Source organism: Streptomyces sp. NPDC037301, assembly GCF_055602785.1.
In genome coordinates, this window is record NZ_JBVJWD010000011.1 from 1 (window position 1) to 42219 (window position 42219).

A 42219-nucleotide genomic window follows, 5' to 3' on the forward strand; every position below is an offset into this window, starting at 1 on the left:
TATCCGGTATTAGACCCCGTTTCCAGGGCTTGTCCCAGAGTGAAGGGCAGATTGCCCACGTGTTACTCACCCGTTCGCCACTAATCCACCCCGAAAGGCTTCATCGTTCGACTTGCATGTGTTAAGCACGCCGCCAGCGTTCGTCCTGAGCCAGGATCAAACTCTCCGTGAATGTTTTCCCGTAATCGGGACACACATCACGAGAGCGGAACGATCAGCCGGAATAAGACCGATCGTTCACAACGTCCTCGCTGTGTAAATTGCCCACCGGAACCGTGAGGCCCGGCAGGACTTTCAAAGGAACCACCAACCTGCCGAAGCAGGCCGGGGTATCAACATATCTGGCGTTGACTTTTGGCACGCTGTTGAGTTCTCAAGGAACGGACGCTTCCTTCGTACTCACCCTCTCGGGCTTTCCTCCGGGCTTTTCCCTTCGGTCTTGCGTTTCCGACTCTATCAGACTCTTTCGTGTCCGATTCCCGGTCGAAGCGGGGCCGCTTTCCAGTTCTTCGCTTTCGCGTTTCCCTTTCCGGCGAGTCCGACCCTATCAGGCCTTTTCATTTCCCTTGACCAACCTCCTGCAGGCATGCAGGTGCCGATCCGGGTTAGAGTCAGGACTTAAAAGTCGCCGCCGACCCCCGACTTAAAGTCGTGCTGGGGCCAGGCAGGAGCACGACAGTACAGGGCGCCGGGAGTTGAGGCAAATCGTTTCCGGTGCCCCTCTAGGGCCGCGAACCATCAGGACTCAGGCGGAACCGGAACTTCCTATGACTTACCCTGCTGAACAGTACGCCGTCGCCCACAAGCTGTGACGGCGCCATTCAAGCTCCACCCCTGGGAGGTTCCCCATGACCACTGTGACGTCCCCTCTTGCCGGACATGCCATCGGGCTCGCTGCGGTACCGGACCCGGTCTTCTCCGGCGCGATGGTGGGTCCTGGAACCGCCGTTGATCCCGTACGCGAGCCGTCCGAGGCCGTTTCGCCGGTCGACGGCATCGTTGTCTCCCTTCACCCGCACGCGTTCGTCATCGTGGACGAGCACGGGCGCGGCGTTCTCGTACACCTCGGCATCGACACCGTTCAGCTCAATGGTGAAGGCTTCGAGCTGCTCGTGAACAAGGGGGACACGGTCACGCGCGGTCAGGGCATCGTGCGTTGGGATCCTGCGGGCGTCGAGGCGGCCGGCAAGTCCCCTGTGTGCCCGATCGTCGCTCTGGAGGCCACCGCTGATTCCCTCTCCGACGTCCGCGAGGACGGGGAAGTGAAGATCGGCGACACGTTGTTCGGTTGGCAGTGACGGACTCGGCGCAGTGAAAGCCGACTGGATATCCACCGCGGAGGCACGGGCCGCCGCACAACCGGGGACGGGTGAAATGGAGACAACGCTGCGAGGCGTCGGTGTGAGCCACGGAGTGGCGATCGGCGAGGTGCGTCATATGGGCACGGCGGTGCTCGAACCGCCGGCCAAGCAGATTCCGGCCGAGGAGGCGGAGCGCGAACAGGGGCGCGCTCGCCAGGCTGTGGAGGCTGTGGCGGCCGATCTGATTGCGCGCGGCAATCTGGCCGGTGGCGAGGCCCAGCATGTGCTCGAGGCCCAGGCCATGATGGCTCAGGACCCCGAACTGATGGCTGATGCGGATCGGCGCATTGCCGTCGGCAGCACCGCCGAGCGCGCCGTCTACGACGCGTTCGCCGCCTACCGGGCTCTGCTCGCCAACGCCGGAGAGTACCTTGCGGGTCGCGTTGCCGACCTCGACGATGTACGCAACCGCATCGTGGCTCGCCTGCTCGGTGTGCCAATGCCAGGTGTGCCGGACAGCGACGAGCCCTACGTGCTGATCGCACGGGATCTCGCGCCCGCCGACACGGCGCTGCTCGACCCGGCTCTGGTGCTCGGCTTTGTGACCGAGGAGGGAGGGCCGACCAGTCACAGCGCGATTCTGGCGCGGGCGCTCGGTGTGCCTGCCGTGGTGGCGCTCCCCGGTGCCGGTGAGCTGGCAGAGGGCACAGTCGTCGCGGTGGACGGCAGCACCGGTGAGATCTTCGTCCAGCCCAGCACCGAGAAGCGTGCGGAGATGGAGAGCGCCGCTGCGGCGCGCAAGGCCGCACTGTCCGCTTCGACCGGTCCTGGCGCTACCTCCGACGGCCACAAGGTCCCGCTGCTCGCCAATGTCGGTGGGCCGGGCGATGTGCCGGCGGCGGTCGAGGCCGGTGCCGAAGGCGTGGGTCTGTTCCGTACCGAGTTCCTGTTCCTGGACGACAGCAAGCAGGCACCGTCCGAGGAGAAGCAGATTGCGGCGTACCGGGCAGTGCTTGAGGCGTTCCCCGAGGGGCGTGTCGTGGTGCGGGTGCTGGATGCCGGCGCCGACAAGCCGCTGGACTTCCTGACGCCGGCGGACGAGCCGAACCCGGCGCTGGGTGTACGCGGGCTGCGGAGTCTGCTGGACCACCCCGAGGTACTGCGGACCCAGCTGACCGCGCTGGCGAAGGCGGCCGAGGGTCTGCCTGTCCACCTTGAGGTCATGGCTCCGATGGTGGCGGACCGTAAGGATGCGAAGGCCTTTGCCGATGCCTGCCGTGAGGCTGGGCTGCGGGCGAAGTTCGGCGCGATGGTGGAGATTCCGTCCGCGGCACTGCGGGCACGCTCGATCCTGCAGGAGGTGGAGTTCCTCTCGCTGGGCACGAATGACCTCGCGCAGTACACCTTTGCCGCCGACCGTCAGGTGGGTGCGGTGTCCCGGCTGCAGGATCCGTGGCAACCTGCGCTGCTCGACCTCGTGGCGCTGTCGGCGGAGGCGGCCAGGGCCGAGGGCAAGAGCTGTGGTGTCTGTGGTGAAGCCGCCTCCGATCCGCTGCTCGCCTGTGTCCTGACGGGGCTGGGTGTGACGTCGTTGTCGATGGGGGCCGCTTCCATTCCTTATGTCCGCGCCACGCTGGCGAAGTACACGCTTGCGCAGTGCGAGCGTGCCGCTTCCGCCGCGCGTGCGGCGGACTCCGCCGAAGAGGCACGGGTGGCGGCTCAGGCGGTGCTGTCGGGCGAGTAGCCCTGCGGCGTCTGTGGTGAAGGGGCTCCCTGCCGATGGTGGCGGGGAGCCCCTTCGGCTTGTCAGTGGTGTGATTCCGGTTCGTCCGCGCCCAGGTCGAAGCCCGCGCAGTACTCCACATGTGACTCCGGGGCGACCGGTTCGCCGGTGTCGGCGTCGGTGCAGTAGGCGCTGAAGACCTCAGCGGCGGTGAGCGGGACCAGGCTGCCGCGGGCCAGCCGCCAGCCGTGGACCCGGTCCTGGGTGCCGGGGTTGCTCGTACGCAGTACGACTCCCCCGGGCTTTTCGAGGGCGATACCGACGGCGAGCACCGTGACGAACTCGGCTCCTTCCGTTGTTTCGAGGCGGGTGGGTCCCGTGGTGTCGCGCTCGGTGTGCAGGACGGCGAGCAGGTGCTCGTTCTCCGTGGGGCTGCTGCAGACGAGGTGGTGGGTACCCGGGCCTGCCGTCTCCAGCATGCGCAACAGCAGGTGGGAAGCCCGGTCGAAGGCGGCGCGGCCGATGTCCTGGCCGCAGTCCGCGCAGTCTCCGAGGCCGGCCAGGGTCATCGTGGCGTACTCCCAGGTGGCCTGGCGGACGGCTCGGCTGACCAGGAGCGGGATCAGGGTGTCGATGGGCTGCCCGGCGTACGCGACGGTGGCCCCGGCTGAGGCGATCTCGGCGGTAAAGCGGCTGCGGCTGGCGGGAACGTCGGGGGCGATTCCCGACTCGGTGCAGAACTCCGCGTACTCCTCCGGGTCGAAGAGAGCGACCGTGGCGTGCATGCCCTGCGCGGCGAGGGCTTTGAGCAGCCCCTCGACCTGCTGCAGATAGACGGTGTGGTCGTCGAACATGAAGGTGCGGTAGCGCTGCATCGCCGCGAAGTCCTGCTCGTCGGCCAGGAGGCCGATGGTGCTGGGTGCTTCGCGGCGCAGCGTACGTCGCATGGATGTGCCGGAGCGGCTGTACCCGGCGGTCGTGCTGTGCTTGGCGTGCTTGGTGTTCCTGGTGTGCGCCATGACTCCCCCAGTGCGCTGTCGATCATTGCTCACTCAGAGTAATCATGGGTACTGACAATGCGGACGGTCAGGCACGTTTGCGGGCGAGGTCCTCGTAGAAGCGGAGGAGTTCGAGGTTGTCGATCGAGCCGGGATTGACCGCCTTGGCCAGGGCCGTGCCTTGCAGGAGGCGTTTGACCGGAACCTCGATGCGCTTGCCGGTCAGGGTGTGCGGAATGCCTGGGACCTCGATGACCTCGTCCGGGACATGGCGCGGGGACAGGTTCTCGCGGATGGTCTGCTTGATGCTGTTGCGCAGGTCGTCGTCGAGCGCGGCCCCGTCGGCGAGGTGGACGAAGAGCGGCATCCAGTACCCACCGTCGGGCTCCTCGATGCCGATGACGAGGGATTCGCGGATCTGGGGGAGCCGCTCGACGGCTTCGTAGATGTCGGCGGAGCCCATGCGTACGCCCTGGCGGTTGAGGGTGGAGTCGGAGCGGCCGTGGATGACGACCGAGCCGCGTTCGGTGATCGTGATCCAGTCGCCGTGGCGCCACACACCGGGGTACATGTCGAAGTAGCTGTCGTGGTAGCGGCTGCCGTCGGGGTCGTTCCAGAAGTGGATCGGCATGGAGGGCAGGGGTGCGGTGACGACGAGTTCGCCGACTTCGCCGATGTGCGGCTTGCCTGCGGGGTCCCAGGACTGAAGGTCTGTGCCGAGGCACGGGGCCTGGAGTTCGCCGATGTGTACGGGGAGGGTGGGGACCGCGCCGGCGAAGCAGCTGCAGACGTCCGTGCCGCCGCTGACGGAGGCGATCCAGAGATCGTCGGCGACTTCGTCGTGGAGCCAGCGGAAACCGTCGGGCGGGAGCGGGGAGCCGGTGGTGGCGACGCACTGGATGCGGGAGAGGTCGAAGTCGCGGCCCGGGTGGACGCCGGCCTTGCGGCAGGCCATGACATAGGCGGCGGAGGTACCGAAGAGGGTCGCTCCGGTCTGTTCGGCGACGCGCCACTGGGCGCTGACGTCCGGATAGCCCGGGCTTCCGTCGTACAGCACGAGTGTGGTCCCGGTGAGCAGGCCGGAGACGAGGAAGTTCCACATCATCCAGCCGGTGGAGGTGTACCAGAAGAACCGGTCGTCGGGGCCGAGGTCGCAGTGCAGGCCGATCTGCTTGAAGTGTTCCAGCAGGATCCCGCCCTGGGACTGGACGATCGCCTTGGGGAGTCCGGTCGTGCCGGAGGAGTAGAGCACCCACAGCGGATGGTCGAAGGGGACCTGTTCGAAGACGGGCTCGGTGTCCGCGGATGTGAGGGCGGACCATTCGAGAGCACCCTCCGGGGCCTCGGTGCCCAGCAGCGGGATGTGGACGACGGCGCGCAGGGTGGGAAGTTCGCGGCGAAGCTCCGCGACGGTGTCGGCGCGGTCGTGTTCCTTGCCGCCGTAGCGGTAGCCGTCGACGGCGAAGAGGACGACGGGTTCGACCTGCTGGAAGCGGTCGAGGACGCTGCGGGCGCCGAAGTCGGGGGCGCAGGAGGTCCAGACACCACCGACGGCCGCGGTGGCGAGGAAGGCGACGACGGCTTGGGGGACGTTGGGGAGGTAGGCGCTGACACGGTCGCCCGGTTCGACGCCGAGGGCACGGAGCTCGGCGGCGAGCGATCCGACCCGGCGGCGGAGTTCGGACCACGAGATGGGGACCTGGGTGTGGGTCTCGTCGACGTGGAGCAGGGCGGGGGCGTCTGCGCGCAGGGGGTCCTCCGCAGTGCGCAGGGCGTGTTCGGCGTAATTGAGGGTGGCGCCGGGGAACCACTGGGCGCCGGGCATGGTGCGGTCGCCGATGACGGACTCGTACGGGGCGGAGAACCGTACGTCGAACCAGTCGGCGACGGCCTGCCAGAACGTGTCGAGTTCATCGACCGACCAGCGGTGCAGGGCCGGATAGCCGCCGTCGGCCGGTGCTCCGTACCGCTCGGCCGCCCAGTTCTGGAAGCGGGTGACGGCCGCGGCCGCGATGCGGTCGGGGCCGGGCTGCCAGAGGGGGGCTTCGTTGGCTGCTGCGGTCATGGGGCGGCTCCCTGGCTGTACGGGTACGCGGGATGGGCGTGGGTCGCGCGCGCACGTGCTGGGGTGTGCGCGCGAGGCGGCTTTTACGGACGATGCCATGTGATCGTCTTTCGCACCAGGGTTCGCCACCCATGGTCGCGCGTCCGGATATGTGGTCCGGCCACGGGTGAACGGAAGTTGAACGGAGCCCGCTCCCGCCCTGCCGGGTGGCAGGGTGAACTGCATGAACGGTCGTGACCTGGTGCGCTCGGTGAAGATGGTCGGTTCGGTGCAGGGGCTGCGCGCGATGCGCTCCTCCTTGTGGCGTCGGAATGCGGATGCGCGGGCGCTGCCGCGGCGCGGTGCGGAGCGGGCGAGAGTGCCGGGACTTGTGGTGGGGGCGGATCCGGGTCCGGGCGGGGGTGTGGTGCGGTTCGCGCGTTCGGAGTTGCGGGTCCGGGTGGCGGTGGGCGGTGCGGTGTTCTGGGGCTGGGACGGCGCGGAGCCGTTGCCGTCGTACGCACTGGCCGGTGCGGCGCCCGAGGCGGATCCGCGGGCCGAGCTGGAACCGGACAAGGACGGCGGCTGGCAGGTGGTCTCGGAGCGGCTGACCGTTGCGGTGTCGCGGCACGGGGCCGTGGAACTGCGTACTCCTGGCGGGGTGGTGCTCCGGCGCGAGTTGCCGCCGCGCTGGTGGGAGCCGGTGGCGGGTGGTGCCGCTCGGTGGGTGCAGCGTTCCGAGGTGCCGGCGGACGCCCGGTTCTTCGGGCTCGGCGGACGGGCGTCGGGACCGCGGCTGCGGGACGGTGTGTACGAGCTGTGGAACACCGATCCGGGCGGGCACTTCGGGCCGGATGACGATCCGCTGTATCTGACGATGCCGGTGCAGATGGTGGTCTCCGATGCGGGGACGCATCTGGTGTTCCACGACAACACCTGGTCGGGGCGGGTGACGTTGCGCGAGGGCGAGGAAGGTGCGGGATCCGGCCATGACCGTCCGGGGATGTGTGAGGTGCGGATGGACGGGGGGCCGCTGCGCTGCTGGGTGACGGCCGGTACGCCGGCCCGGGTGCTGCAGGGCTGGACGACGCTCACGGGTGCGCCCGCGCTGCCGCCGTCCTGGGCGTTGGGTCCGCAGCACGCCCGTTGGGGGTTCGGGAGCGAGCGGGAGGTGCGGCGGATCGTTGCCGGGTACCGGGAGCGGGGGCTGCCCTTGTCGGCACTGCATCTGGACATCGACCACTACGACGCGCATCGGGTGTTCACCGTCGACCGTGAGCGTTTTCCCGATCTGCCGGGGCTGGCGAAGGAGTTGCGGGAGGCCGGGGTGCGGCTGGTGTCGATCGTCGATCCCGCGGTGAAGGCGGAGCCGGGGGATGCGGTGTTCGACTCGGGTAGAGCGGTCGGGAGCGGCGGGGCGTTCGTCCGGGATGCGCGGGGGCGGACGGTGCGCGGGGAGATGTGGCCGGGTGAGTGCGTGTATCCGGACTTCACCGATCCGCAGGTGCGGGAGTGGTGGGGCGGTCTGTACGAGGAGCGGCTCGCGCAGGGGTTCTCCGGTGTGTGGCACGACATGAACGAGCCGGTGTCGTTCGCGGCGTTCGGGGATCCGACGCTGCCGCGGTCTGCGCGGCACTCTCTGGAGGGCCGCGGGGGTGATCACCGCGAGGCGCACAATGTGTACGGGCTCGCTATGGCGCGTGCCGGGTACGAAGGGCTTCGTCGGCTGCGGCCGGAGGCGCGTCCTTTTCTGTTCTCGCGTTCCGGTTGGGCGGGGATGCAGCGTTACGGGGGCACCTGGTCCGGTGATGTGGAGACCGGCTGGCCGGGACTGCGGGCCTCGCTGGCGCTGGTGCTGGGGCTGGGGCTGTGCGGGGTTCCGTATTCGGGGCCGGATGTGGGCGGGTTCGACGGCTCGCCGTCGCCGGAGTTGTATCTGCGGTGGTTTCAGCTGGGTGCGTACCTGCCGTTGTTCCGTACCCATGCGGCGATCGACGCGGGACGGCGGGAGCCCTGGGAGTTCGGACCGCAGGTGCTCGAGCATGCGCGGGCCGCGCTGGAGGAGCGGGAGCGGCTTCACCCGTACTTCGTGACGCTGGCGCAGCTGGCCCGGCTGACCGGTGCGCCGTATGTGCGACCGGTCTGGTGGGGTGCACCCGGGGATCGGGCATTGCGGGAGTGCGAGGACGCGTTCTTGCTGGGTGACGCCTTGCTGGTGGCTCCGGTGCTGGAGCGTGGCGCGGATCGCCGGGCCGTGCGGTTGCCGCGGGGGCGTTGGTACGACACGGCGACGGGTGAGGTGTACGAGGGGCCGGGGCAGGTATTGCTCGATGCGCCGTTGTCGCGGGTGCCGGTGTTGGCGCGGGCGGGTTCGGTGCTGCCGGTGCGGGGTGCGGACGGGGGTGTGGAACTGGAGGTGTGGGCTCCGGCCGCGGGGCGCAGTGGGGGCGGTCTGGTGGTCCGGGATGCGGGTGACGGCTGGGAGCGGGCGGAGGTGGAGCGGTATACGTCGCGGCTGGTGGACGGGGAGGTTCGGGTGGAGCGGGAGGGTGGGGAGGGGCCGTTGAACCACCCGGTGCGCGTGCGGGGGTTGTAGGCCGGGTCGCGGTGTGCGGAAGGGCCGTCGGGCCGGTCAGTGGTAGCCGCCTTCGAACCACGTGCGGGCGGCCCGGGTGTGCAAGGGGAAGGCGAGCTCGGTGGGTGTGCGGAGCAGCTGGAAGCCGGAGGTCTCGTCGGTCGGCCCGGAGGGTGGGAGGCCGTCCGCGGGGCGTTCCGGAAGCAGGCCGAAGAGGAGCAGGTGGCCGTCCGGGGCGCTGAGGGCATCGGCGAGGCGGACGTCCTGTTCGTCGGCCTCGATGCCGGTCTCCTCGTGGAGTTCACGTACGACTGCGTGTTTCCAGTCCTCGTCGTGGTCGATGAAGCCGCCGGGGAGGGCGAGACCGCCGCGGTGGGGCGGGATGGTGCGGGTGATGACGACGAGTCCGGTGCCGTCTCCGTCGGAGACGGGGAGCAGGGCGACTGCGACCGGCAGCGGGTTGCGGTAGGCGGTATCGCCGCAGACGGTGCAGGTGCGGGGCCAGGCTGTGGGGGACGCCGAGGCGGCGTACGGCGCTCCGCAGGTGGCGCAGTGGGAGTCCTTGACCGGCTTGTCGGGGTTGCTCGTGGGCGCAGACACGCGCGGACTGTATCCGATCGCCTGCCGACCTCCCCCACCCTGTTGAATTATGTGCTCATGACAGGTCTCGCTTCCGCTTTCCGCGTCCTGGCAGCCACTGCCGCCACCCTGCTCGCCGTCACTGCCGCCACCCCCGTGGCACAGGCGAAGCCCGACCCGAAGGCCCCCGAGGAGTTCGTCGCGCTGCGTTCGGTGGATCCGACGATCATCCAGGAGATGCGCTACCCCACCGCACACAACTTCATGGGCGTACCGGTGGACGGTTACCGCCAGCCGCTCTGCATCCTGACCCGGCCGGCGGCCCGTGCGCTGCACCACGCGCAGACCCGGCTGCTGAAGCAAGGCTACTCACTGAAGGTGTACGACTGCTATCGGCCGCAGCGGGCGGTCGACCACTTCGTACGGTGGGCGAAGGATCTCGACGACGAGACCATGAAGGGCGAGTTCTACCCCCGGGTCGACAAGACCCGACTGTTCGCCGACGGTTACATCGCGGAGAAGTCCGGGCACAGCCGCGGCAGCACGGTGGACCTGACGCTGGTGAAACTGCCCGCCGCGCCGACCGGACCGTACCAGCCGGGCCAGAAGCCGGTGCCCTGTTATGCGCCCGAGGCCGACCGCTTCCCCGACAATTCCGTGGACATGGGCACGGGATTCGACTGCTTCGACACGCTCTCGCACACCGATGACCCGCGCGTCCAGGGAACTCAGCGCGCCAATCGGCAGTTCCTGAAGACGACACTCACCGACGCCGGGTTTGTGAATCTGGCCGAGGAATGGTGGCACTACACCTTCAAGCCCGAGCTGTTCCCGAACACCTACTTCGACTTCCCGGTGGCCAGGAGGTCCGTCGCAGGGCACTGACACGCGCGGAGAAGGGGCGGCCGGGACCACCCCCGTGGGTTCCGGCCGCCCGTTCTTCTTCTCGGACGTGGATCGGCCGTTTCCGGTTGCCGCTCAAGCCATTACGGTGCCCGTATGCCACAACAGACGTTCGATACATACGAAGAGTTCTGGCCCTACTACGTCGCGATGCACTCCAGGGCCGCCACCCGCTGGGTCCATCTGACGGGCACCCTCACCGGTCTCGCGGTCACCGCGTACGGCCTGACACGGGGGCGCAAGAGGTACGCGGCCGCACTGCCGCTGATCGGGTACGGGACCGCCTGGCCCGCGCATTTCCTGATCGAGAAGAACAATCCGGCCACCTTCGGGCATCCCGCCTGGTCACTACGTGGCGATGTACAGATGATCCGGATGATGCTGGCGGGCCGCGACCGGGAGCTGGCAGAGACCGCCGCCAAGTGGCTCGCCGACAACCGCTGACCGTGACACACTTCTGACGTTCCGTCAGAACTCGTGTTGGGGAGGGGTTTTGCCACAGACGCGCACACCAGTGGTGGCCGGATGGTTCACCGGGGACAGCACCGACCAGGAATTCCGACTGCTGGGCACCCGCTGTTCTGCCTGCTCGTCGGTCTTCTTCCCGCGTCAGGACGTCTTCTGCCGCAATCCGCAGTGCGCGGGCGGTGAGCTGGCCGAAGTGCCGCTCTCCCGGCGCGGCACGGTCTGGTCGTACACGGACGGCCGCTACCGGCCGCCTGCCCCCTACCTCTCCGACCCCGACGTGCCCTGGGAGCCGTACACGCTGGTGGCCGTCGAGCTGGCGGCCGAGCGCATGGTGATCCTTGGCCAGACCGCGCCGGGGGTGGGCGTCGCGGATCTGGCGGTCGGGATGACCGTCGAGGTGGTGCCGGGCGTGCTGAGCGGGGGTGCCACCGCCGGGACCGATTCGGCCCCGGTGTGGACGACCTGGCACTGGCGGCCGGTGCCGTCCGAGGGCACCGGCGGGGCCCGGGGCGGTGCGGCATGACCGGAGAGGTGGCCATCCTCGGCGCCGGGATGCATCCGTGGGGCAAGTGGGGGCGCAGCTTCGTCGAGTACGGCACGGTGGCGGCCCGGACGGCGCTCGGTGACGCGGGGATCGGCTGGCAGGACGTGCAGTCGGTGGTCGGCGCGGACACCGTGCGAGGCGGCTACCCGGGCTATGTGGCCGGTGCGACATTCGCGCAGGCACTCGGCTGGCAGGGGGCGAGGGTCGCCAGCGTGTACGCGGCGTGTGCGTCGGGTGCCCAGGCGGTCAACATCGCCAGGGCACAGATCCTCGCCGGCCTGGCGGAGGTGGTGCTCGTGGTGGGTGCGGACGCCGCACCCAAGGGGTTCTTCGCCCCGGCGGGCGGCGACCGGCCGGACGACCCCGACTGGCTGCGCTTCCGGGTGCTCGGCGCGACGAACCCCGCGTACTTCGCGCTGTACGCCCGCCGACGCATGGCCGTCCACGGAGACACCCCGGAAGACTTCGCGCTGGTCAAGGTGAAGAACGCGGCGGCCGGTGCGCTGAACCCCAACGCCCGCTACCGCGCGCCCGTGACCGCCGAGCAGGTCGCCGCCTCCGCCGTGGTCGCCGATCCGCTGCGACTGCTGGACATCTGCGCGACGTCCGACGGCGCGGCGGCACTCGTGCTGTCCAGCATGGAGTTCGCCCGGCGTCACGGGGCCGCGGATCCGGTCCGTATCCGCGCCGTCTCCACCGTGACGCCGACCTACCCGAAGGCCGTACTCGACCTTCCGGACATCGCGACCGATTCGGCGGTCGCCGTGGAGCCGGCCGCGGAGAGCTTCCGCGCCTCGATCGCCCGGGCGGCGTACGAGGAGGCGGGTGTCGGGCCCGAGGACCTGTCCCTGGCCGAGGTGTACGACCTGTCGACCGCTCTTGAGCTGGAGTGGTACGAGGACATCGGGCTGTGCGGCGCGGGTGAGGGCGCCAAGCTCGTACGTGAGGGGGCGACGGCGCTCGGTGGCCGCATCCCGGTCAATCCGAGTGGCGGACTCGCCTCCTTCGGGGAGGCCGTGCCCGCGCAGGCCATCGCCCAGGTCTGCGAGCTGACCTGGCAGCTCCGCGGCACTGCGGGCCGACGGCAGGTTCCGGGCGCGCGGGTGGGGATCACGGCCAATCAAGGGCTGTTCGGCCATGGTTCCGCAGTCGTCGCGGTCCGCTGAGCGCTTTCCCAGCCGATTTGCAGTGCGCGACGTCCTGTACCGCACCTGTCGTGAACAGCTCTTGCCGTCAACAGCCTTGACGACCCATCACACAGGGTGAAAAATCCTTGCCCAGTCAGGCAACAACGCGTGGCCCGTACCCCGGTCGGCGGGGGTGCGGGCCGCGTTCCCGGCACTGTGTCGGCCGATGGGCCTACGTCGTCGCGGGCTCGCGGGGACGCTCAGCGCGGGCCACTGCATGCTCGACGACCGCCACCAGTACGTCCCGTGCGGAGGAGCGGTCGCGTGCGTCGCACATGAGCACCGGCACCTCCGGGTCGAGGTCCAGCGCCGCCTGCACCGTCTCGGTGGGGAACTTGTCGGCTCCCTCGAAGCAGTTGACGGCGACGGTGAACGGAATCGCGCGGCGCTCGAAGTAGTCGACCGCCGCGAAGCAGTCCTCCAGCCGCCGGGTGTCCGCGAGCACGACCGCTCCCAGCGCGCCCTGGGCGAGTTCGTCCCACAGGAACCAGAAGCGGTCCTGCCCCGGGGTGCCGAAGAGGTACAGCACCAGGTCCTCGCGGAGTGTGATCCGGCCGAAGTCCATGGCCACGGTCGTGGTGGTCTTCGCCTCCACACCCGCCAGGTCGTCCACCGGGCGGCCCGCCTCGCTGAGTCTCTCCTCCGTACGCAGCGGCCTGATCTCGCTGACCGCGCCGACCAGAGTCGTCTTGCCCACTCCGAAGCCGCCCGCCACCAGGATTTTCAGGGTAACGGGCTCAACGGGCCGCCTGTTGCGGCTAGAGCGCCCGAAGGCCATTGATCACCTCGCGAAGAATGTTCACGTCCGGCAGCTCGGCCGGCGGAACGGGACGGGTTACGTGCACCAGCTCGTCCTCGACGAGATCACCGACCAGCACCCGGACCACCCCGACGGGGAGATCCAGGCCGGCCGCGAGTTCGGCGATCGACTGGGGCATGCCACTGCAGAGTTCGACGATCTCCACATGTTCCGGGGAGAGCGTCTGGTCCCGGCCGGGATCGTCGGCCGCGGGTTCCGGGACGACGATCGCGATCAGGTCGAGGCGATGACGGGAGGCGCTGCTGGTACGGCCCCGGGTCATCGCGTACGGACGGACCACAGGGCCCGCTTCGGCGTCGTACCAGCGCGATGCCTGCGGGTCCATGGGCGTTGCCGGAGATCTGAAGGAGTCAGCACTCATGCCGTCCACTCACCCCCCGGCGGTCAGACCGGTCGTCCGGGGAGCGTTGGCCAGGTGGGCGCCGACGCGCTTGACCATCAGCGTCATCTCGTACGCCACCTGGCCGACGTCGGAGTCGGCATCGGCCAGCACGGCGAGACAGCTGCCGTCACCGGCTGCGGTGACGAAGAGGAACGCCTCGTCGAGTTCGACGACGGTCTGGCGGACCCGGCCCGCGTCGAAGTGGCGTCCCACGCCCTTGGCGAGGCTGTGGAATCCGGAGGCGACAGCCGCCAGATGTTCGCTGTCCTCGCGGGTCAGGTCCTTGGACGTGCCGGTGGCGAGGCCGTCGCTGGAGAGCACCAGCGCCTTGTGGATGCTGGCGACGCGGTCGACGAGTTCGTCGAGCAGCCAGTTGAGCTGGCCTGAGCCCTGGCGTGCGGCGTTGGGTGCTGCGGCGTTCGGTTCGGTCATCGACCGTCCCCTCCCGGAGTGGTTCCTTGCGCTGTTTCACCGGGACCGGTCACGTCCTCGGCGTTCTGCCGACGGCCGCGCTGCCAGCCGCGTTGGAGCGAAGCCATGCGGCTGCGTACCTCGTCCGCATCGCGCTCGAAGTCCTGAGACGGTTCCGTTACGGCCGGCTCCGCATCGCGGCCGCCGGGGACTTCGCGAAGCTGCGGGGCGAGGCTGGCCTGCCGGATGCGCCGGGGCAGACCACCCACGGTCTCCCGGGCCGCGCTCGGCGCTGTCGGAGGCGCGGGCTCAGGAGGTGTGGCCGGCTCGGCGGGTTTCCGGAAGCCGGTGGGCTGCCGGGGTTCGGTGGGGTGCCGCGGCTCGGTGGGTCCGCCGGTGTCCACGGCGGAGGGCCACGGGACGACGCCCGACGGCCTGATCCCGGCGTCGGTGGAGGCACTGCCGGTTTCGGCCGGACCGGGTGAGGAATCGTGCTCGGCGGTTGTGGGGTGGGTGCGGCCCGCCTCGTCGACCCGGCGTCCGTTGTCGGCGACCAGGGTCGGCGGTTTGCGGCGAGGCAGCGGCACCGGGCCGCCGGGGCGCATCGCCCTTACATCGGCCGCGGACTCCTTTGCCTGGTCGGACACCTGCTCGTGCTGTTCGCGGTCACCGTCGCGCCGGGGGTCGCGGGCACGGAAGATACTGCCGCGTTCACTCCCGGTGTCGTCGATGTCGGAAGTACCGCCCAGCAGAGGGTCGATCAGCGGATCGAGTACGGGGTCGTTCTCGAAGCCCAGCGCTCCGACGGGTCCCTCCAGCTCGACGGGCCCGTCCAGGAGGGCCGGATCCACGAGGCCGGTGGGGACGGGGGCGAGGCCGGAGGGCCTGCCGGCGGCGCGGCGGTCCGGCACGCCGTCCCTGCGGCCCTTGTCACTGCCCGGTCCTTGGCCGGCTGCCCTTGCGCCGCTGCCGATCGCCTTCTCGGACCGGCGGTCGAGGCGGAAGCCGGTGCCGTGCGTCTCCGGGGCGTCGGTGAGCAGCGCCGCCGGGATGAAGACGACAGCGGTCGTGCCACCGTACGGAGAGGTCTGCAGCGAGACACGGACGTTCTGCCGTTGCGCTAGGCGGCTGACCACGAAGAGACCGAGCCGGTCGGTGTCGGAGAGTTCGAACTCGGGGGTCTCGGCGAGTCTCAGGTTGGCGTCGAGGAGGACATCGGGAGCCATACCGAGACCGCGGTCGTGGATTTCGAGCGTGAAGCCGTTGGAGACGCGTTCGCCGTGCACCTGGACCCCGGTGTGCGGCGGCGAGAACACGGTGGCGTTCTCCAGGAGTTCGGCGATCAGATGGGTGAGGTCGGCGACGGCGGGGCCGCCGACACCGATGCGGGGAAGTCGGCGGACCTCGATCCGCTCGTAGTCCTCGACCTCGGCGACCGCTGCCCGTACCACGTCCATCAGCTGGATCGGCTTGCGCCACTGACGGGACGGTGCGGCACCGGAGAGGATCACCAGGCCCTCGGCATGGCGCCGCATGCGGGTGGTCAGGTGGTCCAGGCGGAAGAGGTCCGCGAGTTCATCGGTGTTCTCGGTGCGGCGCTCCATGGTGTCAAGGAGCGTCAACTGCCGGTGCAACAGGACCTGGTTGCGGCGGGCGAGATTGACGAAGACCTCGGAGACCCCGCGGCGCATGTCCGCCTGCTTGACCGCGGCTTCGACGGCGGCCCGTTGCAGGGTGTTGAGGGCCTGGCCGACCTGGCCGATCTCGTCCCGTTCGTACTGGAGGTGCGGTGCCTCGGTCTCGACATCGACCTGTTCACCCGCGGCGAGCCGGCGCATCACGCTCGGCAGCCGTACGCCGGAGACCTCATGGGCGTCCTTGCGGAGCCGGGAGAGGTCACGGATGAGCTCGCGGCCGATGCGTACGGAGACGAACACCGAGGCGAGCAGGGCGAGGAATCCGAGGACACCCGCGACCCCGGCCTTGATCAGGACTCTGTAGCCGGCGGGCTTGCCGCGGTCCTGGAAACGGTTGTTCATCTCGGTGGAGTCGTTGGCCAGCCGGTCCAGGACCGGCGGGGCCACCTCCTGCCAGCGCTCGGCGTCGACCACTCGCGGGTCCTGGGTGGGACCGCCGCTGATGAGGGTGTTCTCCGCGGTCCTCAGCGCTTCGCTGTCCGGGCTCGCCCAGTACTGCTCCACGCGTTGGCGCTCCGACGAGGGCAGCATCTCGCCATTTATCTCGTAGAGCAGCTTGCGATTGGCGACGAGGTCGGAGATCTGGCGCAGTTCGGAAGCGGTCAGCCGTCCGGCGATGAGTGACGAAGCGACCAGAGCGTCTTCGCGGGAGAGCATTTCGCGGGCTCGTGAGATGCCCACGAGTGCGCGGACCTGCTTGTCCATCGACACGTTCTCCATCGTGCGAAGGCCGGTCAGAAAGCGGTAGCAGGGGTCTATGAGACGGTCGTAGAACTCCATCGCCTTGAGGCGGTCGATGGTGCGTTTCTCGACCGAATCGCGGAGTGCGCCCAGGCCCTCGACCGTGCCGAGAACCGCGTTCAGCTGGGATTCGTCCTCGGGCCGCAGTGCATCGCGGATGTCCTCCTGCCGTGCGCTTTCCCTGACATCCGCCACGACACGGTCGGTGGCTGCTCGTTGGCGCTCCAGCAGGGGCAGAGCGTTGGAGGCCCTGGGGTCGGCGAGGAAGACCAGGGTCTGACGGCGCTCGTCCTGAATGGCACGGACTGTGCCCTCCAGAGGATGTCCGACCTTCTCCACGATGGTGCTCGCGCTCATCAGGTGGCCGGCCTCGCGCCCCGTCAGGAAAGTGGCGAAACCCCAGAGTCCCGTGAGGGAGACGAGCGGCACGAGCAGCAACGCCACGATCTTCCTGCGGATGGACTTTCCGCGAAAGCGCATGGCCTCCTCCAGCCCGGCCCCACGGGGCGGTGGTCGTGTTCCGTCAACAAACGGCGCGAGCCTACTACCGACAGAGAGACAACTCGAAGGGATGTCCGGACGATTTTCAGCCGCACTCCCCGGCGTTGGTCATGAGTTTTCCCGGTATTCCGGGCAATGAAATTCGCGAAAGCGGCAGAAGAGACCTGTCAGAGCATCACACTGTTCGGCAGGGCAGTTGGCTGGAATTCTTCGTTCGGTGACGGGTCGAGGGAATCTTCACAGCTGGTCACTCGTCTCTCTGTACGGGTCAGGGGGAACACGGGAAGCGGTCAGGGCAGGACGGTCGGGTCCGCTCGCGTAGAAACGGCGCATGCCGGGCAGCAACCCTGAGGTCGGACAGCGGTGGGGAGTTGAGAGTCCTTGGATACGGAAGAGCGTCGGAGGCCGGTGTCATCGGCACCGGCGGCGACGGCGGTCTCGGCGGCGACCGGCGGGGCGAAGATCCCGTGCCAGCAGCACCGGCAGCTCTGGGTGGAAGAGCCTGCGATACGGCGGCGGATGCCGGACCCGGTCCGTAAGGCCGCCGTGCGTGCCGTGCTCATCATGTCGCTGACGATCATCCAGGCCATGGTGGCGTTCCTGTGCACTCTGGCGGGGTCCTGGCTTGCCTTTCCGATGGTGCTGAGCAGTGTAGGCAGCACGGTGGTTACGACCTGGTCGGTGCTGGATGTCTGGGTCACCCGGCAGGTCTGGAATCAGCGCAACGGCGTGGTGTCCGTACCGAGCAGTTCGGCGCGGCAGTTGCGCCGTGAGCGGCGCAGAGCCCGGCGGGCGGCGCGGACCGCGCAGCGGGACGACGCGCGGATACGCCGCCGGGGCGCGGGCAGCCTCTCGCGGGCCTGAGCACCGCCCGACCTGTCCCATGGATCGAGCCGGGCTCTCGCGGCTTGCGGCCGCGCCGGCTCCTTACTCGTCGTTCCTGCTCGTCGTCCATAGACCGACCGGCAAATGGGGGGGTGGGAGAAGGAGCGGGGCTGGGTGCGTGCAGCTGCAAGGCGGAGGATTGAGCCAACGCGATGGGGTCTCCCCTGCTCGAGCGAAGCCGAGAGCTCGGGGAAGTTGGTGACCGACGACAACGCCGGAGGGGGTCCCCCCTGGCCCTTAAGGCCTTGGGGGAGTGCGTGCCCAGCCCCGTGACGCCGCCCCCCATTTGCCGGTCGGTCTTACTCGTCGGACGGGCCCTGAGCGGGAACCCGGGCGGTGTCGGGCGGCGTCGTGGCGCGCTTGAACATGCGGGTGGCGGTGATCTCGCCGTGCACCGTCTCGCCGTTCGGGTCCTGCTGCGGCAGCCCGGGGCGAAGGTGCTCCTCCACGCTGATGTACTTCAGCCCGGCCCGCAGGTCCGCGTCATTGCGCAATCGGATGACCAGCGGGAATTCGGCGAGCGCCGTGGTGTCGAAGAGTCCGGTCGTGTAGAGCAGCTGTACGCCGAGGGCGTCCGACACCGCTCGCTGGAGCTCCAGCAGATAGGTGGCGTTGGCCCGGCCGATGGGGTTGTCCAGGAACAGCGTGCCCGCGTGCCGGTGCTGATGCCGGTCGCGGCCCCGGTCATTGCTGCGCAGTGCGGCCATCGTGCAGTACAGGGCGATGGCGGCGGTGAGCAGCTGACCGCCGGAGAAGACGTCGCCCATCTGTCCGACCGGGACGCGTTCGGCACGGAGCACCGCGTCGGGCTTGAGGATCTCCACGGCGATGCCCTTGGGCTCCAGCGCCGCCTGCACACCGCGCAGCAGGAGGGACATGCCGTCCCTGCGCAGATCGGAGTTCTTCCTCAGGGCGGCGCGGGTGGCCTCGTCGATGACCTCGCCGAGGCGCTCGGTGAGCGTCGCCTGATCGGGTTCCTCGAAGCGGATCCGGAGGAACTCCTGGCCTGACCACTCCCCCAGTCCTTCGGGGAGCTGGGAGAGCCGCTGGGCGGAGCGGAGGGTGGTGAGCGCGGACTCCACGAGGCCGCGGAGCCGGTCGACGATGGAGTCGCGGTTGCGCTCCAACTGGGCCAGCTCGTCGGTGAGGACACGGAGCCGGGGTGCGAAGGCGGCGGCCCACTTCTCGGCGTGCTCGGGCAGCGCCGCGGCCGGCAGTTCGCGGATCTGCTGGCGGGCGGGGGTGCGGACCTGTTCGTAGCGGGTGGAGTTGGCGTGCCGTACGAGGACGTCGCTCGCTTCCCGTACGGCGCTCTCCGCGGCGGACAGGTCGGCGGCGCAGCCGCGCAGTGAACGGCGGGCCTCTGCGGCAGACTGCCGGGCCTCGTCGAGGCTGCCCGGGTACGGCTCGGGGGCCTCTGTGTCGTCGTCCGCGCCGTGGTCCCTGAGGAGGTCGCGCAGAAGTGCCGCGGTCTCGTCGAAGCCGCCTGCGGAGTCCTCGGCGGTGCGGTGGGCGCGCAGCAGCTCGGCGTGGGCGGCGCGGGCGGTGTCCAGGGTTGCGGTGGCGGAGGCCAGTTCGGCCGTGGCGGTACGCAGGAGGGCCTGGGCCTGCTCGGCATCGGCGGGGACCAGCTCGTCGGGGAGTTCGGTGTGATGGGTCTCGCCGTCGACCGGGGCCAGGCGCTCGGTCTCTCCCCGCAGCCGGCCCAGCTGTTCGCTCGCGGTGGAGGCCCTGGTTTCCAGGAGCTGGACCAGGGATTCGGCGCGGGCGGCGGCCGCCTGCCTGGAGGGGCCGTCGGCGCCGTCGGTACCTTCGAGGAGCTGGGCGGCCCGGGTGCGGACCTTGTTGGTGAGCCGGTCCAGCTCGGCGAGGGCGGCACTCTCGTCGCTCTCCGCGCGGGCCTGCTCGGCGCGCAGGTCGGCGCCGACGCCCACTTTCTCGTACAGCTGGGATGCGGCTCGGTAGGCCTCCCGCAACGTGGGAAGCGCGGGGCGTGGGGTGTCGCCCTCGGGCTCCGGGAGGTGCTCTGGGGCACCTGCGATCTCGGCACGTTCGGCGCGCAGGGCGCGGGCGGTGCGGCGGGCGTCGTCGGCGGCGCGCTGAGCGGCCCTGCGGTCTTCGTCGGCGGCGCGGGCCCGATCCAGGCAGACGGTGGCGCGGGCCTCGGACTCGGCTGCTTCGTCGATCAGTTCGCGCAGTTTCGCCTGCCAGCCCGCGCGTTCGCGGAGTCGGTGGGCGAGGCCCGCGAGGGCGTCGGCGGCGCGGCGGGCGCGCTGGGCGGCCTCCTGGCGTTCATCGCGGACGCGGGCGGTTTCCGCGGCGGTCTCGTCGGCCTCGGCGCGCACGGTACGGGCTTCGGCGAGTGCGGCCTCTGCCGCCTCGGCCGCCGAACGGGCGGTGCGGGCTGCTTCGGCGAGCTCGGCGAGCATGCCGGGCGGGCAGTCGGCGCGCCAGGAGCCGATGCGGGCAGCGAGGGAGCGGTCGGCGGTGAGGCGGGCCGCGAGGGTGCGGATGTCCTCGTCGCGGGCTGCGGCCCTGGTCCTGAGAGCCTGCCGCTCCTCGTCGGCCGCGTGTTCGTCGTGCATCGCCGGGTTCGGCGGAACGAGGAACACCCCTTCCGTGTTCGCGGCCGAGCCCGTGCCGGTGGCCGGGACGGGGGCGAGCAGCGCGGCAGCGGTGCCTACAGCGACGGCGGAGCGCGGCAGAAGGGCGGCGCCGCTCAGGACGTCGCGGGCGCGGGCGTGCGAGTCGGGGTCGGTGATGACCACGCCGTCGACAAGTTCGGGACGGGCGGCGAGTACGGCCGCGTGGTCGGCGGGGTCGACGGCCTGGGCGAGGTATCGCCAGCCGGGGAGGGCGGGGATGCCGTGCTCGCCGAGGTATTCGACGGTGGCCAGGACATCTGGGCCGGGCGGCAGCAGTCCGCCGTCGCCGAGTGCGCCGAGGATGCGGGAGTCGTCGGCGGCCGCAGTGCGCAGTTCGAAGAGGCGGCGCTCGGCGGAGGCGATGCCCTGGTCGAGCAGCTCCCGCAGTTCGTCGGCGCTGCGGTCCAGCTCCTGGGCGGTGAGCGGCTGTTCACGGGCGGCGGGCTGTTCGGCAGAGACGGTGTGCGTGGTGTGGGCGGCCCGGTCCGGCCGGCCTGTCTGGCCTCCCTGACTCGCCTGGCCCCGCTGGCCTGCCTGTTCCTGGTGGTCCGGACTGTGCGGCGCGTCCGAGTCCGTCTCCGCCCCGGCCGCTCCGCTGCGGGGCCGGGGCACGCCTGTGCCGTGCGTGGCGGGCAGGCCCAGCAGGTCGGCCAGACGGTGGTCGGCGGCGAGCGACTCGGCGGCCCTGAGCTCGGCCTCGTACGACTGATCCGCGGCCTGTGCGGCATCTGCGGCGCGCGCCGCGGCGAGTTCGGCACGGCTCTCGGCGGCTGCGGCTTCCCTGGCCAGACCGGCCGCCGAGCGGGCAGCCTCCCTGGCGGTGTCCCATGCGGCGACGGCGGACTGCTCGGCGTCGCTCGCGGCGAGGGCGGCGCGCGCCGGGTCGGCGTCCGGCGCGGTGTTGTCGAGCCAGCCGGCCCGTACCGCCTCTGCTGTCTCCTGCTCGACCTCGGCAAGGCGCTGGCGCAGATGTCCGGCCTCGCTGCGGGCGCGCTGGGCCTCGGTGGCTGCGGTGGTGGCATCGCGGTGGGCGGTCTCGCCCGCCGTCTGAAGGGTGTCGGAGCGCTCCTCCTCCTCGTTGGCCAGGGTCTCGCCGGCCTCCGCCGCGGTGTGCAGGGCCCGTACGAGGTCGGCAGCGGCCTCGGCGCGGGCGGCGAGCGCAGGCGCGGCGTCGCGCTCCGCCTCGCGGATGGCCACGGCTACACGTGCGGAGCGGTCGGCGGCGGCACGGTGTCGCAGTACGGCCTCGGCAGCCTGCCAGGCGGAGTGCAGGGTACGGGCGTCGACCAGTTCGCGGCGCTGGGCGGCAGCGCCCTTCTCCGCCGCGGTCAGGGCCAGGGAGGCGTGCCGGTAGGCCAGTTCGGCCGCGATCAGGGCGCTGCGGCTGCGGGCCTCCTCGGCGGTGGTGACGGTGTGCGCGGCGCCCGTCACCTGTTGGGCGAGCTCGGCGGTCCGGCCGCGATCCTGGCCGGCGCGGGCGGAGAGCCTGCGGGCGAGCGTACGGGTGCGGCGCTCGGCGCCCGCGTGGATGTCCCGGGTGCGGGACCGGGTGCCGGCGGCCTCGACGATCCGGCCGAGCAGATCGACCGAGCCCGCGGTGAAGTCGCGCTCCGCGGTCAGCTCGGCTCGGCGTCCGAGCTTGTTGCCGAAGCCGCTCACCAGGTCGGCGAGCCCGTCCGTGTCACGGGTGTCCGTGACGGCGCGGAGGAGGAGGTCGGTGAAGTCGGAGTCCTTCTTGACCGCGAAGAGGCCGGCCGCCTCGCCCTCGTCGGCGTTCATCTCGCGCTGGTAGCGGAAGAGTTCGGGGTCGAGACCGAGGTCACCGAGGTGCTCGTTCCAGCGGTCGTGGATCTCTTCCCAGTGCACATCGAGGTGCTGGTAGAACTTGCCCGCCTCGGTCAGGGCGTCGCGGAAGCCCTTCATCGTGCGCCGCCGGCCCTGCGCGCCGGAGACGCCTTCGACGGGGCGGTGCACGGATGTGGCCTCGGCGACCGGCAGGGAGTCCAGGCTGAGACCGGGCCCGGGGCGGAAGGAGTACCAGGCCTCGGCGAATTTCCGCGGGTCGTTGGAGACCTGCCGTCCACGCCACTCGCTGACCTTGCCGACGACGACGCACTCGCCGGTGCGGGTGTGCTGCCACTCCAGGGCGACATGCCCGCAGTCGTCGGCGAGCAGGAACTTGCGCAGTACGCCGGAGCTGGCGCCGCCGAGGGTGTTGCGGTGGCCGGGCAGCATCACCGAGAAGATCAGCTTCAGCAGCACCGACTTGCCGCCGCCGTTCTCCAGGAAGAGCACACCGGCAGGGGCGGGGCGGCGCGGCGGGCCGACCGGCTCCTCCTCGAAGAACTCCGCCTGTGCCGGGGCGGGGTTGGGCACGGGATCGCCCACTCCACGCAGGTCAAGCACGGTGTCGGCATAGCGCGCACCGGCAGGCCCGATGGAGTAGAGGCGGACCCGGGACAGCTCGTACATGGCGGCGGACTCTCGTCGTTCAGACAGCGGGGGGAGACGGCGGTGGTGGGGCGGGCCGGTCAGGCGTGGAAGGGCAGACCGGCGTCGGCGACCAGCTCCAGGTCGTCGGGGTCGGGCGGCGGCAGCAGCGTCGCCGTTCCGTCGGTCACCGGTACGACTCCGAGTTCCAGCAGTTCGGCCATGGCGGCGTTACCGGCCATGTCGCGGACCTGGAGCTGGTAGCGGGCGGTGGTACGGAAGGCGCCTCCGGCGTCGTCCCCGGTGCGCTGGAGGAAGCCGGAGTCGGTGAGGAAGGCGACGGCCTTGCCGACGATGCCGGTGGTGGAGCCGGCCAGCCTTCGGGCGTCCTTCGTGGCTCCGGTGGAGCTGCGCCGGGCGTAGATCCGCCAGGCCGCCTCCAGTCCGGGGGCGTCGGTGGCCGGGTCGGTGTTGTCGCCGTGCTCCTCGGCGCGCTCCTCCAGGCGGTGGCACGCCTGGCGTACGAACGAGTCGATGCCGTTGACGGTGATCCGGCCGATGTATGCGTCGTCGGCGAGGTCCTCGGGGCGCGGGAAGGCCATCGCGGCGACGGCGAGGTGCGCGAGCCCGTGCAGGAAGCGGTCGGCGGAGTCGGACGAGGCTCGGCGGGCGTAGTCGCCCATGCGGACGGCGAAGACCGAGTCCTCACCGGCGGTCACGGCCATGCCGGCGCGGGTGGACACTTCCAGGACTACCAGGCCGAGTCCGGTCGCCACTGCGTCGGCGAGCCGGGCGAAAGTGGGCTCCTCCCGGTAGCGGCGGAGCAGTTCGGCGTATTCGGCGTCGCGTGCGGGCAGCAGTTTGGGCTGCAGCCCGAAGGCGACGAGCCGGGCGGCGTCGGCTGCGTCGGCCGGGGTGACGGGTGCGGTGGCGGCTGTGGGCCCTGCCGGGTCGGCGGGCGTCGGGCTCTCGGTCGCGTACGCGGCGGTCGGCTCGCTCCACGCGTCGGCGTGCTGTGCGCGGTGGTCGCTCACGACTGTCGCTCCTCGATGCGGAATCTCTTCGGTACGGGGTGGACGGCGCCGGTTCTCGCGGCGTCCGTCCTGGGCGGCGCGGTCCTGCCCGCGCACACCGCGTGGGCGTGGCGGCGACGTCCATGGCCGACGTGCGCCGACCGGGTCGGCGAGGCATGTGCCTCACGGGGCGCGCCGCTCATGACGCCTCCGAGCGGTCCGCGGCCATTCCGGCCGCGTCCAGCAGGGCCGTACCCACTATCAGGTCCGCACCGCCGAACTCCGGGTCGTCGAGCTGTGTCCCGTCGTCGACGGAGAACAACAGGCGCTGCTCGCCCTGCCGGTAGGCGGTGCCGACCGGCGGACTCGCGGCGTGCACCGCGAGCAGAGCGACCAGATAGGGCAGTTCGGGATCGCGGCGCCGGGCCTCCGCGAGGAGTCCGGAGAGCCGGCGCGGGGCGTCGTGCTCCAGGTCGAGGAGTTCCATGGCGCTCGCGAGCTGCTCCTCGCTGAACCTGCTGTCGTCCGGGGTGGCGATCAGATCGGGTTCGGGCATTTCGGCGCCCAGGTGTTCCCGCTCCAGGGGCGGGGTGAGCAGCATGTCGACGAGGTCGCCCACCCGCACCGAGGTGGGGGTGCGCAGCCCGGTGCCGTGGGCGAAGAACGCGTCCGTGACGCGGATGGCCTGTTCGACGGGGAGCGGCAGCAGAGGGGCGACCAGCTGACCGTAGAGATCGAGGCCTGTGCGGGCCGTGGGGGTGGCGAACGCCTGCCGGTCCTGTTCGGCGCGGAAGAGCGGTCCGGCTTCCAGCAGGCGGGACTGCAACTGGGTGTGGCGGCGGATGCAGTCCTTGACGATGTCGACGAGCTCGGCGGCGCGCCTCTTGTGCTCGGGCTCCTCGGCCTCGTCGCGTGCCTTGCGGATGTTGGTGAGGATCGCGTTCTCGTGGCGGTAGCGGTCGGCGACGTGATCGAGTGCTTCGGCGATCATGTCGGGTACCGCGTTGAGCCAGTCGACGGCCCGGACGTTGCGCCGGGTGGCCTCCAGCGTCTTGCGGAGGGTCTCCGCGTACTGCACGGTGCGGTAGCGGGCCTGCTCGGCGGCGAGCTGTGCGTCCGCCAGGCGGCCCCGGCTGATGAGGACCTCCAGCTTCACCTCGGCGGCGATCTGGGCGCTGGTGACGTCCGTGTCGAGGGCGCCGACGAGAACGTTGACCGCCTCGTCGGTGGCCCGGAGATAGACGGTGCCGCCGTATCCCGGGACCTCTTCGATCAGCTTGAAGTCATAATCTCGGCGGACATACACCCCATCGGGGCCGAAAGTGCCGTACACCGCACGGAATCCGCGGTCGACGCTGCCGACATTGATCAGGTTCTCCAGCACCCAGCGGGCGACCCGCTCGTGCTCGGCGGCCGGGCGGCGCGGGGCCTGCGCGGCGACGCGGGGAAGCAGCCTGGTCACTATCTGGTCGTGATCGGCACCCGTGTCGAAGTCCATGTTGAGGGTGACGAGGTCGATCGCGGCGAGTGCCACCTCGGCCATCGCGTAGACGGTGTACTCGCCGGCCAGATTCGCCTTGCGCACATCGAGGTCGTGCAGTGGCGCCGTGCAGGCGAGCGCCCGCAGCCGCCGCGAGAGCCCCTCGTCGGCGGCCGGGCCCGGGGCAGGCCGCGGCCCCGCGCTGAGCTGGGGCGCAGCGTTGTCCGTGTAGGCAGGCGAAGTCACGCTGCACAGATTAGGTCCTCACACTGACAACGGTCGAAACGGCGCAGAAGCGACCCCTTGCCCGGAGTCGGCCGGCGCCGACCTCACAGCCGTTTCCCGGCGCGTTCCGGGTGGTCGTTCCGGCCCGGCTCCGGGGCTCCGTAGCCCCCGCCGCCCGGTGTGCGGAGCACGAGTACGTCTCCCCGCTCCAGCTCGGCCGTGTCACAGCCACGCAGTGGTGTGACCGCCCCGCCGTCGGAGCGCTCGATGTACTGCTCACCCAGCGCGCCGGGTTCACCGCCCGCCATGCCGTACGGCCGGACCCGGCGGTGGCCGGAGAGCAGCGCCAGGGTCACGGGTTCGAGGAAGCGAATTCTCCGCTCCACACCGCAGCCGCCGTGCCAACGCCCCGCACCCCCGCTGCCGTCCCGTATCCGGAAGCTCTCCAGCAGCACGGGGTAGCGCCATTCGAGGACTTCGGGGTCGGTGAGGCGGGAGTTGGTCATATGGGTCTGTACGGCGTCGGCGCCGTCGAAGCCGTCGCCCGCGCCCGAGCCGCTCGCCACGGTCTCGTAGTACTGGACCCGTTCGTTGCCGAAGGTGAGGTTGTTCATGGTGCCCGAACCCTCGGCCTGGATGCCGAGCGCCGCGTACAGAGCGCCGGTGACGGCCTGGGACGTCTCCACGTTTCCCGCGACGGTGGCCGCCGGATGGACGGGGGACAGCATGGAGCCCTCCGGAATTCTGACCTCCAGGGGCTTGAGGCAGCCACTGTTGAGCGGGATGTCGTCCGCGACCAGGGTCCGGAAGACGTACAGGACAGCCGCCATCACCACGGACTTCGGCGCGTTGAAGTTACCCGGCTGCTGCGGTGAGGTGCCGGTGAAGTCGACGACTGCGCTACGGGTGGCCTTGTCCACGGTGAGGGCGACCTCGATGACCGCGCCGTTGTCGGTCTCGTAGCGGTAGGCGCCGTCGTGCAGTTCGGCGATGATCCGGCGGACGGACTCCTCGGCGTTGTCCTGTACGTGCCCCATGTACGCGGCTACGGCCTCGGTCCCGAACTGTTCGGCCATGCGCCGGAGTTCGGCGATGCCCTTCTCATTGGCGGCGATCTGGGCGCGCAGATCGGCGAGGTTGGTGTCCGGGTCGCGGGAGGGGTACGCCGCGGTGGTGAGCAGTTCGCGCGTCTCGGCCTCGCGGAGTCTGCCGTCCCGTACCAGCAGCCAGTTGTCGAACAGAACTCCTTCCTCGTGGATGGTGCGGCTGAAGGCGGGCATGGAGCCGGGGGTGATGCCGCCGATCTCGGCGTGGTGTCCACGTGAGGCAACAAGGAAGCGCAGCTCCGGCTTCTCACCACCGGTCTCGTCGAACACGGGTGTCACCACGGTCACATCGGGCAGATGTGTGCCCCCGTGGTACGGGTCGTTGATGGCGTACACATCGCCTGGCCGCATCGCGCCACCGTTGCGCCGCAGCACCTCCTTGATGGACTCGCCCATCGAACCGAGGTGCACGGGAATGTGCGGGGCGTTGGCGATCAGATTGCCGTCCGCGTCGAAGAGGGCGCAGGAGAAGTCGAGCCGCTCCTTGATGTTGACGGAGTGGGCCGTGTTCTCCAGGCGCACACCCATCTGTTCGGCGATCGACATGAAGAGGTTGTTGAAGACCTCCAGCATGACGGGGTCGACCCGGGTACCGACGGCCGTGCGGTCCGGGCGCGGGCGGACCCTGGTGAGCAGCAGATGGCCGGTGCCGGCGAGAGCGGCCTGCCAGCCCGGGTCGACGACAGTGGTGGCATCCGCCTCTGCGATCACGGCAGGGCCGGTCACGGTGTCCGCAGGGTGCAGTTCCTCGCGCCGGTGGAGCGGGGTGTCCTGCCATCGGCCGTCGGCGAACATCCTTACGGTGTCGTGCGGTTGAGGTTCTGTGCTCTCGCGGGGTGTGCGGTCGGCCGGGCGCGGTTCGTGCTGTCCCGCCGTTCCGATCGCCTCGACCGACACCGCCTCGACGACCAGGGGTTTGTCCATGGTGAACGCGTAGCGTGCGCGGTGCTCCTCGGTGAACGCCTCGGCCATGGCGGATGCGCTGTCCAGGCCGACGGGCAGGCTCGAGTCCGTACCGGCGTAGCGCAGGAGCACGCGGGCGTGCGTGCTGATCGCGCTGTCGGAGATGGCGTCGGCGCGCAGTTCGGCGCGGGTGCGGGCGGCGAGTTCGTCGCAGAGTTCGCCCACCGCGGTACGGGTCGCCTCGTTCAGTTCCGCCTCGACGGACTGTTCGCGCATCGCGGTGGCGTCGGCGAGACCGATGCCGTAGGCGGAGAGCACGCCGGCCAGGGGCGGTACGAGGACCGTGTCGATGCCCAGGGCGTCGGCAACGGCGCAGACGTGCTGGCCTCCGGCGCCGCCGAAGCCGGTCAGGGCGTAGCGGGTGATGTCGTGTCCGCGCTGCACGGAGATCTTCTTGACCGCGTTCGCCATGTTGAGCACGGCGATCTCCAGGAACCCGGCGGCGACCTCGGCCGCTGTGCGCCGCGTTCCGATGGCGCGCGCCACGTCCTCGGCGAGCGCGTCGAAGCGTTCGCGGACGAGGTCCGCGTCGAGTGGAAGGTTGCCGTCCGGTCCGAAGACTGCCGGGAAGTGCGCGGGCTGGACCCGGCCGAGCATCACATTGGCGTCGGTGACGGTCAGCGGCCCGCCGCGGCGGTAGCAGGCCGGGCCGGGGATCGCGCCCGCCGAGTCCGGGCCGACGCGGTAGCGCTGGCCGTCGAAGTGCAGGACGGAGCCGCCGCCGGCGGCGACGGTGTGGATGTTCATCATGGGGGCGCGCATCCGCACACCGGCCACCTGAGTGCCCAGTTCGCGCTCGAACTCGCCCGCGTAGTGCGACACGTCGGTGGAGGTGCCGCCCATGTCGAAGCCGATGACCCGGTCGAATCCGGCCTGTCCGGACGTACGGGCCATGCCGACCACGCCACCGGCGGGGCCGGAGAGCACCGCGTCCTTGCCCCGGAAGTGGGAGGCTTCGCGCAGCCCGCCGTTGGACTGCATGAACATCAGCCGGATGCCGTCGAGTTCGCGGGCGACCTCGTCGACGTACCTGCGCAGGATCGGCGAGAGATAGGCGTCGACGACGGTGGTGTCGCCGCGTGGTACGAGTTTGATCAGCGGGCTCACCTCGTGCGAGCAGCTCACCTGGGTGAAGCCTGCCTCGCGGGCTGCGGCGGCCACGGCGCTCTCGTGTCCGGGGTGGCGGTAGCCGTGCATCAGGACGACCGCCGCGCTGCGCAGTCCGTCGGCCCGGGCCGCCTTCAGTCGCTCGGCCACCGCATCCCGGTCGAGCGGTGTGACGACCCGGCCATGGGCATCGATCCGCTCGGGGACCTCGATCACCCGCTCGTACACGGCCTCGGGCAGCAGGATGCGGCGGTCGAAGAGTCTCGGCCGGTTCTGGTAAGCGATGCGCAGCGCGTCACGGAAGCCTTCCGTGATGACCAGGACGGTCGGCTCACCGCGCCGCTCCAGCAGGGCGTTGGTGGCGACCGTCGTGCCGATCTTCACCGTGCCGACCCGGTCGGCGGGGACCGGGTCGGTGGGGCCGAGGTCCAGCAGCCCCCGGATTCCGGCCACGGCGGCGTCGCGGTAGCGGTCGGGGTCGTGGGAGAGCAGCTTGCGGGTGACCAGGTGCCCATCGGGATCCCGGCCCACGACGTCGGTGAACGTCCCGCCACGGTCGATCCAGAAATCCCAGCGTCCGGTCATCCCTCCATACTGACCCGTGGCACGGACAACGTCCCGGACGGCACGGCCTGTTCCCCGGCAGCCGGCGCACCGGCCGGCTGTACGGCGGCCAGCGCGCTCCGCAGCGCCGCCTCGGCCCGCCGGTCCAGGCGCCCGCCGGTGCCGCACACCCCATGCCGTATTTCCGCTCCCGCCAGGCACAGCAGCTGCGGCAGCAGATCGGCGCTTCTGCGGGCCAGCCAGCCGGTGCCGGCGGTGGCCAGCCAGAGCCATGTGTCGGCGCGGCTCGGGGGCGGCTGCTGGGGTTCGAGCCCCGGCGTGGCGCCGTGTGCCAGGCCTCGGGCGGCCAGCAGATCGTGGAATCCGGCCGCGACCGTCCGATGACCGAGTTCGGCCGGGTGGAGCCGGTCGGCACTCCAGAGGGAGCGGTCGCGGACCCAGGCCCGGTCCGCCATGTGCAGATGAACGGCATCGTAGCGTTCGGACAGTGCGTGCACGACGGCGTTCACCGCGGCCTGGCGCCGGGCGAGCGGCCTGCCCAGGGGCGCGGGGAGCCCGAGCACGGCGCCGGGGTCGGGCAGACAGGCGGTCAGGAGTACGGCTCCGCTCTCCGTCAGGAGCGCACAGACCTCGTCGAGACGCCGAGCGAGGAGCCGGATGTCGAATGTGCGGCGCAGGGTGTCGTTGACACCGACGACGACGGACGCGAGGTGGGGCCGGAAGGCGGCCGCCGCCGCGGCCTGCCGGTCCAGGACGTCACCGGACTGCGCACCGCTGACGGCGAAGTTTCGGAATTCCACACCCCGCCGGCCGTCCGCGAGCCCTTCGGCGAGCAGTGCGGCCCAGCCCCGTCGGCCACCGGGGACGGGGTCGCCGACGCCTTCGGTGAACGAGTCCCCGAGCGCGGCGAACCGCACCGTGGAGAAGCTCGACGCAGTGGAAGCGTGCGGTCCCGGGATGCCTGACGGCACCGACGCCCCCTTCATGTCCGTACCCCCGGAATCCCTCCCCGGTCCGGCACATCGTGCGCGGCCAGGAACGCGGCCACCGAGCGGTCCCAGCCGAAGAGCTCGGCCCGTCGCCTCGCCTCGGCGCGACGCCCGTCCTGCGGGCGCCCGAGCAGCTCCCGTACCGCGGCGGCGAACGCCTCACCCGTGTCCGCGGCGGCCACTCCGGCATCGCCGATCACCTCCGGCAGCGCGGAACTCGCGCTGGCCACCACCGGGGTGCCGCAGGCCAGTGCCTCCAGGGCCGACAGGCCGAACGTCTCGGCGGGTCCGGGCGCCAGGCAGATGTCGGCCGCCGCCTGCAGATCCGCCAGAGTCTCCCGGTCCCGCACATGGCCCAGGAATTCGACCGGCAGCCGCTGCGCCCGGGCTCCGCCCTCCAGGCCGGCACGCAGTGGCCCGTCTCCCGCGACGACCAGCGCCGCGCGCACCCCCCGACGCCGCAGTTCGGCAATCGTCTCCAGGGCCCGGCCGGGGCGTTTCTCGACCGAGAGCCGCGAGCACAGCAGAAGCAGCACGTCCCGGCCGTGCAGGTGCCGGGCGCGCAGCACCGTACTGCGCCGGTGGGGGCGGCAGCGCCGCAGGTCAACGCCGAGCGGGGCGCGCACCACATTGCGGGCGCCGATGCGCAGGAACTCGCGCTCCGCCCATTGCGTGGTGCACACGATCCGCGTGTACGCGTGGGCGCTGCGCGCGTTGAGGCGGTCGGCCGTGCGCCCGGCCGCGCCGGCCGGGACGCCCCAGGTGCGCAGCACCCCGTCGGCCGTCTCGTGGGAGACCATCACGGCGGGCACCCTGGCACGGCGCGCCCACTCCCCCGTCCATCGCAGCGTGGTCCGGTCGGAGACCTCAAGACGGTCGGGCCGCAGCGTTTCCAGGAGGTGGCGGAGGCTGCGCCGGCCTGCCAGTACGCGGTAGCCTCCGCTGCCCGGCAGGACCGGCCCGGGGAGCGTGATCACCCTCCCCTGCTCCGTACGCTCGTCGTTCCGTGTGTCGCCTGGCACGATGAGCACCGGCTCGTGCCCGGCCGCGAGATAGCCGCGGCCGAGTTCGTCAAGGGCGGTGCGCAGTCCGCCCGACGACGGGGTGATGAAGTTCGCCAGCCGGACGATGACCGTCCGCCGTTCGCGGCCGGTCATGCCGCCACCGCCGTCCGGCCGCGCAGCACCTCGTCGTAGTGGTCCAGGAGTTGATCACCCACGGCCTGCCACGTCCGTCCCTCGACCGTGGCCCGGCCGGTGGCGCCGTAGGCCGCCGCGAGCGCGGGGTCCGCGGCGAGTACGCCGACTGCCGCCGCCACGGCACCGGTGTCGAGCGGCGGAATCAGCAGCCCGGTCCGCCCGTGGTCGACGAGGTCGAGCGGTCCGCCCGCCGCCGGGGCGATCACGGGTACTCCGGAGGCCATGGCCTCCTGCACCGTCTGGCAGAACGTCTCGTACGGTCCTGTGTGTACGAACATGTCCAGCGAGGCGAAGAACCGGGCGAGGTCGTCCCCGGTTCCGCGGCCGAGGAAGACCGCGCCGGGCAGGGCGGTCCGCAGCGATGCATCACTGGGTCCGTCCCCGACGACCACGACCCGGACCCCGGGTATCGCGCAGGCACCGGCGAGGAGTTCGACGTGTTTCTCCGGGGCGAGCCGTCCGACGTACCCGACGATCCGCTCCCCGCCGGGGGCGAGCCGGCGGCGCAGTGCCTCATCCCGCAGTCCGGGCCGAAACCGTGCAGTGTCGACGCCGCGTGGCCACAGCCGTACCCGGGGCACGCCGTGTTCGGTGAGGTCGCGGACGGCGGCGGTGGACGGGGCGAGCGTGCGGTCGGCGGCGCTGTGCACGGCGCGCATCCGGCGCCAGGCGGTGTTCTCGCCGGTGCCGAGATACGTGCGTGCGTAGCCGGCCAGGTCGGTCTGGTAGACGGCCACGGTCGGCAGCCCGAGCCTGGTCGCGGCTGCCATGCCCCGTGCGCCGAGCACGAACGGTCCTGCCAGATGGACAAGTTCCGCGCGGTGCGCGGTGAGGGCAGCCGTCAGCCGCCGACTCGGAAGTGCCACGCGGACCTGGGGATAGCCGGGCAGGGGAAGTGAGGGGACCCGCACCACGGGGCACGGTGCGTCGGCTTCGAAGGCGTCGGAGAGCTCCGAACGGGATGTGGTCGTCGCGCCGGCCGTGGCAGGGGCGACGACGAGCGGTTCGTGGCCGCGGCCGGCGAGATGCCGGGCGGTCTGCAGGGTGCAGTGGGCCACGCCGTTGATATCGGGCGGGAAGGACTCGGTGACGATGACGACACGCATACCCGTGTTGTCGCCACGCCTGACGTGTCCGGGCCGACGTGGATCTTTCCGCCCGGGGAACGTCCCATGAGCGTTTGAGCCGAGCGCGCCCCCGACGCGCTACTCGCCCGTTCGCGCCGCGCGCCCCCGACGCGCGCCGCTGTGCGTAGTCCGGTCAGACCGCCGGGGTGTCGGGCCCGATCCTGCTGCGTACCGCTGTCTGCACCTCGGCCTCCTCGGCCGGGTCCGCGGCAAGTCGGCGCAGTCGCTCGGCGACCCTGATGTCGCCGGTCTCGGCGTGGAGTGCGGCGACCTCGCGGGTGGTCTCCTCGCAGTCCCACAGGCATTCGACGGCGAATCCGGTGGCGAAGGAGGGGTCGGTCGCGGCCAGTGCGCGGGCCGCTCGGCCGCGCAGGTGCGAGGAGGACGTCTCCCGGTAGACATGGCGCAGTACGGGGGCAGCACAGACGATGCCCAGCCTGCCCGTGCCGTCGACGAGGGTCCACAGGCGTGGTGCGTCCGGGCCTTCGCCCCGCACGGCCTCGCGGAGTGCTCCGAGGACCAGCGAGGCGTCCTGGGCGCCGCCCCGGCAGGCGAGCACACCGGCCGCGGAGGCGCCGAGCGCGTCGGGCCGTCGGGCCCAGCGCCTGGCGCGCTCCACCGCCGCGTCGCCGCACATCCGCTCGAAGGCGGCGACGGCCGCGTCGGCGACGGTGCGCGAGGCGCCGACCGCGGCGATCTCGATCAGGTCGAGCACGGCAGGATCCCTGGCCTCGGCCAGAAAGTGCAGGGCGGCGCAGCGTGCGCCTTCCGGGCCGCTGCGGGCGGACTCGATGATTGTGGACCGGTCCTCGGGTCCGGCGACGGCGGTGAGGCAGCGGGCGGCCGGGACATGGAGGACGCTGCCGCGTTCGAGTCCCTGCTGGGCCCAGTCGAGGACGGCCTGGACGCTCCAGCCGGGGCGGGGGCCGCCGGGCCGCATCTGCCGCTGCCAGCGGTCGAAGGAGCCCTGTTCGGAGGCGGCCCTGACCCTGGCGCCGACCTCTTCGCGCGGGTCGTCCGCCCAGAGCCGCCAGGGGCGGGGTTCGAAGGCGTCCCGTACGGCGGAGGCCAGCTCGGCGGCTCCCTCCTCGGTGGCCGGGAACCGGCCGAGCACGGGTACGGCGAGGGCTCGGAGCCCCGCGTCGTCGTCACGCAGGGCGAGCTCGTCGAGGGCCCAGGCCCAGTTGGCTCCGGTCGCGGCGTACCGCCGCAGCAGGGCCAGGGCGTCATCCCGTCCGTACGAGGCGAGGTGGCCGAGCACGGCGAGGGCCAGCCCGGTGCGTGAGTCGTCGGTGTCGAGGTGGTCGTCGGGATCGCACAGATGGCGCTCGATCTCTTCGATACCGCCGTCGAGGTCGAGATACAGGCGTGCGTAGTAGAGCGAGCGGTTCTCCACCTGCCAGTCGTGACGCGGATCGCTCAGGACGCAGTGGTTGAGAGCCGCCAGGGCCTCGGGGCGTGGTGCGGCGAGCGCGTGGAGCGTGCCGTCGCCACGGCCCCTCTGCAGCAGGCCGAGCAGGGTGCCGCTCGGCGCTATGAACGGATCAAACATGAAAAAAGCCTCACATCAAGCTGTCGACGCAACCGGGACTGTGCAGTTCCAAGTGCCGGGTGGGGCACTACGCCGCGCAGCAACATGATCGGCCGACCGCCGTCTTCTGCTTGGTGTAGACCATCTTCCTCTGCCTCTCGTCGGTGGCCCAAACGGGGCCCGCGACGTCATGATGACCCAGTCATTTCGCCACCGCGACCACATTTACGGCGTACCCGGTCAGCGGGAGCCGAAGAGTTCCAGCAGGTCGGCCTTACCGAACATGCGTGCAGTGTCCAGCGCGGAGGGCGTTCCGGCCGCCGGGTCGGCCCCTGCGGCGAGCAGCGCCTCGATCACCGCGTCCTCGCCCTTGAAGACGGCTCCGGCGAGCGGTGTCTGTCCGCGGTCGTTGGCCCGGTCCGGGTCGGCGCCACGGCCGACGAGGGCGGCGACCGCGGCGGCGTGCCCGTGATAGGCGGCAAGCATCAGCAGCGAATCGCCCCGGTCGTTGGTGAGGTTCGCGGGAACACCCGCGTCGACATAGGCCGCGAGTGCTTCGGTCTCGCCGCGGCGGGCCAGGTCGAAGACCTTCGTCGCCAGCTCGACCACCTCGGGATCGGGGGTTTCGCTCATCGGACGGACCGCCTTCCATCAACCGTCTTCACACTGTCGACCTGCTGGGGCGTACGGCGCCGGGGACCGTACGAGTGAATCGACAGGGTACTGCTCGACCGCGCACATGACCCGGCCCGCCCATGGCAAAAGATCACGTCCGGTGACGGCGGAACAGCGCGCGACATCGAAGTTTCCGTCCCACCGACACTCCCACATGGGCCAAGCAGGTGAAAATGCAGACTTTTCACCCAAATACAGCTTTTATCGTATAGATACTTCCGGTGAACCTGGAAGGACTCATGGTGACTGTCCCCCTAACCAGGAGAACCTCTCATGATCCTGTCCATGTCAGGCGTAGTCATCCTCGGCATCATCGTCTTCCTGTTCTTCAGGAAGGACGGCCTCAAGGCATCGCACGCCGTCGTCACTGCCATGTTCGGCTTCTATCTGGCGGGCACCGCCATCGCACCGAGCATCACCGCGGGCGGCGCGAGTCTCGCCGGCCTCTTGGGCGGGATCAAGTTCTGACCCTCCGCGACCACTCCCACCCCGTCAGGAGACCGACGTGGCCCGGCGACCACTCCCCCGCATTCTGAGCACCGGCAGCGCCTCGATCACTCGCAGTCGCGAGTTCGCGCGCACGGCCGCCGACAACGCCACCGACGTCCTCCATCCGCTGATCATGATCACTCGTGGTCTGCGACTGCTGGCCGGAGCCGGACGGCAGAAGTGGGCCGCGACGCCCAAGGACAAGCGTGGTCCGACGCTGTTCTCCGTCGCGGCCTGCGTATTCGTGGTCGCGCTCCTCCCATACGGGTCCGTGCTCGCCCTGGTCACGGTGATGGGCGCAGCCGCATGGAAGGGCCGGGAGCGGACTCCGGCGAAGACCGGCCCCGACGACGCGCAGACCGGGCGGTTGCGGTCCCTGTACGAGGCACTCGTGCCGTACTTCTCCGTGGCCGACGACCCAAGTCCGCTGTTCGCCCACGGCGGCGACTGGGACAAGGTCTTCAGCGGCTACGAGTTCGACGGCAACGGGCGCCTGACACGTGTCCAGGTGACGTATCCCGCTTACTTCACCGACAGCGAAGCCGCCTCCCGGATCCGGATCGAGCAGCTGCTGCACGCAAAGTCGGGCCGTGGCCGCGAGTACCACTTCGCCTGGGACGAGGAGGGAAACCGGCTCGTCATGAGCGTGCTCGACGCCCTGCCCACCTCGATCGGGGCCCAGCGCTTCGTCACCGCCCCCGGCGAGACCGTACTGGGTTTCACCGACGGCGACGCGGTGCAGCGCACCGTTCCGGTGAACGACGGCGACGAGACCCGCGACGCACCCCCGGTCGTCTGGCGGACCGGCGCCCGCTCCACCGAGCCGCACCTGCTGGTCGTCGGACAGCCCGGCAGCGGCACCACCACGCTGATGCGCTCCATCGCCCTGCAGGCGCTCCAGCACGGCGACATCCTGATCATCGAAGGAAGCGGAACCGGCGAGTACGCCTGCATGACCGGGCGCGACGGCGTACTAGCCGTGGAGTGCGGTCTGGCGGGCGCACTGGCGACCCTGGAGTGGGCGGCCCACGAGACGGAACGACGGCTGATCGCGGCGAACCGGGCCCGGCAGTCCGGCCACCCCGCCCCCGACGACATCAAGCGCCCGCTCTGGATCCTGCTGGACCGGCCCAGCGTCCTCGGCCACCTGGCTGCCGCCGACGGCAAGCCCGACCCCCAGGAGCTGCTCCAGGTGCCGCTGCGGCACGGCAGGGCGGCCAACGTCACCGTCGTCATGGCCGATCAGTTCGACAGCCTGGACACCCTCGGCGAGACCGTACGGACCCACACCAGGGCCCGGGCCGTGCTCGGCCATTGTTCCCGCGACCAGGTCGAGTCGGTGCTCGGCACGGAGCCGCACACGACGCCGACACCGGACGTCCCGCCCGGCCGGGGGTACGCGCGGCTCGGCACCGGTCCCGTACTGCGGCTTCAGGTCCCGGCCACGCCCGATCCGTACGACGAGGCGACCAGCGAGGCGCAGCGGCAGGCGGTCCTCGGTCTGCTCCCCGGGCTGCAGGCGCCGGCCGAGGAGACCGCACCGGTCGGGGCGAGCGTCCCGGACCCGGCGATGCCGCGCACCGTGACCACGGCCGTGGCCGTCGAGGGCATGGCGGTCGGCGACTGAACGGACGGACGGCACAGGGCTGCTCAGGCGACGAACGTCCGCGGCGCCTCCACCCCCGCGCCCGCCCCCGAACCCACCAGCTGCGCCGCCGCCGCGAGCCGTACCGCCGCCTCGTCCGCGACGGGCCCGGCGACCGTGAACGGCAGCCGTACGTACCCCTCGAAGGCGCCGTCGACACCGAACCGGGGGCCGGAGGGCACACGTACACCGACCCGCTCCCCCGCCACAGCAAGCCGGGAGCCGGAGAGGCCGCCGGTACGCACCCAGAGAGTCAGACCACCGCGCGGAACCGAGAACTCCCAGTCCGGCAGCTCCCGGCGGACCGCGGCGACGAGCGAGTCCCGGTTCTCCCGCGCCTGTTCGCGCCGGACCTGAACGGCCTGCTCCCAGCCGCCGGTACGCATCAGCCAGTTGACGGCGAGCTGCTCAAGGACCGGCGTCCCCATGTCGGCGTAGGCGCGGGCGGCCACCAGGCTGCGGATCACGTCCGGGGCGGCGCGCACCCAGCCGATCCGCATGCCGGCCCAGAATGCCTTGCTCGCCGATCCGACGGTGAGCACGGTGGAACCCGCCGGATCGAAGGCGCAGACCCGGCGCGGCATCTGCACATCGGCGTCGAGATACAGCTCGTTCATGGTCTCGTCGACGACCAGGACCGTACCGGCGGAGCGGGCGGCCTCCACCAGCTCACGTCGCCGGTCCTCGTCGGCCAGCGCACCGGTGGGGTTGTGGAAGTCGGCGACGACGTAGGCGAGCCGCGGCGCCGCGTCCCGCAGCACCTGCCGCCACCGGTTCATGTCCCAGCCACCGAGCCCCTCCTCCATCGCCACCGGCACCAGCCGGGCACCCGCCTCCCGCATCAGCTGCAGGATGTTGGCGTAGCTCGGGGACTCCACCGCGATCCGTTCACCGCGGCCCGCGAAGAGGTGGCAGATCGCGTCGATCGCGCCCATCGCCCCGGTGGTGACCATGATCTGTTCGGGCATGGTCGGGATGCCGCGCTCGGTGTAGCGGTCGGCGATCATCTGCCGCAGTGCGGGCAGACCGGCCGGGTAGTCGCCGTGGGTGTGGGCGTACGGTGCCAGCTCCTCCAGGGCGCCCTGGACCGCCCGGGTCAGCCACGGTTCGGGGGCGGGCAGCGAGGCGCAGCCCAGGTCGATCATCGAACCGAGCGACTCCGGGGGAAGCGGTTCCAGACCGCGTGCGGGCAGCGGATTGCCCGCGGGCACGGCGGTCCAGCTGCCGGCACCCCGGCGGGACTCCAGGAACCCTTCGGTCCGCAGAGCCTCGTACGCGGCGGCGACGGTGGTGCGGCTGACGGACAGGGCGAGCGCCAGTTCACGCTCGGCGGGGAGCCGGGCGGCCACCGGCACCCGGCCTTCGAGGACGAGCAGACGGACTCCGTCGGCCAGCGCACGATAGGCGGGCGGCCTGCGGGCACCCGGTCCGGCGGGCCGGGGCTGTTGGGCCTGGAGCTGCCGGGCAAGCTGTGCCGCACCGACTGCCGAAGTCCACTGAGCCATGAAAATCAGTCCACCTTCCTCGGATTGGCCATAGTTGGCGGCCAATCCCCTGCCACAGAGTGACATGCGGCAGTCCACTACCACCACTCCAGGGGGCACTTCTTGTCCATCACTCCTGTCCCTCGCGGGACGCACCTCACTCGAAGGCTGATTCAGCTGTACGTCGGCCTTGCGCTGTACGGGGCGAGCTCGGCGCTCCTGGTCCGCGCCGGTCTCGGCCTCGAACCCTGGGGGGTGCTGCACCAGGGACTCGCCGAGCGCACCGGACTGTCCATCGGGATCGTCTCGATCATCGTCGGCGCCGCCGTTCTGCTGCTGTGGATACCGATCAGGCAGCGTCCCGGCCTCGGCACCGTCTCCAATGTCTTCGCCATCGGCATCGCCATGGACGGCACGCTGGCCCTCGTGCCCGATGTGCACGGCCTCGCCGCGCAGATCGCCGTGATGGTCGCCGGTGTCGTGGCCAACGGTGTCGCGACGGGGCTGTACATCGCGGCGCAGTTCGGCCCTGGACCGCGCGACGGGCTCATGACCGGTCTGCATCTGCGTACCGGCCGCTCCATCCGGCTCGTGCGCACTCTGATCGAGGTGGCGGTCGTGGTGACCGGCTCCGTGCTCGGCGGCTCGCTCGGCGCGGGCACGGTGCTCTACGCCCTGGCCATCGGCCCGATTGCCCAGTTCTTCCTGCGCTTCTTCGCAATCGGCGGGAAGCCGGCAGCGGCGGCCGCCGCCGGGTCCGATGACGAGGCGGCCGTCGCATCCGAGTCGGACAGCGTCGACACCACCGTCACCGCCCGGACAACGGAACAGGCCATACTGCCGCAGTGACCTCCGTACGCCACCCCTATCTGGACCATCCCGCGACAATCCCCTTCGCCCATCGAGGCGGTGCCGCGGACGGGATCGAGAACACCACGGCCGCGTTCCGCCGGGCCGCCGATGCCGGGTACCGCTACTTCGAGACCGATGTGCACACCACGGCGGACGGCCGCCTGGTGGCCTTCCACGACGCCACTCTGGACCGGGTGACCGACGCCCGGGGCCGGATAGCCGAGCTGGCATGGAGCGAGGTGCGGCAGGCCAGAGTGGCGGGCCGGGAGCCGCTGCCGCTGTTCGAGGAGCTGCTGGAGACGTTCCCCGAAGCCCGCTGGAACGTCGACATCAAGGCCGAGTCCGCCCTGGTCCCGCTGGTCGATCTGATCCGCCGGGCGGATGCCTGGGACCGGGTGTGCGTCGGCTCGTTCTCGGAGACCCGGGTCGCCAGGGCCCACCGTCTTGCCGGGCCCCGGCTCGCCACCTCCTACGGCGTCCGCGGCGTGCTGGGCCTGCGGCTGCGCTCGTACGGAATTCCGGCGGCGCTGCGGGCCGGCGCGGTGTGCGCGCAGGTACCGGAGAGCCAGAACGGCGTCCGGGTGGTCGACCGGCGCTTCGTACGCGAGGCACACGCACGCGGACTTCAGGTGCACGTCTGGACGGTGAACGAACCCGAGCGGATGGCAGCGCTCCTCGATCTCGGTGTGGATGGCATCATGACCGACCACATCGAGACGCTGCGTACGGTGCTGAGCGAGCGGGGGGCCTGGGCCTGACGCCGGCCGTGCGAGGTCTCCACGGGGAGAGACGAGGGGGTGCGCCTTGAGCGCCGAGACCGCGGACACCGCTGAGCCGACTGGACTCACGACGGGTTCCGCCGACGCCGCGAGCCGCAGGCGTGAACAGCGCGGCTGGTATTTCTACGACTTCGCCTGCTCCGTCTACTCGACGAGCGTCCTGACGGTATTCCTCGGCCCCTATCTGACGTCGGTCGCCAAGGCGGCCGCCGACGCCGACGGTTTCGTGCACCCGCTCGGCATACCGGTGCGCGCAGGTTCGCTGTTCGCCTACGCGGTCTCCGTGTCCGTCGTGGTCGCGGTGATCGTCATGCCGGTCGTGGGCGCCGCCGCGGACCGTACGGGGCGGAAGAAGCCGCTGCTGGCGGCCGCCGCCTATGTGGGGGCCGCCGCGACCACCGGCATGTTCTTCCTGGACGGCCACCGCTATCTGCTGGGCGCGTTCCTGCTGATCGTGGCGAACGCTTCGATCTCGGTGTCGATGGTGCTCTACAACGCCTATCTGCCTCAGATCGCCGGACCGGAAGAGCGGGACGCGGTCTCGTCGCGCGGCTGGGCGTTCGGATACACCTCGGGTGCGCTCGTCCTCATCCTGAATCTGGTCCTGTACACGGGCCACGACTCCTTCGGCCTCTCCGAGTCCGACGCGGTGCGGATCTGTCTCGCATCGGCGGGCGTCTGGTGGGGCGCCTTCACCGTCGTACCACTGCGACGGCTGCGCGACCGGCGGGTGACGCCGGGCGGCGAGGGGGCGGTCGGCTCGGGGTGGCGGCAGCTGATGGCCACCCTGCGCGACATGCGCCGCCATCCTCTGACGCTCTCCTTCCTGCTGGCGTACCTCGTCTACAACGACGGCGTGCAGACGGTGATCTCCCAGGCCTCGGTGTACGGCTCCGAGGAACTGGGCCTCGACCAGACGACGCTGATCACGGCCGTGCTGCTGGTGCAGGTGCTCGCGGTGGCCGGAGCGCTGGGGATGGGCCGACTGGCGCAGGTGTACGGCGCGAAGCGCACGATCCTGGGCTCGCTCGTCGTCTGGACGCTGATTCTCGTCGCGGGCTATTTCCTGCCCGCCGACGCGCCGGTCTTCTTCTATCTGCTGGCCTCGGCGATCGGTCTGGTGCTCGGCGGCAGCCAGGCGCTGTCGCGCTCGCTCTTCTCCCATCTGGTGCCGCACGGCAAGGAGGCCGAGTACTTCTCCGCGTACGAGATGAGCGACCGCGGACTGAGCTGGCTGGGGCCGTTGGTGTTCGGTCTCGCGTATCAGCTGACCGGGAGCTATCGGGATGCGATCATCTCGTTGGTGATCTTCTTCGTGGTCGGTTCCGTACTGCTCGCGAGGGTGCCGATCCGACAGGCCGTGGCGGCTGCGGGGAATCCCGTTCCGGAACGGATTTAGACGTTGAAGTGAAAGGCCGGTAGTGTACGCCTTTGGCCTGCCCGGAGGACCGTTACTGCGAGTGGAAGAAGCCAAACCGTTGGGTGACAACTTCTGCCAGATGTGACAAACCGGGCATTGGCGGGTACTTGGACCCTGGGAAACCTGATAAAGCAGCGGCACGACGGGCGACGCATGACCGGCAACGGGAATCTTTACCGCCGACCGGACGTTGACCGGATGACGACGACAGCGACACCTGTCCTGTGGGCGACAAGCCCGGGAGGCACGATTCATGAGTGAGCGAGCTCTCCGCGGCACGCGACTCGTGGTTACCAGCTACGAGACGGACCGCGGCATCGATCTGGCCCCGCGCCAGGCGGTGGAGTACGCATGCCAGAACGGACATCGATTTGAGATGCCGTTCTCGGTAGAGGCGGAAATTCCGCCGGAGTGGGAGTGCAAGGCGTGTGGCGCCATGGCACTCCTGGTGGACGGGGATGGCCCCGAGGAGAAGAAGGGCAAGCCTGCGCGTACGCACTGGGACATGCTCATGGAGCGGCGCACACGCGAGGAGCTGGAGGAGGTGCTGGCCGAGAGGCTGGCGGTTCTGCGCTCCGGAGCCATGAACATCGCCGTGCATCCGCGGGACAGCAGGAAGTCTGCCTGACCGCGTAACACCGCAATACGACAGAGCCGGGGGGGGGGGGGGGGGGGGGGGGGGGGGGGGGGGGGGGGAGAGGGGGGGGGGGGGGGGGGGGGGGGGGGGGGGGGGGACG

31 protein-coding genes and 1 rRNA gene are annotated in these 42219 nt (G+C 70.7%); 14 read left to right on the forward strand and 18 right to left on the reverse strand.

Annotation, left to right across the window (positions count from 1 at the left end):
* Window positions 1–172: ribosomal RNA gene (locus ACZ7IB_RS19075) — 16S ribosomal RNA — on the reverse strand; the annotation flags it as partial.
* A 676-nt stretch (window positions 173–848) separates the two neighbouring features.
* On the opposite strand from ACZ7IB_RS19075, the gene ACZ7IB_RS19080 reads away from it, so the two are divergent.
* Together ACZ7IB_RS19080 and ptsP are read left to right on the forward strand one after the other, a co-directional pair.
* Entirely contained in the window at window positions 849–1298 is a 450-nt protein-coding gene (locus ACZ7IB_RS19080; RefSeq protein WP_470913761.1) for a PTS sugar transporter subunit IIA, read from the forward strand.
* A gap of 76 nt (window positions 1299–1374) precedes the next feature.
* Window positions 1375–3045, forward strand: coding sequence for a phosphoenolpyruvate--protein phosphotransferase (gene ptsP, locus ACZ7IB_RS19085; protein WP_470913762.1), 1671 nt, complete (start codon window positions 1375–1377; stop codon window positions 3043–3045).
* A 62-nt stretch (window positions 3046–3107) separates the two neighbouring features.
* On the opposite strand, the gene ACZ7IB_RS19090 is transcribed toward ptsP, so the two are convergent.
* Window positions 3108–4043, reverse strand: coding sequence for a hypothetical protein (locus tag ACZ7IB_RS19090; protein ID WP_470913765.1), 936 nt, complete (start codon window positions 4041–4043; stop codon window positions 3108–3110).
* Between the two features lie 67 nt (window positions 4044–4110).
* A complete protein-coding gene (locus ACZ7IB_RS19095) occupies window positions 4111–6087 on the reverse strand; it encodes an acetoacetate--CoA ligase (RefSeq protein ID WP_470913767.1) in 1977 nt (658 codons plus the stop codon).
* A 223-nt stretch (window positions 6088–6310) separates the two neighbouring features.
* On the opposite strand from ACZ7IB_RS19095, the gene ACZ7IB_RS19100 reads away from it, so the two are divergent.
* Window positions 6311–8662, forward strand: coding sequence for a glycoside hydrolase family 31 protein (locus tag ACZ7IB_RS19100; RefSeq protein WP_470913769.1), 2352 nt, complete (start codon window positions 6311–6313; stop codon window positions 8660–8662).
* A 36-nt stretch (window positions 8663–8698) separates the two neighbouring features.
* Here ACZ7IB_RS19100 and ACZ7IB_RS19105 read toward each other — a convergent pair whose 3' ends face one another.
* Window positions 8699–9241 carry an NUDIX domain-containing protein gene (locus ACZ7IB_RS19105; protein WP_470913772.1) on the reverse strand — a complete coding sequence of 181 codons (543 nt, stop codon included), beginning with the start codon at window positions 9239–9241 and terminating at the stop codon, window positions 8699–8701.
* Between the two features lie 57 nt (window positions 9242–9298).
* On the opposite strand from ACZ7IB_RS19105, the gene ACZ7IB_RS19110 reads away from it, so the two are divergent.
* From ACZ7IB_RS19110 to ACZ7IB_RS19125, 4 genes are all read left to right on the forward strand, one after another.
* On the forward strand, window positions 9299–10105 hold the full coding sequence (locus ACZ7IB_RS19110; protein ID WP_470913774.1) for a M15 family metallopeptidase: 807 nt from the start codon (window positions 9299–9301) through the stop codon (window positions 10103–10105).
* Window positions 10106–10219: 114 nt separating this feature from the next.
* Window positions 10220–10567, forward strand: a complete 348-nt coding sequence (locus ACZ7IB_RS19115) for an Mpo1-like protein (protein WP_470913777.1) — start codon at window positions 10220–10222, stop codon at window positions 10565–10567.
* 49 nt (window positions 10568–10616) lie between these two features.
* Complete coding sequence (locus ACZ7IB_RS19120) at window positions 10617–11114, forward strand: Zn-ribbon domain-containing OB-fold protein (protein ID WP_470913779.1); 498 nt, start codon at window positions 10617–10619, stop codon at window positions 11112–11114.
* Window positions 11111–12301, forward strand: a complete 1191-nt coding sequence (locus ACZ7IB_RS19125) for a lipid-transfer protein (protein WP_470913781.1) — start codon at window positions 11111–11113, stop codon at window positions 12299–12301. Before ACZ7IB_RS19120 ends, ACZ7IB_RS19125 begins: the two co-directional genes overlap by 4 nt.
* Before the next feature lie 193 nt (window positions 12302–12494).
* On the opposite strand, the gene ACZ7IB_RS19130 is transcribed toward ACZ7IB_RS19125, so the two are convergent.
* The 4 genes from ACZ7IB_RS19130 to ACZ7IB_RS19145 are packed head-to-tail and all read right to left on the reverse strand — an operon-like array spanning window position 12495 to window position 16853.
* Window positions 12495–13100, reverse strand: coding sequence for a GTP-binding protein (locus tag ACZ7IB_RS19130; RefSeq protein WP_189281027.1), 606 nt, complete (start codon window positions 13098–13100; stop codon window positions 12495–12497).
* A complete protein-coding gene (locus tag ACZ7IB_RS19135; RefSeq protein WP_470913784.1) occupies window positions 13081–13503 on the reverse strand; it encodes a DUF742 domain-containing protein in 423 nt (140 codons plus the stop codon). The genes ACZ7IB_RS19130 and ACZ7IB_RS19135 overlap by 20 nt, the downstream gene beginning before the upstream one ends.
* A gap of 9 nt (window positions 13504–13512) precedes the next feature.
* Window positions 13513–13956, reverse strand: a complete 444-nt coding sequence (locus ACZ7IB_RS19140) for a roadblock/LC7 domain-containing protein (protein ID WP_470913785.1) — start codon at window positions 13954–13956, stop codon at window positions 13513–13515.
* A complete protein-coding gene (locus ACZ7IB_RS19145) occupies window positions 13953–16853 on the reverse strand; it encodes a sensor histidine kinase (RefSeq protein WP_470913786.1) in 2901 nt (966 codons plus the stop codon). Before ACZ7IB_RS19145 ends, ACZ7IB_RS19140 begins: the two co-directional genes overlap by 4 nt.
* A gap of 402 nt (window positions 16854–17255) precedes the next feature.
* On the opposite strand from ACZ7IB_RS19145, the gene ACZ7IB_RS19150 reads away from it, so the two are divergent.
* A complete protein-coding gene (locus ACZ7IB_RS19150; protein ID WP_470913787.1) occupies window positions 17256–17738 on the forward strand; it encodes a hypothetical protein in 483 nt (160 codons plus the stop codon).
* A gap of 320 nt (window positions 17739–18058) precedes the next feature.
* On the opposite strand, the gene ACZ7IB_RS19155 is transcribed toward ACZ7IB_RS19150, so the two are convergent.
* The 9 genes from ACZ7IB_RS19155 to ACZ7IB_RS19195 form a co-directional block, all read right to left on the reverse strand.
* Window positions 18059–22876: a coiled-coil domain-containing protein gene (locus tag ACZ7IB_RS19155; protein WP_470913788.1), complete on the reverse strand. Its 4818-nt coding sequence runs from the start codon at window positions 22874–22876 to the stop codon at window positions 18059–18061.
* A gap of 59 nt (window positions 22877–22935) precedes the next feature.
* Entirely contained in the window at window positions 22936–23868 is a 933-nt protein-coding gene (locus tag ACZ7IB_RS19160; protein WP_470913789.1) for a hypothetical protein, read from the reverse strand.
* A gap of 178 nt (window positions 23869–24046) precedes the next feature.
* Window positions 24047–25573 (reverse strand): hypothetical protein, encoded by a 1527-nt coding sequence (locus ACZ7IB_RS19165; protein WP_470913790.1) that lies wholly within the window; start codon window positions 25571–25573, stop codon window positions 24047–24049.
* Window positions 25574–25656: 83 nt separating this feature from the next.
* Entirely contained in the window at window positions 25657–29313 is a 3657-nt protein-coding gene (locus ACZ7IB_RS19170; protein ID WP_470913792.1) for a hydantoinase B/oxoprolinase family protein, read from the reverse strand.
* Window positions 29310–30263, reverse strand: coding sequence for an SGNH/GDSL hydrolase family protein (locus tag ACZ7IB_RS19175; protein ID WP_470913793.1), 954 nt, complete (start codon window positions 30261–30263; stop codon window positions 29310–29312). Before ACZ7IB_RS19175 ends, ACZ7IB_RS19170 begins: the two co-directional genes overlap by 4 nt.
* 11 nt (window positions 30264–30274) lie before the next feature.
* On the reverse strand, window positions 30275–31438 hold the full coding sequence (locus ACZ7IB_RS19180; protein WP_470913795.1) for a glycosyltransferase: 1164 nt from the start codon (window positions 31436–31438) through the stop codon (window positions 30275–30277).
* Complete coding sequence (locus tag ACZ7IB_RS19185) at window positions 31435–32586, reverse strand: glycosyltransferase family 4 protein (protein ID WP_470913798.1); 1152 nt, start codon at window positions 32584–32586, stop codon at window positions 31435–31437. Before ACZ7IB_RS19185 ends, ACZ7IB_RS19180 begins: the two co-directional genes overlap by 4 nt.
* Window positions 32587–32740: 154 nt before the next feature.
* Window positions 32741–34159, reverse strand: a complete 1419-nt coding sequence (locus ACZ7IB_RS19190; RefSeq protein WP_470913802.1) for a serine/threonine-protein kinase — start codon at window positions 34157–34159, stop codon at window positions 32741–32743.
* A 219-nt stretch (window positions 34160–34378) separates the two neighbouring features.
* Entirely contained in the window at window positions 34379–34771 is a 393-nt protein-coding gene (locus ACZ7IB_RS19195; RefSeq protein ID WP_470913804.1) for an ankyrin repeat domain-containing protein, read from the reverse strand.
* A gap of 315 nt (window positions 34772–35086) precedes the next feature.
* Between ACZ7IB_RS19195 and ACZ7IB_RS19200 the strand changes: the two genes are divergently transcribed.
* Entirely contained in the window at window positions 35087–35281 is a 195-nt protein-coding gene (locus tag ACZ7IB_RS19200) for a hypothetical protein (protein ID WP_037696696.1), read from the forward strand.
* A 37-nt stretch (window positions 35282–35318) separates the two neighbouring features.
* Entirely contained in the window at window positions 35319–36929 is a 1611-nt protein-coding gene (locus ACZ7IB_RS19205) for a hypothetical protein (RefSeq protein ID WP_470913806.1), read from the forward strand.
* Window positions 36930–36952: 23 nt separating this feature from the next.
* On the opposite strand, the gene ACZ7IB_RS19210 is transcribed toward ACZ7IB_RS19205, so the two are convergent.
* Window positions 36953–38452, reverse strand: a complete 1500-nt coding sequence (locus ACZ7IB_RS19210) for an SCO1417 family PLP biosynthesis transcription factor (protein ID WP_470913808.1) — start codon at window positions 38450–38452, stop codon at window positions 36953–36955.
* Between the two features lie 102 nt (window positions 38453–38554).
* Between ACZ7IB_RS19210 and yczE the strand changes: the two genes are divergently transcribed.
* From yczE to ACZ7IB_RS19230, 4 genes are all read left to right on the forward strand, one after another.
* On the forward strand, window positions 38555–39280 hold the full coding sequence (yczE, locus tag ACZ7IB_RS19215) for a membrane protein YczE (RefSeq protein WP_470913811.1): 726 nt from the start codon (window positions 38555–38557) through the stop codon (window positions 39278–39280).
* On the forward strand, window positions 39277–40041 hold the full coding sequence (locus ACZ7IB_RS19220) for a glycerophosphodiester phosphodiesterase (RefSeq protein WP_470913813.1): 765 nt from the start codon (window positions 39277–39279) through the stop codon (window positions 40039–40041). Before yczE ends, ACZ7IB_RS19220 begins: the two co-directional genes overlap by 4 nt.
* Before the next feature lie 46 nt (window positions 40042–40087).
* The gene (locus tag ACZ7IB_RS19225; protein WP_470913815.1) at window positions 40088–41461 is read left to right on the forward strand and encodes an MFS transporter; all 1374 of its coding nucleotides are present in this window, start codon (window positions 40088–40090) and stop codon (window positions 41459–41461) included.
* A gap of 274 nt (window positions 41462–41735) precedes the next feature.
* Window positions 41736–42110: an RNA polymerase-binding protein RbpA gene (locus tag ACZ7IB_RS19230; RefSeq protein WP_007262928.1), complete on the forward strand. Its 375-nt coding sequence runs from the start codon at window positions 41736–41738 to the stop codon at window positions 42108–42110.
* Window positions 42111–42219 lie beyond the last annotated feature (109 nt).

Coding starts and splice junctions, on each gene's coding strand:
- ACZ7IB_RS19185 (WP_470913798.1), bottom strand. CDS start 32,586: ATGCGTGTCGTCATCGTCACCGAGTCCTTCCCGCCCGATATCAACGGC.
- ACZ7IB_RS19210 (WP_470913808.1), bottom strand. CDS start 38,452: ATGGCTCAGTGGACTTCGGCAGTCGGTGCGGCACAGCTTGCCCGGCAG.
- ACZ7IB_RS19125 (WP_470913781.1), top strand. CDS start 11,111: ATGACCGGAGAGGTGGCCATCCTCGGCGCCGGGATGCATCCGTGGGGC.
- ACZ7IB_RS19140 (WP_470913785.1), bottom strand. CDS start 13,956: ATGACCGAACCGAACGCCGCAGCACCCAACGCCGCACGCCAGGGCTCA.
- ACZ7IB_RS19090 (WP_470913765.1), bottom strand. CDS start 4,043: ATGGCGCACACCAGGAACACCAAGCACGCCAAGCACAGCACGACCGCC.
- ACZ7IB_RS19155 (WP_470913788.1), bottom strand. CDS start 22,876: ATGTACGAGCTGTCCCGGGTCCGCCTCTACTCCATCGGGCCTGCCGGT.
- ACZ7IB_RS19115 (WP_470913777.1), top strand. CDS start 10,220: ATGCCACAACAGACGTTCGATACATACGAAGAGTTCTGGCCCTACTAC.
- ACZ7IB_RS19170 (WP_470913792.1), bottom strand. CDS start 29,313: ATGACCGGACGCTGGGATTTCTGGATCGACCGTGGCGGGACGTTCACC.
- ACZ7IB_RS19145 (WP_470913786.1), bottom strand. CDS start 16,853: ATGCGCTTTCGCGGAAAGTCCATCCGCAGGAAGATCGTGGCGTTGCTG.
- ACZ7IB_RS19200 (WP_037696696.1), top strand. CDS start 35,087: ATGATCCTGTCCATGTCAGGCGTAGTCATCCTCGGCATCATCGTCTTC.
- ACZ7IB_RS19130 (WP_189281027.1), bottom strand. CDS start 13,100: ATGGCCTTCGGGCGCTCTAGCCGCAACAGGCGGCCCGTTGAGCCCGTT.
- ACZ7IB_RS19190 (WP_470913802.1), bottom strand. CDS start 34,159: ATGTTTGATCCGTTCATAGCGCCGAGCGGCACCCTGCTCGGCCTGCTG.
- ACZ7IB_RS19135 (WP_470913784.1), bottom strand. CDS start 13,503: ATGAGTGCTGACTCCTTCAGATCTCCGGCAACGCCCATGGACCCGCAG.
- ACZ7IB_RS19180 (WP_470913795.1), bottom strand. CDS start 31,438: ATGACCGGCCGCGAACGGCGGACGGTCATCGTCCGGCTGGCGAACTTC.
- ACZ7IB_RS19080 (WP_470913761.1), top strand. CDS start 849: ATGACCACTGTGACGTCCCCTCTTGCCGGACATGCCATCGGGCTCGCT.
- ptsP (WP_470913762.1), top strand. CDS start 1,375: ATGGAGACAACGCTGCGAGGCGTCGGTGTGAGCCACGGAGTGGCGATC.
- ACZ7IB_RS19100 (WP_470913769.1), top strand. CDS start 6,311: ATGAACGGTCGTGACCTGGTGCGCTCGGTGAAGATGGTCGGTTCGGTG.
- ACZ7IB_RS19095 (WP_470913767.1), bottom strand. CDS start 6,087: ATGACCGCAGCAGCCAACGAAGCCCCCCTCTGGCAGCCCGGCCCCGAC.
- ACZ7IB_RS19195 (WP_470913804.1), bottom strand. CDS start 34,771: ATGAGCGAAACCCCCGATCCCGAGGTGGTCGAGCTGGCGACGAAGGTC.
- ACZ7IB_RS19110 (WP_470913774.1), top strand. CDS start 9,299: ATGACAGGTCTCGCTTCCGCTTTCCGCGTCCTGGCAGCCACTGCCGCC.
- ACZ7IB_RS19230 (WP_007262928.1), top strand. CDS start 41,736: ATGAGTGAGCGAGCTCTCCGCGGCACGCGACTCGTGGTTACCAGCTAC.